The sequence below is a fragment of the Aeromonas sp. ASNIH4 genome, assembly GCF_002934425.1.
Taxonomy (GTDB): Bacteria; Pseudomonadota; Gammaproteobacteria; order Enterobacterales; family Aeromonadaceae; genus Aeromonas; species Aeromonas hydrophila.
Genome location: NZ_CP026217.1, coordinates 3,410,185 through 3,467,229 on the forward strand (window position 1 = coordinate 3,410,185; position 57,045 = coordinate 3,467,229).

The window sequence follows — 57,045 nt, forward strand, 5'->3', positions numbered from 1 at the left end:
ACTGCCCCGCTCTCGCCCAAACGCTCGCCCAAAAAAAGAAGGCCCCCGCAGAGCGGGGGCCTTCCAGCATGGAGCGACGCCGAAGCGCTTAGCAGTAGCCGTAGCCCAGCAGGCGCTGGTAACGCTGCTCCAGCAGCTGCTCGGTCTCGAGCGGACGCAGGGCGTTCAGATCCTGCTGAATGCGGTCTTTCAGGCGCTTGGCCATCTTTTCCACATTGCGGTGGGCGCCACCGAGCGGCTCCTCGACGATGTTGTCGATGAGTTTCAGCTCCTTCAGACGCTGGGCGGTGATGCCCATGGCATCGGCCGCGACCGGCGCCTTGTCGGCGCTCTTCCACAGGATGGAGGCGCACCCTTCCGGCGAGATGACCGAGTAGGTGGAGTACTGCAGCATGTTGACGCGATCGCCGACACCGATGGCCAGGGCGCCGCCGGAGCCACCTTCACCAATCACGGTGCAGACTACCGGCACGGTCAGACCGGCCATCACTTTCAGGTTGCGGGCAATCGCCTCGGACTGGCCGCGCTCTTCAGCACCTACGCCAGGATAGGCGCCCGGGGTGTCGATGAAGGTGATGATCGGCATCTTGAAACGCTCGGCCATCTCCATCAGGCGCAGGGCCTTGCGATACCCTTCCGGGCGCGGCATGCCGAAGTTGCGCTTGATCTTCTCCTTGGTCTCGCGCCCCTTCTGGTGACCGATGACCATCACCGGCTCGCCGTCGAGACGGGCGATGCCGCCGACGATGGCCTTGTCATCGGCATAGGCGCGATCGCCGGCCAGCTCGTCGAAGTCGGTGAAGATGTGCTCGATGTAGTCGAGGGTATAGGGGCGCTGGGGATGACGCGCCATCTGGGATACCTGCCAGGCCCCCAGATCGCCGAATATCTTCTTGGTCAGCTCTTCGTTTTTCTTCTCCAGCCGACGGATCTCTTCTTTAAGATCCACGGCGTGATTGCCTTCACTCACATGACGGAGTTCGTCAATCTGCGCCTGCAACTCGGCGATCGGCTGTTCAAAATCCAGAAAAAGACTCATAGGGACTATAGATCCTCTAATCAAAAACCAATTCAACCCGCTCTCGTCCAAGCAGGACGCGCAAGTCATCTATCAGTTGATCGGTGGGCGTCACCCGCCACTCGGTACCGAGCGTCAATCGCACCCGGGAGTCGGGGCGACGATAGTTTACCTGAACCGGACAAACTCCGGCACGGGCGGGTTCCAAAATCTCGCACAAACGCGGGAAAAAACGATCATCAATCTGCTGTTCATCGAGAGAGATGCGGATCGCCCTGGCAAAACGCTCTCTCGCATCGTTGATATCCAGTAATTCACGGGCCGACATTTTAAGGCCACCGGAGAAGTCATCAAAGCTGACCTGTCCAGAAACCACCAAAATACGGTCTTTTTGCATCAATTCTTCATACTTTTCCAACGCTTCACTGAACAGGGTCACATCGAGGCGACCGGAACGGTCGTCCAGGGTGAAGATCCCCATCTTGTTGCCACGCTTGGTCACCATGCTGCGCGCCGCAATCACCAAGCCGGCGGCCGTGGTCACGGTATCGCGGGAGGTGGGGTGCAGATCGCACAGCCGGCCCGAGGTATAACGACGCAGCTCGCCGCTGTACTGGTTGATGGGGTGACCGGTGAGGTAGAGCCCGAGGGTCTCGCGCTCCCCTTCCAGCCACACCTTGTCAGGCCAGTGCGGTACGTTGGCGAACGCCTTCTTGACGTCGTCTATCTCTTCGGTGAGCACGCCGAACATGTCGACCTGACCCACCGCCTGCGCCTTGGCGTGCTGCTCGGCGGCGCGCATCGCCTCCTCGAGCGTCGCCATCAGGGCGGCGCGGTGGGGACCGAGCCGGTCCATGGCGCCGGAGAGGATCAGCTTCTCCATCACCCGCTTGTTGAGCTTCTTGATGTCGACCCGGTTGCAGAAGTCGAACAGATCGCGAAACGGCCCGTCCCGATCCCGCGCTTCCAGGATCGCATCGATGGGGCCTTCCCCCACCCCCTTCACCGCACCGATGCCGTAGACGATGTGACCATCTTCGTTGACGCTGAAGCGGTAGCGACCGGTGTTGACGTCCGGCGGGATCACGGTCAACCCCATCCGCTGGCACTCATCCACCAGGGTCACTATCTTGTCGGTGTTGTCCATGTCGGCGGTCATCACCGCCGCCATGAACTCCGCCGGGAAGTGGGTCTTGAGCCAGAGGGTCTGGTAGGAGACCAGCGCATAGGCGGCGGAGTGGGATTTGTTGAAGCCGTAGCCCGCAAACTTCTCCACCAGATCGAAGATCTTCATCGCCAGTTCGCCGTCGACGCCGTTCTTGACCGCGCCCTCCTCAAAGCCGGCCCGTTGCTTGGCCATCTCTTCGGGTTTTTTCTTGCCCATCGCCCGGCGCAGCATGTCCGCGCCACCCAGCGTATAACCCGCCAGGGTCTGGGCAATCTGCATCACCTGCTCCTGATAGAGGATGATGCCGTAGGTGGGTTCCAGAATGGGCTGCAGACTCTCGTGCTGCCACTTCTCGTCCGGATAGGAGATGGCCTCCTTGCCGTGCTTGCGCTCGATGAAGTTGTCCACCATGCCCGACTGCAGCGGGCCCGGGCGGAACAGCGCCACCAGTGCGATCATGTCTTCGAAGCAGTCAGGCTGCAGCCGCTTGATGAGATCCTTCATGCCGCGGGATTCGAGCTGGAATACCGCGGTGGTCTCGTAGCGCTGCAGCAGGTCGAACGAGCGCTTGTCGTCGATGGGGATGGCGGCGATGTCGACCGGCGGCTTGCCCTCTTTGGCAAGGCGCGGGTTTATCATGCCGAGCGCCCAGTCGATGATGGTGAGCGTGCGCAGACCGAGGAAGTCGAACTTCACCAGCCCCGCGTACTCCACGTCGTTCTTGTCGAACTGGGTGACCGGGTGATGGCCTTCGTCATCACAGTAGAGCGGCGCGAAGTCGGTGATCTTGGTGGGCGCGATCACCACGCCACCGGCGTGTTTACCGGCGTTGCGCACCACCCCTTCGAGGCGGCGCGCCATGTCGATCAGGTCCTTGACCTCCTCGTCCTGCTCGTAGAGCTCGGGCAGCTTGGGTTCGGCCTCGAACGCCTTGGCCAGGGTCATGCCCGGATCCGGCGGAATGAGCTTGGAGATGCGATCGACAAAACCATAGGCGTGGCCCAGCACCCGGCCCACGTCCCGCACCACCGCCTTGGCCGCCATGCTGCCGAAGGTGATGATCTGCGATACCGCCTCCCGGCCGTACATCTCGGAGACGTGGTCGATCACCTCGTCGCGCCGGTCCATGCAGAAGTCCACGTCGAAGTCGGGCATGGATACCCGCTCGGGGTTCAGGAAACGTTCGAACAGCAGGTCAAATTCCAGCGGATCCAGATCGGTGATCTTGAGAGCGTAGGCCACCAGGGAACCTGCCCCCGAGCCCCGGCCCGGGCCAACGGGGATGCCGTTGTCCTTGGACCACTGGATAAACTCCATCACGATGAGGAAGTAACCCGGGAAGCCCATCTGGTTGATCACTTTGAGCTCGATGTCGAGACGATCGTCATACTCGGGACGGCGCTCGGCCCGCACCGCCGGATCCGGGAACAGGAATTCCAGCCGCTCCTCCAACCCCTCTTTCGACTTCATGACCAGGAAGTCTTCGGTGGTCATGTCACCGGTCGGGAAGTTGGGCAGGAAGTATTCGCCGAGGCGCACCGTCACGTTGCAGCGCTTGGCGATCTCCACCGTATTCTCCAGCGCCTCGGGGATGTCGGCAAACAGCTCCGCCATCTCCTCCTGGCTGCGCAGATACTGCTGCGGGCTATAGCGACGCGGCCGGCGCTTGTCCATCAGGGTATAGCCGTCGTGGATGGCAACCCGGATCTCGTGGGCATCGAAGTCATCGGCGGTGAGGAATACCACCTCGTTGGTGGCCACCACCGGCAGCGCGAACTCGGTGGCAATGGCCACCGCCATGTGCAGGTAGACCTCTTCATCGGGGCGGCCGGTACGCAGCAGCTCCAGGTAATAGGCGTCGGGGAAGTGGCTCTGATAGAAGGCGAGACACTGCTCGGTCATCTGCCGGTTGCCCTTGAGCAGGAACTTGCCCACGTCCCCCTCGCGCCCGCCGGAGAGCACGATCACTCCCTTGGCGTGCTCGGCCAGCCAGGCCTTGTCGATGACCGGGCGCCCCTGCACGTGACCGCGCTGATAGCCGCGGGAGATGAGCAATGTGATGTTCTGGTAGCCGTCATTGTCCATGGCGAGCAGGGTGAGGCGGAACTGCTCGTCGCCAAGCTCGTCACTCTGCACCCAGAAGTCGGCCCCGACGATGGGCTTGACGCCCTTGCCGTGGGCGGCGCCGTAGAAACGCACCAGGCCGCACATGTTCATCTGGTCGGTCAGCGCCAGCGCCGGCATGTTGTTGGCCGCCGCCGCGCCGACGATGGGATTGATCTTCTGCAGGCCGTCGACCATGGAGAAGTCGGAGTGGACCCGCAGGTGGATAAAACGGGGTTCAGCCATCGTCATCCCCTCTCGTTGCTCGGACTAAATTGCATGGTCTATTCGATCCCCAGTGCGCGACGCACCGGTTTGAAACTTTTGCGATATTCGGGCAGCGGGCCGCGCTCGGCCAGGATGGCGAGGTGTTCCGCGGTCGGATAGCCCTTGTGACGGGCAAAACCGTACTCGGGATGACGGCTGTCCAGCTCGGTCATCTCCGCATCGCGAGTCACCTTGGCCAGAATCGAGGCGGCGCTGATGGCAGCCACCAGGCTGTCACCCTTGACCACGGCGCGTGCTTCCATCGGCAAACTTGGGCAGCGGTTGCCGTCGATGAAGACCAGCTCGGGCGCGATGGAGAGCCCCGCCACGGCGCGCTGCATCGCCAGCATGGTGGCGTGCAGGATGTTGAGCTCGTCGATCTCCGCCGGGCTGGCACGGCCGACGGACCAGGCCAGCGCCTTCTCTTTGATCTCGTCAAACAGGGCGAGGCGCTTCTTCTCGGAGAGCTTCTTGGAGTCGTTCAGCCCGATGATGGGATTGGCCGGGTCAAGAATCACCGCGGCGGTGACCACGTCACCCACCAGCGGGCCACGGCCCACCTCGTCCACACCGGCAACCAGCCTGTCGTCAGGAATATCGATCATCATCTTGTAGCCTTGAATCAAAACAGGCCCCGCAGGGCCTGGCGTCACGTTGGCGCAGCCCCTGCGGCCGCCCTGAAGTTATCTGCCGAGCAGCTCGGCCACCGCTTCGGCCGCCTGCTGATCCGCATTGCAGCGGATGAGTTGGTGCAGCTCGGTGAAGGTGTTCACCAGCGCGCTGTTGTCGTGCTCGAAGAACTTGCTCACCTCGATCACCAGATTCTCCGGGGTGCACTCGTGCTGGATGAGCTCGGGCACCAGCATGCGACCGGCCAGCAGGTTGGGCAGGGAGACGAATTCGGTCTTCACCAGCCGCTGGGCCAGCCAGTAGCTGAACGGCTTGAGCTTGTAGCCCACCACCATCGGCTTTTTCACCAGCATGGCTTCAAGCGCCGCGGTGCCGGAGGCCAGCATCACCACGTCGGCGGCGATCATCGCCTCACGGCCCTGCCCTTCCAGCAGCACCATGTCGAGATCCGGCGCCAGTTCGGCCTTGATGGCCAGGAACTGCTCGCGCCGCTTCTGGTTGACCAGCGGCACGATGAAACCGAGATCCGGATAGCGCACCGTCAGGTGTTTGCAGGCATCGAGAAACAGGGGCGACATAAAGCCCACCTCGGCACTGCGGCTGCCCGGCAGCACCGCCAGCCAGCGCCGGTTGGCGTCGATGCCGAGGGTTCTGCGTACCGCGGCCTGATCCGGCACCAGCGGGATGTCGTCCGCCATGGTGTGGCCGACGAAACGGCAAGGGGCATCGAAGCGGTCGTAGAAGGCTTTCTCGAACGGCAGGAAGGCGAGCACCATGTCGGTGGCGGCCTTGATCTTGTGAATGCGGTTCTGGCGCCAGGCCCACACCGAGGGGCTGACGTAGTGAACCGTCTTGATACCGGCGCGGCGCAGTTTGAGCTCCACCCCGATATTGAAATCCGGAGCATCCACCCCGATGAAGATGTCGGGCGGATTGGCGATGAAGTGGCGCAGCAGTTCGCGGCGGACCTTGAGAATGCGCGGCAGACGGCCCAGCACCTCGGTGATCCCCATGACGGAAAGCTCTTCCATCTCGAACAGCGCCTTCACGCCGAGGGCCTGCATGCGCGGCCCGGCGATCCCTTCGAACTGCGCGTCCGGGTAGCGGGCCTGCAGCTCGCGCACCAGGCCGGCAGCCAGAATGTCGCCGGAAACCTCTCCGGCGACGATACCGATGCGAACGGGATCAGGCACGGATGATCCCGCGCTCGTTGTCTTTGAGGAAATCCACGTAGAGCTGGATGGCCGGCTCGCTGGCCGCCATCTCAGTCAGCACTGGCAGCACCTCTTCGATGGTCTTGCCGGAGCGGAAGATCTCTTTGTAGGCGCGCTTGACGGCGGAGATGGCCTCAGGCGTATAACCACGGCGACGCAGCCCCTCGGAGTTGACCCCGAACGGCTTGGCGTAGTTGCCAGCGGCCATCACGTAGGGCGGCACGTCCTTGTTGAGGGCGGCGCAGCCACCGACGAAGGCGTGGGAGCCGACGCGGCCGAACTGGTGGATCGCGGAGAGACCGCCGAAGATCACGAAATCGCCGATCACCACGTGGCCCGCCAGGGTCGCGTTGTTCGCGAAGATGCAGTTGTCACCGATGATGCAGTCGTGGGCCACGTGGACGTTGACCATGAACAGGTTGCCGCTGCCGATCCTGGTCAGGGACTGATCCTGGATGGTACCGCGGTGCACGGTGCAGTTCTCGCGAAAGACGTTGTTGTCGCCGATCTCGAGGAAGGTGCGCTCGCCGGCGTACTTCTTGTCCTGGCAATCCTCACCGATGGAGGTGTGCTGGAAGATCTTGTTGCCGCGACCAATCTTGGTCGGGCCCTTGATCACCACATGGGAGCTGACCCAGGTGTTGTCGCCGATTTCCACCTCGGCACCGATGACAGAAAAGGGGCCGATTTCAACCCCTTTACCGATGACGGCAGACTCATGGACGACGGCAGTATCGTGAATGATGGCAGTCTGGTCGATCACGTGTGTTAAACCTCGCGTTTGGCGCACATCAGCTCGGCGGTACAGACCACTTCACCGTTGACCGTGGCCACACCGGTGAACTTGGCGATACCGCGACGCTCTTTCAGGAATTCCACGTCGAGCACCAGCTGATCGCCGGGGCCCACCGGACGCTTGAAACGAGCGTTGTCGATTGAGGCAAAGTAATAGAGTTCGTTGGGAGACGGCTTGCCCACCATGGTAAACGCCAGGATACCGGTGGCCTGTGCCATGGCTTCCAGGATCAGCACGCCGGGGAACACCGGCTTGGCCGGGAAGTGGCCCTGAAAGATCGGCTCGTTGAACGAGACGTTCTTGATGGCACGCAAGGTCTTGCGCTCATCGCTGATCTCGTAGTTTTCCACCTTGTCCACCATCAGGAACGGATAACGGTGGGGCAGCAGATCCATTATTTCCTGGATACCCAGGCTCTTCTTTTCAGTAGTCAAAACAGTACCCTATACCAATCGTGATTATTCTTGGTCCAGCTTCTTCTCAAGCTTGCTCAACCGCTTGTGCATCTCTTCGATACGCATCACCCGGGCGGCGGTCTTGCGCCACTCTTTATTGGTTTGCAGGGGGATGCCGGAAGAGTAGACACCGGGCTCGGTAATGGGTCGCATCACCATGGCCATGCCGGTAACGGTGGCCTGGTCGCAGATCTCCATGTGCCCGTTAAAGACGGAGGCGCCGCCAATGATACAGTATTTGCCGACCTTGAGACTACCTGCCATCACGGTGGAGCCCGCCACAGCGGTGCCGTAGCCGATCTCGACGTTGTGGGCGATCTGGCACTGGTTGTCGATGATGACGTTGTCAGCGATGCGGGTATCTTCCAGCGCGCCGCGGTCGATGGTGGTGCAGGCACCGATTTCGACCCGGTTGCCGATGGTCACGCCGCCGAGCTGGGGGATCTTGATCCACTCGCCACGCTCGTTGGCATAACCGAACCCATCGGCGCCGATCACTGTGCCGGATTGAACCAGACAGTCGGTGCCCATGGTGATGTTGTGATACAGGGTGACGTTGGCCCACAACCGGGAGCGAGCTCCCAGTCGGGTATTCTTGCCAACGAAACAGCCCGGACCGATGCGCACATCATCCCCCAGCACCACGCCGGATTCGATCACCGCATTGGCCCCGATGGCCACTCTCTCGCCCAGTTGCACGTCTGCCGCGATGACCGCGCTCGGATGGATATCCGTGGCCGGCTGCGGGGTGGTGTCCAGCAGTTGGGCTACCCGGGCAAAGCCCACATAGGGGTCTTTGAGCACCAGGGCATTGGTGGGACAAAATGGCAGATCCGCTTCTGTAATGAGCACGGCGGTCGCCTTGCTCTGTTCCAGATAATGCCGGTACTTTTTATTGGACAGGAAGGTGATATCCCCCTCCCCGGCCTTTTCCAGTGTCGCTACCTTGCGGATTTCCAGGGTTCCGTCGCCATGGACCTGGGCCCCCAGTTGCTGGGCCAGCTGTGCGAGAGTGAATGCCATCAATTAGTTGCTCTTGCTTACCTGGGAAATAACCTGGGCAGAGATGTCCAGCTTGCTGGCGGCATACGGGGCGGCGTTGCGCTCCAGCACCAGATCGTAACCATTGCTCTTGGCGATGGAATCGATGGCAGCCTGCACCTTGGTCAGGATCTTGTTGCGCTCTTCGGACTGACGGCGACCGTTGTCCTGTTCAAACGCCTGACGCTTCTGGTTGAACTCCATCTGCAGCTTGGCCAGCTTCTCCTGGTTCTGCTTCTTCTGCTCGGCGCTCATGAAGGCTTCGTCCTTCTTGAACTTCTCGACCAGTTTCTGACCGTCGGATTCCAGCTTCTGCAGCTCACGCATGCGCGGCTCGAATTCGCCTTTCAGCTTCTTGGAGACTGCTTCACGCTGGGGCAGCTTTTGGAATACTTCGCCCATGTCGACCACGGCGATCTTGGTCTCGGCCAAGGCGGAGCCCATGCCGGCAGCCATCAGTGCAAAACTCAAACCAGCTACTTTCAACGCTTTATTCACACTTACTCCTTGTTCCCTCATGTGAGGGCTACCTGATTTACCTGATTATGCAAGTGGTACCCGGACCGACTTGTTACCTGGTGAGGCACGCAAGCTGCGCGTCCCATCATTGAATACCCCCACCGCTGGGTGGGGGCAGAGTCCGTCCTTAGAAGGTACGGCCGATGTTGAATGAGAAGAACTCGGTCCGGTCGCCCTCGTACTGCTTGAGCGGACGGGCAATCGCGAACACCAGCGGGCCCATCGGGGAGAGCCACTGCAGCGACAGACCGGCCGAGGCGCGGTAGTTGGTCGGATCCGAATAGTCGGCCAGATAGTTGCAGCCGCTGAAGCAACGGTTGCGGTACTGGTCATAGTCGAAGGTGGTATCCCACACGGAGCCGGCATCGATGAAGAAGCTGGTCCGCAGTTGCGGCTGATAGGTCTCGGACGCAAACGGCGTCGGCACTATCATCTCGAGGGAGGCGACCGCCAGGGCGTTGCCGCCCACCGAGCTGTCGGTGCCCTGGATGACATCGTTGCCGCTCAGGTTGTAGTAGTAGAGCGCCTTCGGACCCACGGTATTGCTCTTGAAGCCGCGCAGGGTATCGAAACCACCGGCGAAGTAGTTCTCGAAGAACGGCAATACGTGGTCATAGCTGCCGTTGCTGCCGTAGCCGTTGCCGTAGGAGGCACGCGCCTTGGCCATCAGCACCCACTTGTGATCCGCATCGAACGGGAAGTAGTGCGCGTCTTCGGCGTTGAGCTTGAAGTACTGCAGATCCATGCCCGGCACGGTCACCTTGGCGTTGACCCGCTGACGGTCACCGGCGGTCGGGAACTGGCCCTTGTTGAGGGTGGAACGGGTCCAGCCGGCGGTGACGTCGACGGTGTTGAACACCATGCGGTTGTCGCCATCCTTGTTCTCGCTGTACACCTTCCAGAACTCATCCACCTGCAGATAGGGGTTGGGCTGGGACAGTTTGTTGTTTTCGACCCCGAGGCTGAAGTCGAGACGGTTGTTCTCGTTGACCGGGAAACCACTGGAGAGACGGAAGCCGATGGTGGTGTTCTCGTAGTCCACGATGTTGGCGTCGGCCGCACTGAACTGGTTGTAGTAGAGACGACCGCCGAGGCTGACCCCGTCCACGGTGAAGTAGGGATCGTTGTAGCTGAGGTCGACGCTCTTGGAGTACTTGTTGGTACTGGCGGAGATACCGATCTTCTTGCCGGTCCCCATGAAGTTGTCCTGCTGCAGGCCCGCCTGCAGGCTCAGGCCCGATTCGGTACCGTAGCCCACACCGGCGTTGATGGAACCGGCCGGCTGCTCCTTGACCTTGAAGTCCAGATCGACCTGGTCATCGCTGCCTGGCACCCGCTTGGTGTCCACTTCGGCCGTTTCGAAGAAGCCGAGGCGGTTGAGACGGGTCTTGGACTGCTCGACGCTGTCGGAAGAGAGCCAGGTGCCTTCCATCTGACGCATCTCGCGGCGCAGCACTTCGTCCTTGGTGGTGACGTTGCCGGTGAAATTGATGTTGCGCACATAGACGCGGGGGCCCGGCTCGATGTTGACGATGAGCTCCACTTCCTTGGTCTTATCGTTGACCTGCGGGAAGGTGACCACTTTCGGGTAGGCGTAGCCGTAACGACCGAGGAACTTGGAGAGCACCTCTTCGGTGTGAGTCACCTGGCTGGCGGAGTAGATGCTGCCAGTCTCGATGGGGATGAGCCCCTTCATCTCGCCGCCGCGGTCGATCAGATCGCCCTTGAGCTGAATGCCGGACACCTTGTACTGATCCCCTTCCTTGACGTTGAGGGTGACGTAGACCCCCTTCTTGTCCGGGGTCATGGAGACCTGGGTCGACTCCTGGGTAAAGCGGATGTAACCGCGGTCCATGTAGTAGGAGCGCAGGGTTTCGATGTCACCGGCCAGCTTCTGCTTCTGGTAGCGCTGGTCACCGGTGAAGTTCCACCAGGGCACGTCGTCCTTGAGGGAGAGCTGGGCCAGCAGCTTCTCTTCCGGGAACACGTTGTTGCCGACGATGTTGATCTGCTGGATCTTGGCCGCTTCCCCTTCCACGAAGGTGAACTTGAGGTCGACCCGGTTGCGCGGCAACGGGGTGACGATGGCCTTGACCTTGGCGGAGTACTTGCCCACGCCGTAGTAGAAATCTTCCAGCCCCTTCTCGAGGGAGCTCAGCACGGTACGATCCAGCGGATCACCCACCCGAATGCCGGAGGACTCCAGGCTCTGGGTCAGCTGCTCTTCCTTGATATCCTTGTTGCCGGAGAACTCGATGCTGGAGATGGTCGGCCGCTCTTTGACCGCCACTTGCAGCACCTGGCCGTCGCGGTAGACCTTGACGTCCTCGAAGTTGCCGGAGGCATAGAGCTTCTTGATGGCGTTGGCCAGCGTCACGGAATCGACGGAATCGCCCACCCGGATCGGCAGGTTCAGCAGGGCGGCCCCCAGGGTCACCCGCTGCAGACCTTCAACCTGAATATCTTGCACCACAAAAGAGGCAGGGGCCGCCTGGGCCAGGAAACTGGCACCCAGCAGGCAACTCAACACCAATGCTTTTTTAACAGCCATTTTGTTCTTATGTGTCCTTGTTGATGCTCTGGCCTCAGAGGCGAGCGAAATCATTAAACAGCGCAATACCCATCAGTAACATCAGAATGGCGGCGCCAATCCGGAAACCCACTTCCTGAATTTTTTCTGATACCGGCTTGCCGGTGACCGCCTCGATGAGGAAGTAGACCAGATGGCCACCGTCCAGCACCGGCAGGGGGAACAGGTTGATGATCCCCAGGTTGACGCTGATCAGCGCCAGAAAGCCGAGAAAGTAGACCAGACCGTAGTCGGCACTGCTGCCCGCGCCCTTGGCAATGGAGATGGGGCCGCTCAGGTTGTCCAGCGAGACGATGCCACCAATCAGCTTGCCGATCATGTCGAAGGTCAGGGTGGTCAGGCTCCAGGTCTTCTGGGCGCCCTGCCACAGGGCTTGCAAAGGCCCATACTGTAACAGAATCCGATACTCATCCGGTAATGGAACCAGTTGCGGCGACAGGCCGACAAAACCGACCAGCTGGCCCCGCACCTTCTTGGCATCCGGCGTCAGGGTCAGGGTCAGCTCGCTGCCCGCCCGTTCGACGGTCACCTCAAGCGGCTGCTGGGGCGACTGCTGCACCTGGTGGACAAACTGGGCCCACTCGGTGATCTCCTGCTCCCCTACCCGCTTGATGCGATCGCCCGCCTGAACGCCGGCCTTCTCGCTGGCGCTCGCGGCCACCACCGCATCGACCACCGGCAGCACCTTGCCACCAAGCGGCACTATGCCCAGGCTGCCGATGGGAGACTCCTTGTCGGGGTCAAACTTCCAGCCGGCCAGCTGCAGGGTCTTGTCCACCGCGTAGCTGGTGTTGGCCGCCTTGAGCTTGAGCTGGACCGAGTCATCGCCAAGGTGGCTGATGAGGGCATAGGTCACGCTCTCCCAGTCACCGGTCTCCTCGCCGCCGACGCCGACGATCTCCATGCCGGGCTCCACCCCGGCCGCCGCCACGATGGAGGCGGGACGCACCTCCCCCACCACGGGTTTGACGGCGGGCACGCCGATCATGAACATCAGCCAGAGGGCGAACAGGGCAAACACGAAGTTGGCCATGGGACCGGCAGCGACGATGGCCATCCGCGCCCAGACGCTCTTGTGATTGAAAGCGTGCTGCTCGTCACCGGGTTTGAGCTCGTCCACCCGGCCGTCCAGCATCTTGACGTAACCGCCGAGGGGGATCAGGGCCAGTACGTACTCGGTGCCATCCTTGCCGAGCCGACGCCAGATGGCCTTGCCGAAACCGATGGAGAAACGTTCGACCTTGACGCCGCAACGACGGGCCACCCAGAAATGGCCGAATTCATGTACCGCAACCAGCAGCCCGAGGGCGACGATAAAGGCACCGATGTTCCACAACACACCGCCCATCAGCCCATCACCTCGCTTTCATGCATGGTCCTGTCTCCGACAATCAGGGTGAAGGCAGCACAATGCCACGAAACAGCTCTCATCAGCTAAGCTCCTCAATCAAATTGTGAGCACGGGCACGGGCCGCCCCATCCAGCGCAATCAAATCGTCCAGCGAACCGGCCGCCGTACCGCCCAGGGCGAGCATGGTGGCCTCATTGACTCTGGCAATATCCATAAAACCGATCCGCTCTGCAAGGAAAGCCGCCACGGCCTCCTCGTTGGCGGCATTGAGGGCCGTGGTTGCAGCCTGCCCCTGCTGACAGGCATGCATGGCAAGCTGCAGGCAGGGATAGCGCTCATAGTCGGGACGGATAAAGCTGAACTCTCCGACACTGAAGAAATCCAAAGGTTCCACACCGGACTCGATTCGAGCCGGATAGGCCAGCGCGTGGGCGATGGGGGTGCACATGTCCGGATTGCCGAGCTGGGCCAGCACGGAGCCGTCCTTGTACTGCACCATAGAGTGAATCACCGACTGGGGATGGATCACCACCTGGATCTGCTCGGGCGCCGCGTTGAACAGCCAGCGCGCCTCGATATACTCCAGCCCCTTGTTGATCATGGTGGCGGAGTCGACCGAGATCTTGGCCCCCATGGACCAATTGGGATGGGCGATGGCCTGAGCCGGGGTGACGCCGGCCAGCTCAGCGATGTCGGTATAACGGAACGGGCCGCCGGAGCCGGTCAGCAGGATCTTGCTGATGCCCGCTCCCGCCAGGTCGCAAAAGCCCGGCTGGCGCTGGATGGCCTCGGGCAGGCACTGGAAAATGGCGTTGTGTTCGCTGTCGATGGGCAGCAGCTTGGCCCCGTGCTCGCGCACCGCCTCCATGAAGAAGGCGCCGGACATCACCAGGGCCTCCTTGTTGGCCAGCAGGATGCGCTTGCCGGCACGCACCGCAGCCATGGTGGGCGCAAGCCCGGCGGCGCCGACGATGGCTGCCATCACGCTGTGGGCATCGGGGTGAGCGGCCACTTCGCACAGGGCGGCCTGGCCAGCCATGACGCGAGTCGCGCTGCCGTGGGTCTTGAGTTGAGCGGCCAGCTCGCTGGCGGCGGCCTCGTCCACCATGACGGCGAAGCGGGGAGAGAATTCGAGACAGTCGCGCAGCATGGCCTCCACGCTGCGGGCCGCGGTCAGCGCCAGCACCTGCCAGCGCCCCGGATTGTGCCGCAGTACCTTGAGCGTACTCTGACCGATGGAGCCGGAGGCTCCCAGAATCACCAGGTTATGCATCAAAACTCCCGCTGTATGACGAATGGATGGCGCCCGCCGCAGGCAAACGCATCAGGCTGAGCATCAAAACTCCTGGCTGAGCAGCAGATAGCTGAGCAGGAACACCGGCAGCGCGGCGGTCAGGCTGTCGATCCGATCGAGGATGCCACCGTGGCCGGGCAACAGGGTGCCTGAATCCTTGATGCCGGCTTCGCGCTTGAACATGCTCTCGGTGAGATCGCCCAGCACCGATGCCAGCACCGCCAGCAAGGAGCAGAACAGCACGATGGCCATCTTGGCGGGCACAAAGCCCATGAACCAGGTCACCCCGACCGCCAGCAGGCTGGCGGTAAACAGGCCGCCACACATGCCTTCGATGGTTTTGCCGGGGCTCACGGCCGGCGCCAGCTTGTGCTTGCCGAACGCCTTGCCGAAAAAATACGCGCCAGAATCTGCCGCCCAGACCAGTCCCATCACGAACAGCAGGATCCAGGCCCCCATCATGGGGTCGTGATAGAAGTTGTAACCACGGATGGCCACCAGGGACCAGAAGAAGGGGACCAGGGTCACCAGGCCAAACAGGGACTTGAGCCAGATGGACTCCTTCCACAGCTTGGCGCTCTGGGGATAGCGCAACACCAGCAGCAGCCCCAGCAGCCACCAGCTGACGGCGGTCCAGAGCACGCCCATCACCAGCGGATGCAGATGAGGAGTCCACAGCTGCTCCACCGGCAGCCAGAACAGGCTGGCCCCGAGCAGCAGGCAGTACACCAGCGGCAGCCACTGCTGCGGCTTGGCAGAGACGAAGCCGCTCCACTCGCGGCTGGCCAACAGAAATACCAGGGATGCCAACAGGGCAAAGAATTTCAACGGCAGAAAAAACAGCGCCCCCAACACCAGGGGAACCAGTAGCAATGCGGTAATAATTCGTTGTTTTAGCAAAAGAAGCCTCTCTCTTGGGAGGGGGGTTAGCCGGTCTGTTGCTCGGCGATCAATTCCCGGATCTGTTCACCCGTGCAGCCGAAACGACGCTCACGAGCCACGAAGGAGGCAACGGCCTCGCTGAACTCGGCCTCGTTGAAATCGGGCCACAGCACCGGGGTAAAATAGAGCTCGGCATAGGCGAGCTGCCATAACACAAAATTGCTGATGCGATGATCGCCCCCGGTGCGGATCAGCAGATCCACCGGCGGCAGGTCGGCCATGCATACCTCGCGGCCAAGCATGGCTTCATCTATCTGGTCGGCAGCCAGTTCCCCGCTCGCCACGGCACGGGCCAGCTTGCGGGCCGCCTGGGCGATGTCCCACTGACCACCATAATTGGCGGCGATATTGAGGGTCAGCCCCTGATTGTTGGCGGTCAGCGCCTCTGCCTTGGCAATTTTCGCCTGCAGACGCTCGCTGAAACGGGCGGTATCGCCGATCACCTTGAGCCGGATGCCGTTGCTGTGCAGCTTCTTGACCTCACGGCCCAGCACCGTCATGAACAGCTCCATCAGGGCACTGACCTCCCCTTCCGGGCGACGCCAGTTCTCGCTGGAAAACGCAAACAGGGTCAGAGCTTCTATTTTGGCTCGCGCAGCAAAGGTTACCGCTTCACGAACAGACTTCACGCCTGCCTTGTGGCCATAGACCCGCATCTTGCCACGGTTCTGGGCCCAGCGTCCGTTGCCGTCCATGATGATGGCGACGTGACGAGGCAAGGACGAATTGGCGCAATCACCTACGGCTGCCAAAAGCGACATTCATTTCTCCCACAAAGACAAAAGCGCCGTGCAGGGGCACTACACGGCGCTCGTAATATACCTGTCAGAGGCTTAGATTTCCATTAGCTCCTTTTCCTTCAGGGCCAGTGCTTCGTCTACCAGCTTGATGAAGGAATCGGTCAGCTTCTGGATCTCTTCCTGAGCACGACGGTCGTCGTCTTCGGAGATCTCTTTGTCTTTGAGCAGCGCTTTCAGGTCGGCGTTGGCATCGCGACGGATGTTGCGCACGGCAACCCGGGCGCCTTCCGCTTCGGCACGCACGATCTTGGTCAGGTCGCGGCGACGTTCTTCGGTCAGCGGCGGCAGCGGCACGCGCAGGGTCTGGCCGTTGCTGGACGGGTTGAGGCCCAGATCGGAGGTCAGGATGGCCTTTTCCACCGCCTGGATCATGGAGCGGTCAAAGATGGAGATGGAGAGGGTGCGGGCATCTTCAGCCACCACGTTGGCCAACTGTTTCAGAGGAGTGGCCGCACCGTAATACTCCACCTGGATACCGTCGAGCAGGCTCGGGTGAGCGCGGCCGGTACGGATCTTGGACATCTGGGTCTTGAGCGACTCTACGCTCTTGGCCATGCGGTCCTTGGCGTCGTTTTTAATCTCGTTGATCACAGTGGTTTTCCTTTTGGCGAACGAGCCGTCAACCGGCCCGTATCTATCTTATTGGCTGGCGTCATGGACAAACGAGCCGAAGCTCACGCTTGTCTCACTTGCTGACGTGATGGATCAGGGTACCTTCCGGCTCGCCCATGATCACCCGACGCAGCGCACCCGGCTTGTTCATGTTGAACACCCGGATCGGCAGATCGTGGTCGCGGGCCAGAGTAAAAGCAGCAAGATCCATTACTTTGAGTTCTTTTTCAAGAACTTCATCATAACTCAGTTCATGGCACAGCACGGCATCCGGGTTCTTGACCGGATCGTCGGTGAACACGCCATCGACCTTGGTGGCCTTGAGCACGACGTCAGCTTCGATCTCGATCCCGCGCAGACAGGCCGCAGAATCGGTAGTGAAGAAGGGGTTGCCGGTACCGGCGGAGAAGATCACCACCTTGCCGGCGCGCAGCTGGCTGATGGCTTCGGCCCAGACATAGGAGTCACAGATGCCTTGCAGGGAGATGGCAGACATCAGACGGGCATTCACATAAGCACGATGCAGGGCATCACGCATGGCCAGACCGTTCATCACGGTAGCCAGCATACCCATGTGGTCGCCCACCACGCGGTTCATGCCCGCCTTGGCAAGACCGGCACCACGGAACAGGTTGCCGCCACCGATGACCAGACCGACCTGAACACCCAGCTCAACCAGTTCTTTGATCTCTTGGGCCATCCGATCCAGCACCGCCGGATCAATGCCAAAACCCTCGGATCCTTGCAGGGCTTCACCACTCAACTTCAGAAGAACACGTCTGTATGCAGGCTTGGGATTGGTACTCATGTCACTGATTCCTGGTCATATAAAGACCGCGACATAAGTCGCGGTCTGGGGAAACGGAAAAACCGGTTCGATTAGGCCTTTTGAGCGGCCGCGATTTGGGCTGCAACTTCCGCAGCGAAATCGGTCTCTTGCTTCTCGATGCCTTCGCCCACTTCGAAACGGGTGAAGGAAACAACGTCAGCGCCTTCTTTCTTCAGCAGCTCGGCAACGGTCATGGAAGGATCTTTCACGAACGGTTGACCAGTCAGGGAAACCTCACCGGTGAACTTCTTCATGCGGCCTTCAACCATTTTCTCGGCGATCTCTTTCGGCTTGCCAGAGTTGATGGCGATGTCGATCTGGATTTCGCGCTCTTTGGCAACGACTTCGGCAGATACATCTTCCGGCTTGACGAATTGCGGGCTGTTGGCAGCAACGTGCATGGCCAGATCTTTGGCCAGCTCGTCGGAACCACCGGCCAGCTTGGTGATAACACCGATGCGGGAGCCGTGAACGTAGGTGCCCAGGTTGTCACCTTCAACCAGCATCACGCGACGCAGGTTCATGTTCTCACCGATCTTGGCGATCAGGTTGGTGATGGTCAGCTCAACGGACTCGCCGTTGCCGAAGTCGGCGGCTTTCAGCGCGTCAACGTCAGCGATCTTCTGGGTAGCGGCGATTTCAACGATTTTCTGACCCATGGCCAGGAAGCCGGCATCCTTGGAAACGAAGTCAGTCTCGCAGTTCAGCTCGATCATGACGGCAACGTTGCCTTCGGTACGGGCGAAGATCACACCTTCAGCGGCGATACGGCCAGCTTTCTTGGCGGCTTTGGCCTGACCGGATTTGCGCATGTTTTCGATAGCCAGTTCGATATCACCGTTGGCTTCTTCCAGTGCTTTTTTGCAATCCATCATGCCAGCGGCGGTGCGCTCGCGCAGTTCTTTTACCAGGGCGGCAGAAATGTTTGCCATGTCCAGTATCCTCGGTCTTGAATTGACAAGAAACAGGGGCCACAAGGGCCCCTGCTAACCAATTACATCAGCTTGGTTAATAAGGGCTTTGCAGTCCTTATCAATTACTCAGCTTCAACGAAGCCATCTTGTTCGGCTTGAACAACGATGTCCTGAGCGCGGGCTTCCAGTACGGTGTCAGCAGCAGCATTCAGGTACAGCTGAACGGCACGGATAGCGTCGTCGTTACCCGGGATGACATAGTCAACGCCGTCCGGGTTGGAGTTGGTATCAACGATGGAAACTACCGGGATACCCAGGTTGTTGGCTTCTTTGATAGCGATGTGCTCGTGGTCGGCATCGACAACGAACAGAACGTCAGGCAGGCCGCCCATGTTCTTGATACCACCCAGGCTCTTCTCCAGCTTTTCCATTTCGCGAGTACGCATCAGCGCCTCTTTCTTGGTCAGCTTGTCGAAGGTACCGTCTTGGCTCTGGGTTTCCAGATCTTTCAGGCGCTTGATGGACTGACGAACGGTTTTCCAGTTGGTCAGCATGCCGCCCAGCCAGCGGTGGTTAACATAGAACTGGTCGCAACGCTCAGCGGCTTCTTTTACGGCTTCAGACGCGGCACGCTTGGTACCTACGAACAGTACCTTGCCCTTCTTGGCAGCTACGGAGCTGATGAAGTTCATGGCATCGTCAAACATCGGAACGGTTTTTTCCAAGTTGATGATGTGAACCTTGCTGCGGGCACCGAAGATGTAGGATTTCATTTTCGGGTTCCAGTAACGAGTCTGGTGACCGAAGTGAACGCCGGCTTGCAGCATGTCGCGCATAGAAACTTTAGCCATTTTATACCTCTATTGGGGTTAGGCCTCCACACATCCCATATAACCGACCCGTTAAGGCACCCCGGCATATGTGTCGATGTGTGTGTGTTGTTTAAGTAAGGGTGATGGAATGAGGACACAAGTTCCCCATTCCGGCGCGCTTTATACCATAACTTTGGTCAGGACACCACCAGCCGAACCGCTAAAAATGGATCCCTGGGCAGCATGCTGAAGCGCCGATTTGACGCTGTGATGACAATCACACTGGAAGTAAACGGGGGTTGGGGATAAAATTTTGGCCTGATTGCAAACGCATCTATTTTTCATTACCTGATTGCCGGACATCGATAGATGCGCGATCAGGTCCCAAGAGAGATCCCATGTCCATTAAAATCAAGACACCGGAAGAGATTGAAAAGATGCGCGTTGCCGGCCAACTGGCCGCCGATGTGCTGGTCATGATCGCCCCCCACGTCAAGGCGGGCGTCACCACCGACGAACTGAACACCCTCTGCCACGACTACATCGTCGACGTGCAGCAGGCCATCCCTGCGCCGCTCAACTACCACGGCTTCCCCAAGTCCATCTGCACCTCGGTGAACGATGTGATCTGTCACGGCATCCCGAATCACAAGAAATTGCGGGAAGGGGACATCATCAACCTGGACATCACCGTCATCAAGGATGGCTACCACGGCGATACCTCCGCCATGTTCATCGTGGGTGAGACCACCCCGCTGCGCCGTCAGCTGTGCAAGGTCGCCCAGGAGAGCCTCTACGCCGCCATCAAGCAGGTACGTCCGGGCATGTGCATCACCGAGATCGGCGCCGTGATCCAGCCCATCGTCGAGAAAGCCGGTTTCTCCGTGGTACGCGACTACTGTGGCCACGGCATCGGGGCCGAGTTCCATGAAGAGCCGCAGATCCTGCACTATCGCAACGGCGGCAAGCAGGAGCTCAAGCCGGGCATGTGCTTCACCATCGAGCCCATGGTCAACAGCAAGAAGTACCACTGCAAGGTCAATCCGAAGGATGGCTGGACCGTGACCACCAAGGATGGCGGCGACTCCGCCCAGTGGGAACACACCCTGCTGGTGACCGAGGATGGCTGCGAGGTGCTGACGCTGCGCCCGGATGACACTATCGACCGTCTCATCAAACACGGTTAACATCAAACCCCGGCCTCCCGCCGGGGTTTTGTTTTTATCAGCCGCGACCCCGTGCGAGAACAGCGCACTTGCGTGCGACAGTAGAGTGTGAGACGCCATGGATGCCAGCCTGCTTTCCCCCCACCTGTTACCCGACGCTCAGCTCACCCGCGAGAACTGCAAGGAGTACCTGAGCCGTTTTCTCGGCTGGCTGCACGCCCGCTTTGATGCCGGTGACAACATCATCGAACTGGTGGCCACCCGCTCCGAATACATGGACGAGCTGCTGACCCGGTTGTGGCAAAAGTTCGGCTTCGACAAGACGGAGCTCACCCTGATCGCGGTGGGTGGCTATGGCCGCGGTGAACTGCACCCCCACTCCGACATCGACCTGCTGATCCTCTATGAAGGGGACGAACTGGACGAGGTGCTGGGGCTGCGCATCGGCGAATTCATCACCCTGCTGTGGGATCTCAAGCTGGAGGTGGGCCAGGCGGTGCGCAACGTGGCCGAGTGCCTCGAGCAGGGGCGCGGCGACATCACGGTGGCCACCAACCTCATCGAGGCGCGCTACATCACCGGCCGCGAGGCGGGCTTCAAGCAGCTCAAGGAGGCCACCGGCCCCCAGCACTTCTGGCCGAGCGAGCAGTTCTTCAAGGCCAAACGCGAAGAGCAGGCCCAGCGCCACCAGCAGTTTCTCGGCACCGCCTACAAGCTGGAGCCGGACCTCAAGAGCAATCCCGGTGGTCTGCGCGACATCCAGACCCTGGCCTGGGTGGCTCGCCGCCACTTCGGCGCCACCACCCTGTTCGAGATGACCAGCCACGGCTTTCTCAACCGGGCCGAGTATCGCGAGCTGCTCGACTGCCAGAATTTTTTGTGGAAGGTGCGCTTCGCCCTGCACATGGCCATCAACAAGGGCGACAACCGGCTGCTGTTCGATCGTCAGCGTACCGTGGCCCAGATGCTGGGCTTCGAGGGGGAAGGCAATGCCCCGGTCGAGCAGATGATGAAGCGCTTCTACCAGACGGTGCGGCGGGTCTCCGAGCTCAACGAGATGCTGCTGCAGCTGTTTGACGAGGCGATCCTCGGCAACACCGCCATGGACGTGCGCCGCCTCTCCGACGAGTTCCAGCTGCGCGGCCGCCTCATCGATGCGGTGGATTCCGAGCTGTTCGGCCGCGAGCCCGCAGCCATCCTGCGCCTCTTCTACCAGATAGCCCAGCACCCGGAGATTGCCGGCATTCACTCCGCCACCCTGCGCCAGCTGCGCGAGGCGCGCCGCAAGCTCAACTGCTGGCTGCAGGACTTGCCGGAATGCCGCCGCCTGTTCATGGCGCTGCTGCGCCACCCCAACGGCATCGGCCAGCCGCTCACCCTGATGCACAAGTACGGCATCCTGGCCGCCTACCTGCCCCAGTGGAACCTCATCGTCGGCCAGATGCAGTTCGACATGTTCCACGCCTACACGGTGGATGAACACACCCACCGGCTGCTCAAGAACATCCACCAGTTTCCCAACCCGGCCAGCCGCCAGACCCACCCGCTCTGCCACGAGGTGTTCACCCGGCTGCGCAAACCCGAGCTGCTCAGCATCGCCGCCCTGTTCCACGACATCGCCAAGGGGCGGCGTGGTGACCACTCAGAGCTCGGCGCCGTCGATGCGCTGGAGTTCTGCCAGCTGCACGGCCTAGATCGCTACGAGAGCCGGCTGGTCGCCTGGCTGGTACGCCATCACCTGCTGATGTCGGTCACCGCCCAGCGCCGCGACATCTATGACCCCGAGGTGGTCACCGACTTTGCCCAGAAGGTGCGCGACGAGCAGCACCTCGACCTGCTTTACTGCCTGACCGTGGCCGATATCTGCGCCACCAACGACACCCTCTGGAACGACTGGAAAGGCACCCTGCTGCGCGAGCTCTACTTCGCCACCCAGAAGGCGTTGCGCCAGGGACTGGAAAACCCGCCCGACATGCGCCTCAAGATCCGCGAGAACCAGCGCCAGGCCAAGCAGATCCTGGCCCAGCGCGACGTGCCGGAGGAGGCCATCAACCAGCTCTGGAGCGACTTCAAGGCCGATTACTTCCTGCGCCACACGCCGGAGCAGATCGCCTGGCACTGCCGCAAGATCATCGAACACGGCGACAACCCGGCGCCGTTGGTGATCATCGGCAAGCACCCGACCCGCGGCGGCAGCGAGGTGTTCATCTATTGTCGCGACACCCCGAATCTGTTCGCCACCGTGGCCTCGGCGCTGGATCAGAAGAACCTCAACATCCACGACGCCCAGATCATGAATTCGCGCAGCGACTACGTGCTCGATACCTTCGTGGTGCTCGAGCCCAACGGCGAGCCCATCAGCCCCAACCGCACCGCCACCATCAAGAAGGCACTGGAGAAGGCGCTGCAGGAGCCGGGCAAGCTGGTGCTGCGCAGCAAGCCCCTGTCACGGCGCCACCGCCAGTTCAGCGTGCCGACCCGGGTGGTCTTTCTGCCCCACAAAGGGGAGACCCGCCACACCCTGCTGGAGCTGACCGCGCTCGATACCCCGGGGCTGCTGGCCCGCATCGGCGCCGTGTTTCAGCAGTGTGGCCTGTCGCTCCATGCCGCCAAGATCACCACCATCGGCGAGCGGGTGGAGGACTTTTTCAGCCTCACCACCCTGGTCGGCGAGCCGTTGACCCAGGCCGAGCAGCAGGCGCTGGAGGAGCGGCTGGTCAACCAGCTCAACCCGCAAGAGTCGGCCGATGATGAGGGCAGGCCGGGCCCGTGAAGGCTTCACAAGACGCCGAGTCTGCCCCTGATTTATCAAGCAGAACAAATGGTTGGACCACGCCAGCACAATAAATCGGCGTTCCCGTGAAGAAATCGGCCCCAGCCCTTAAAAACAATTGGAAAAGTGTGATACAACAAACGGAATTTTTTAAAGGAAACCTGTCATGACCGAGTTGCAACAGATCATCGAAGCGGCCTTCGAGCGCCGTGATTCCATCACTCCCGGCTCCGTCGATGCCGCCACCAAGGCCGCCATCCTGCAAGCCATCGACCTGCTGGACTCCGGCAAGGCTCGCGTCGCCGAGAAAATTGCCGGTGAGTGGGTGGTACATCAGTGGTTGAAGAAGGCGGTACTGCTCTACTTCCGCATCAATGATAACGGCATCATCAAGGGTGACGACGCCCAGTACTACGACAAGGTTCCCCTCAAGTTCTCCGACTACAGCGCCGAGCAGTTCAAGGCTGCCGGTGTGCGCGTGGTGCCGCCGGCCACCGCCCGCAAAGGCTCCTTCATCGCCCCCAATACCGTGCTGATGCCCTCCTACGTCAACATCGGCGCCTTCGTCGATGAAGGCACCATGGTCGACACCTGGGCTACCGTGGGCTCCTGCGCCCAGATCGGCAAGAACGTGCACCTCTCCGGCGGCGTCGGCATCGGCGGCGTACTGGAGCCGCTGCAGGCCAACCCGACCATCATCGAAGACAACTGCTTCATCGGTGCCCGTTCCGAAGTGGTGGAAGGGGTGATCGTGGAAGAGGGCTCCGTCATCTCCATGGGCGTCTTCATCGGCCAGTCCACCCGCATCTATGACCGTGAAACCGGCGAGATCCACTACGGCCGCGTCCCGGCCGGCTCGGTGGTCGTCTCTGGCTCCCTGCCCTCCAAGTGCGGCAAGTACAGCCTGTACGCCGCCGTCATCGTCAAGAAGGTGGATGCCAAGACCCGCGCCAAGGTCGGCATCAACGCCCTGCTGCGCTCCATCGACGAGTAAACAGTTTGCGGTGATTTAAAAGGGCGCCTGATGGCGCCCTTTTGATTTTGGCGCCCCTGTCACAGGCAAGCCACACCGACTCGGTTAAGATAGATTGGTCAGGATCGTTTCAAACCGAGGAAGCCCGATGTACGAGAATCTGAAGAGCCTGGGGATCCAGGAACCCACCTCAGTGGACAGCTATACCCTGCGCCAGGAAGCCAATCACGACATCCTCAAGATCTACTTCAAGAAACAGAAGGGCGAGTTCTTCGCCAAGAGCGTCAAGTTCAAATATCCGCGCCAGCGCAAGACCATGCTGGTCGATTCGGGCACCCACGAGTACAAGGATGTCACCGAGATCAACGCCAATCTCAAGTACGTGGTGGATGAGCTCGACAACCTGACCCAGGGCGTGCACGTACAGGCCGACCCGGACATCAAGCAGAAGATCTTGCGTGACCTGCGCCACCTGGAAAAAGTGGTGCAGAACAAGATCAGCGAAATCGAGCGGGATCTGGAAAAGCTCTAAACCGGTCTGATGCAGCAAAGGCGCCCATGGGCGCCTTTTTCTTTGAGCTGAAGACCGATGGCAACATTGATAGCGCGTCGGTCGAAACATGCAGCACCGCATCCGGCTGCCCTATGACGCCCAGCAAAAAGGGAGGCTTGTGCCTCCCTTTTCGACAACTCTGGTATTCAGGCAACAGGATTAGTTGCTCTTCATCCAGATGTCCATGTCGGTTTTCAGGTTGTCGGACTTGGTACCGAAGATGGCTTGTACGCCGGAACCTGCCACTACCACACCGGCAGCGCCCAGTTTCTTCAGACCAGCCTGGTCAACCTTGGCCACGTCTTTCACACCGACCCGCAGACGGGTGATGCAGGCGTCCAGCGAAGCGATGTTCTCTTTGCCACCGAAGGCAGAGACCAGTGCGGCAGACATCTCGTCCTTGCTCTGGCCAACGCTCTCTTCGGCCGCTTCGTCTTCACGACCTGGGGTTTTCAGGTTCATGGCACGGATGACCACGGTGAAGACCACGTAGTAGATGACGGCATAGACCAGACCCAGACCCACCAGCAGCAGCATGTGATCGGCACGCGGGGATTGCACCACGAAGTCGATGAAGCCGTTGGAGAAGGTGTGACCGTGTACCACGCCCAGGGAGTTGGTCAGCACGTAGGCCAGACCAGCCAGCACGGCGTGGATGGCGTACAGTACCGGCGCGATGAACAGGAAGGAGAATTCGATCGGCTCGGTGATACCGGTCAGGAAAGAGGTCAGGGCGGCAGAGGCCATGATACCTACGATCTTGGCACGGTTTTCCGGCTTGGCGGAGTGCGCGATGGCAAACGCGGCGGCAGGCAGACCGAACATCTTGAACAGGTAGCCACCGGCCAGCTGACCGAAGCCGTTGCCGGCAGCGCGGGAAGCGTCGTCAGCAGTCAGGAAGCAGGTCATGATGCCGTGTACGGTTTCACCGGCAGCGTTGACACAGGTACCAGCCTGATAGAAGAAAGGCACGTTCCAGATGTGGTGCAGACCGAACGGGATCAGGGAGCGCTCAACCACGCCGTAGATGCCGAAGGCCAGTACCGGGTTCTGGTTGGCAGCCCAGTCGGAGAAGGCACCGATGGCAGCACCCACCGGCGGCCAAATGACGGACAGGATCACGCCCAGGCCGATGGAGACGAAACCGGTAATGATGGGCACGGCGCGTTTGCCGGCGAAGAAGCCCAGATACTCGGGCAACTGGATCTTGTAGAAGCGGTTGAACGCCCATGCGGCCACGCCACCGGCGAGGATACCGCCCAGGACGCCGGTTTCGATGGTCTCAACGCCCATCACAGGCGCCATGACCTTCAGGGTGGCGACCATGATGCCGTAGCCAACGATGGCTGACAGACCGGATACGCCGTCGTTATTGGTAAAGCCGAGGGCCACGCCCACTGCGAACAGCAGGGCCATCTGACCAAATACGGAACCACCGGCCTGCTCCATCAATTGGGAGACAATTTCCGGCAACCAGCTGAAGTGGGCAGCACCCACCCCCAGCAGAATACCTGCAACGGGCAAGACCGATACTGGCAGCATCAGCGCCTTACCGACCTTTTGCAGATTAGAGAAAGCATTTTTTAACATGTGTGCGCTCCTGAATGGAATGTCTTACCGTAGACGCTTCAGTCCAATTTATAGACGATCATCAACATCATCTCTCATCGGCATGAATTCGACGCGGGTTTGTTTATTTTGACCAGCTGAATATAACCCAGCAGATCGCAAATATCTTCCATCAGGGGTAAGCGAATAAAAAATTTGGAGGGGAGATCACAAGATAATTTCGGCGGGAATTTTCAGCTAATTACAGATATATTTCGGCATCTTCATGCTAAGCCATAAATATGAAAAGTGCTGTTTCGTATTGTATTTTAGCCAATCAAATTAATACCCAACGAAACGCATTGTAACTTAATGTAACCATTTGCTGTTTTTTCTATTTTAGTCTACCGATTAAAAAGGCCTCCAACAAGGGAGGCCTCAAATAAATATTATCTTTTAAAGACCGGGCAATATTCAGCCCTTTTGGGAACGCTTGACCGCATCAATAAAGACCGATTTCGCCTTGGTCGAACCGGCCCGCTCCGCCTCGCTGACCAGTTGCATCGCCTTGTCGATATCACCGGCTTTCACCGCTTTTTCGATCTGGGATTGATAGAAGGCCTCGGTTTCGCTCAGCATGGGGGCACTGCTCTTGACTGCGCCGGCGGTCGCCAGAGGCACGACAAGCTTGTTTGGTGCCGTGTTGACTACCGGGGTGTTGGCATCAATCACATCCTGATAGACAGGCTTGTAATAGTTACTCTCGGTTTTGACACCACTCAAGTCCTCCACAGAGAGGCTGACCACGCCCCAGGGGGAGTGCGGAATGACGGGGTCTTTTTCACCATAATCAACCACCCCCAGCGACTTGGTCATCAGCTTGGAAGGGCTAAGGATGGTGGTTGTTTTGTCCAGACCGCTCTGGTCTGTGTAGATCACCATGTAACTTTCGTTATTGGGGTTACCAACATAGGAGCGATCCACGGTAAACACGGCTTCCATGCGATCCCCTTGCAGCATGCGTGCAGGCTCGTACTTGAACACGTCGCTGCCCAACTTGCGGGTCACATTGAATTTGGAATCCAGCATCAAGACGGTCGGGTTGAACAGCGATTTGTCGATCAAGCCATCAACCGTGATGCGCAGGTCACCGGAGTTGACCGGCAACCGGAAGGCGGCAAAGTGGCTTTTCCCTTCGCTGAAAGCGTAAACGGGGGAGCTGCCATCAATGGGGATAAGCTTGGTTGCGCCCGGTTGTATGTCCTGGAACGGCAGACTGGAGACATCGCGACAGCAGCTGCCAACCGTAGCCAATTGGCTCATCGCAACGTCGCGATTTCCCATGATGGACTTGAACTCCTGAGTCGGCGCTACCGTCGTTTCCAACGTGGCGCACCCACCCAGCACAACAGAACAGAATACAGTCAAGGCTAATCTGGAATATCTCATCGCGTGACCCTAAGAAACGAGTTGTAAAAAAAAGAGCCCCCGTCATGCGGGGGCACTTGCAGTCATGACGTCAACAGATTACCACCAAGCTTCAGCTTGAACACCGAAGTTCCAGGAGTCGTCCTGCTTCACGCCATTGGCATCTGGGCGGAACTGGCCGTCAGAATCCAGGTAGGAAGCATATACGCGGATTTCCGGGCGGGCCCAGAAGCTGGAACCGGCGGACCAAGCCTGAGCCAGGGTGTATTTCTTACCGATAGTGCTGGTTTCGGTACCATTGTTCGGCTTGTAGCTGTCATGGTGATAGCCAAGCTCGGCGATGGTCTTCATGGTGTCATTCCACTTGTACATCGGGCGAACGACAACGGAGAAGGTGTCCTTGTCAGCGCTGTCATTGTCGATGTCACTGGCAGTACCGTAAACCAGCTGGTGACCGAACTCGACCTTGTCGCCAACCGGCAGCACGCCCCAGTTGATGAAGCGCCAGCCATCGCCCTTGGCGGCAGATTGGCTCAGGCCGCTGCCAGAACCGCTACCGTAGTCAACAGCCTGAGAGGCATAACCATCGGCGAAATACTGAACCACGGTCTTGTTGAAGCCACCCAGCATGGATTGGGTCAGCTCGGCGGTCAGCATGTGGCCGTTTTTCTCGTAATCTTTGCTGCCCAGAGCAGCTTTCTGTTCATCAGTCAGGTTGCCACGGGCGTAGTCATAGCCCAGCTCCAGGGAGCCGTCTTTCCACAGCGGGATACCAGCATAACGCAGGTCAAGTACGTCGGTATCTACACGTTTGTCGACACCCACACCACCTACAAACTGATCGTAATCTTCCCACGGGTCGTTACGCAGCCATGCAAAGGAGAGCTTGCCCGGACCAGCCTGGATGTTTTCTACACCAGCACCGGCACCAGACACATCCCAGTAGTAGAAGTCAGAGATGTGGATGTCGTGACGTTGGTAGTAACGCTTACCAGCCCACAGGGTGGCTTCCGGTGCGAAACCCAGCACACCCTTGGCTTGCACATTGAATTGGCGCAGTGCAAAGTCGGCATCGCTGCCGCTGGTGCTTTCCCAGTCACGACCTTGCTGACCGGAAACCATTGCAAACATGGAGTCTACGTAGAAGGACTTGCCATCCTTGTTGTAAGCCTCTTGACCCAGCTGAACTTCGCCGTAGGTCTCGGCTTCGTTGCCCAGACGACCGACTTTTTGTTTGCTGTAAGTTTGCAGGCTGCCGTTATCGGAAGTACCGACACCGGAACGCATGTAGCCGTGGAAATCAACGGCGAAGGCGGCTTGGGAAGCCAGGGCTGCGGTTACTGCTGCAGCGATCGGGAGCCACTTTGCTTTCATTTTCATTTTCCTTATTCCCGCTGAGAGGAGTGTGATCCTGAATATCCAAGTTCTTATCACCATAAAAACGTTTAGGTGATAACCGAGGCCGATTATAGGTAGCCAATTTCGGGACAAACATGAGCTGATTCACAAAATGGCGACAAATCGCCCAGCATTGGCCGTGGAGGGTTTTGTACGATGATAATCAACCGAACTATGCAATAACTCACCACCCACACAGGAGTAAAAGCGAAAAGATCCACCATGAAACCGCTACCAACCATTAATTCGCTTCGATGAATAAGTCATAAATATTCAAATTGATGACAAAAACATGACTGAGATCGCTTTCAATGGGGAACTTTTAAATTTGAGGCATGTCGGCTGCCCCCGAAATAAATCGCTGAGCAAAGCGGGGATGGCGTGGAAAATAACCGGATAAATATCGGGCAAATATGGTCAGTTGAGACTGCTGATTACCGTAAAATAAACATCCCCGCCAGACGGGCTGAGCGGGGATGAATAAAGGATAAAAACGGGCGATCGCTACAGTTTATTTAGCCAGCCATTGAGCCAGGCTAGCGCCACCTTTTCCGGCTCATCGTCGACGGTGGCATCTATCTCCAGCCGGGGCAGCAGAGGGCTGGCACCGAGCTCCTGCAACAGCGCATCGAGGTGACGACCGGCACCGCAGAAATGCTCGTAGCTGCTGTCTCCCATGGCGACCAGCGCATAACGCCACCCTTTCATGTAGGGGGCCCGGTCAGCCAGGGCGGTGGCCAATGGCTGCAGATTGGGCGGAATATCGCCCTGCCCCGTGGTCGCCGTGATGACCAGCAAGAATCGACTCGCATCCAGATCTGCCAGCTCGGCTTCCTCGTACACCTGGCAGCCGTGCCCCGCCTGCGCCAGCTGTGCAGCCAGCGTCTCGGCCACCAGCATGGCCGCACCGTATACGGTACCCACCACTATGTCTATCTGCGCCATCACGGACCCCTTTGACCAACATGGATGCCCAGCATGCCACAGCAACAGCTTGGGCAACACCCCGCGATCGTCAGCCTCAGTAGTCGCTCTCGCTGGCGGGCCAGCCCAGTTCGGCAAACAGCTGCAGCACTTCCTGCCCCAGCGGTGCCTGGATCCGCATCGGCACCTTCAACACCGGGTGCTCAAAGCTGAGGGTGCGAGCCACCAGCAGCAGGCGATCGCAACCATAATGCTCGCGAAAGAAGCGGTTGTGGCGGCCATCGCCATGGGTGGTGTCACCGACGATGGGGTGGAACAGATGATCGAGATGGCGGCGCAGCTGATGCTTGCGGCCTGTCTTGGGGAACAGCCGAACCAGGCTGTAGCGACTGGTGGGGTGTTTCTTGGAGACCGCATGGGGCAGCTCGACCTGATGCAGGCGACGAAACGCGGTCACCGCCTCCTGGGCCGGACGATCCGGGTCGCTCATGGCATCGGCGATCTTGTCCAGCTGCTCCTTGAGCGGATAGTCGATGAGCCCTTGCTCGGGGGCCCAGCCGCGCACCAGCGCCAGATACTCCTTGTGCACCTGACGGGCGGCAAAGGCTTCGGTCAGGGTACGGGCCACGGCGGGATCGAGGGCAAACAGCAGCACTCCCGAGGTGGGCCGGTCGAGCCGGTGTACCGGGTAGACGTGGCGACCGCCGATGAGATCCCGGGTCATCTGCATGGCGAAACGGGTCTCGGCCTTGTCGAGCCAGCTGCGGTGCACCAGCAGGCCGGAGGGCTTGTTGACCGCAACCAGCCAGTCATCCTGATAAAGCAGGGTCAGTTGCAAGGCGTTCTCTTCCTGTGCCTGCTCACGCATCATTGCTCAACCACTTTGCCGGAGAGCAGCAGATCGAAGCGGGCGATCAGGCGCAGCAGGGCTTCGACCTCCGCCAGCTCCTCCTTGTAGACTTCGCTGGCCATGGGGTAGAGGGAGACGCTGCTGGGCAGCGGCGCCTGCAGCAGCACCAGCTGCTCCATGCGCGGGATCAGCACGAACTGCAGCCACTGATCGAAGCTCAGGGTATCGACGCAAAATGGCAGCTCGCTGGCCAGGGCCTCTTCACCCGGATGGGCCGCTTGCCAGCGTTCCAGACGTTGCAGCTCGGCGGTCAGTTCACCCAACAGGCCGGCTACCAGCAGATATTGATTCATTGCGTTCTCTTCCTCATCACCACACACCGTCCGCCGCCAATCCTGTGTCGCTGGCGGCAGGCCGAACTTTGCAAAAAAGGGCGTTACTATACACCCTCCCCCCTATCCTCTGCCATGCCCCTTGCGGCCGACAACACGGACGAAGAACCACGGCGGCTCCCGCCCCTGCGTACCGGGCCAGATGCCGGGCGGCGCGCCCCACTGGCTATCTTGTGCAACCTCCTTATAATCGGCCCGCATCACCCTTAGCCGGATCACCTCATGTCCACCATCAATACGCTGACCGAATTCTTGACCCAGGCCGACACCCAGTTTCAACTGTTCGACATGGGCCGCCAGGTGCGACCACTGGCAAGCGACACCTTCGAGCGCATCGAGCAGCAGCAGGAGCCCTACCCCTGGCCCCTGCAGCAGCACGCCTGGCTCGGCGTCCACTTCTTCCAGCCGGCCGAATCCCGTCACTACCTGTGGTTTCTCAAGTTTGCCCTCGACGAGCGCGGTCTGCTCATCGCCAGCGGCCCCAAACATTTCATGGATCAGGTGGTGGAAACCCTGGGCTACAAACTGACCGGCGAGCTCGATGAAGAGAAAGCCCAGCGTCTGGCGGAGAATCCCTACACCTTCCGCCCGGCCGAGGCCAAGATGGCCAGCCTGCACGCCAAACTGGCCCGTCAGCTGGAACAGGCCCCCTCGACCTACTTCGAGGGGCTCTGCCACTATCTGTCAGCCCCGACGCCAGAGGGATGGCAGACCCTCGGCGTACAGGGTTTTGCCGATCTCGCTGAGCGGCTGCAGGATGAACGCAACCTGGCGCTGGTGTGCAAAGCGCTGCCAAAACTGCCGCAAGAGCCGCTCTACGCCCTCTGTCAGAGCCTGGAAAACGCCCCGTTGCCGCCGGCCGTGCAGGGCGCCCTGTTCGAGCGCATCGGCAAGGAGCAGGAGTGTGCCGAACCCAATGACGAAACCCTGGCCTACCTGTGCCGGGCACTGGCCTCCTGCAACGGCAGCAGCATGCGCACCAACAAGCTGCTGACCCTGTTGCAAACCAAGCCTAGCCCGGCCCTGCTGCTGGCCATCGCCGGCCGGCTCTGGCCCGATCTGAAGGATGCCGGCCTGCTCAGCCTGTTCCTGGAACAGCTGGCCCTGCAGCCGACCCAGTTCTTCAATCAGGTATTTGCCGAGCTGGTGACCCTGCCGGCCCTGCGCAATGATATGCTGGCCAGGCTGCGCGACCCCGAGCGCAGCGACGCCCTGGGCCAGGCCATCGGTCGCCTGTTCGCCTCGGCCTGATGATGTCGGCGACCCGCCACCATGGCGGGTCGCCTGTCGCCACGGATCACACCCCGGAAGGAGCCCGCGATGGGTGAAATGTTCGCAATCTTGCTGCTTATCCTCGGTGCGGGTGCCTTCTGGCACCAGCGGCGTCAGGCCGAGCTTGCTTGGCAATACATGCGCCGCTACTGCCAGCATCACGACCTGCAACTGCTGTCGCTGGCCCGCAGCCACCGTGCGCTGGCCCACCAGCCGCTGCGGCTGCTCACCTATTACGAGTTTGAATTCTCCAGCGATGGCGAGAGCCACTATCTGGGGCAACTGCGCATGCAGGGGCTGCAGGTGGTCGGTGTCGAGCTGCCACCCCACCGGGTGCCCACCCTGTAAATCTGCCGCCACAGGGCGGGCCTATAATGTTCAGGAATGCCTCTTGGGAGAGATGAGATGGAATTCCTGACCCACGATCTGGCCGCCCTGTTTGCCCAGCTGGGGCTGGCCAACGACGAGCTGAGCCTGCACCGCTTCATTCACGAGCACCGCTTGGACAACCAGACCCTGCTGCCGGAAGCCCCCTTCTGGAACCGCGCCCAGGCCGACTTTCTGCGCGATGCCCTGTGGAACGATGCGGACTGGTCGGAAGCCATCGACGAACTGGACGTGCTGCTGCGCCGGCCCGACTGACCCAGCCCCGCTGTTCAGCGCCCCACGCTTTGGTTAAGCTCTCTGCCCGTCCAGCCCGAACCACTTTTCATCCTGCGCAGGAGTCCCATGTCAGCCCAAGAGATCATCCGCATCGCCAATGAACTGGCCGCCAAAGGGATCACCCCCTCCACCGCCATGGTCAAGGCCCGCCTCAACCAGCCCGTCCCCATGGCCGAACTGCTCAAAGTGCTGAGCCAGTGGAAGCAGCAGCCCGCCAGCGCCCCGGAAGCCGGAAGCACAGCGCAGATGGCCCCCGCTCCCGCCGCCGAGCCCACTCTGCTGCAGCTTGCCGAACGGCTCGAGCGGCTCGAACAGAAGGTGGATCGGCTGACCGAGCTGCTGCTCCAGCAGGGGAAGCAGTGAGCCATGTACATCCTTGAACTCTGCTTTGAGTGCTATCGCGACACCTCGCTGGGCGAGGCCGAGCGGGCCATCGTCAACTACCTCGACATGCTGCGCTATCAGGGCCAGATCCTCGGCCGGGAATTCCCCACCAGCATGCACGAGGGCTATTTCGTCAGCCGGGTGGTCTGCCCGGAGCAGGACAGCCTGCACCCGGACAACCAGAGCGAGCAGGTCAAGCTGGCCGAGCAGCAGCTCAATCAGGCCGGCCTGCTCGCCCCCAAACTCCAGTTGCAGGGGGCGGATCTGCTCTCCGACAGCACCGATCCTTGCGGCTATGATGGCGAGCGCCCCAGCTGGATGCTGCTCTACACCAGCTTCCTGCACACCTGCTCGCCGCTGCGCTGCGGCGACCACTTTGCCCCCATCCCGCTCTATCGGCTGCCGGCCGTCGCCAACGGCGACCACAAGCAGATCATCAAGTGGCAGGAGGATTGGGAGGCGTGCGACCAGCTGCAGATGAACGGCTCCATCGCCGAGCATGCGGCGCTGCATGAAATCGGCGAGGTGGGCAGCCGGCTCCAGCGCCGTGGCAGCGATCTCGGCAAACGGCTGGAAGCCCTCACCGGCATCCCCACCTACTACTACCTCTACCGGGTGGGCGGCCGGAGTGCGGCCGAGGAGAAAGCCCGTCCCTGTCCGAGCTGCGGCGGCGAGTGGGCGCTGGCCGAGCCCCTGCACGAGATCTTCGACTTCAAGTGCGACCCCTGCCGGCTGGTCGCCAACCTCTCCTGGGATTTCAAGGACTGAGCCCGGCGGTGAACCAAACAAAAACGCCTTGCCGGTCGGCAAGGCGTTTTTCATTGCAACTGACGCTGTTTATTGCGGCAAAGTCTCAAGCCGCTCGAGGAACGCCGGCAGTGAGGGGGCCAGTACCAACCGACGGCCCGAGTCGAGCCACTCCAGCCACACCTGCCCGCTCTCGTTGTCGAGCGACACCAGCGTCATCTCGTTGCGGGTGGTGGCGATGAACAGGGAAGGTGAGCGCTTCAACTTGCGCAGCATCAACAGGTGGCCGATGAGGTTCTCCTTGAGCAAGTCGAGATCCGCCTCGTTCCAGGGCAGCACAAACTCGAGCCGCAACCCCTTGTAGAGGCAGGGCACAGGGCGGCTGAACCAGCCACCAAACAGGGCCTGCGCGGCCGGATGCAGGGTCAGCTCAAGCGCCTCGTTCATCGCCGTGAAATCGGCGGGCTCGGCGCGCCGATGCGGGCGCCAGGCCACCCGTCCCTCCTTGGGCTCATCCAGCTCGCAGGGGGAGCGCCAGTCTGCCTCCCACTCGCACAGGGGCAGCCCTCGCCTCGCCTCGCCGTCGCGCTGCCAGCGCAAAAAAAAGTGTTCCAGGGCAGACAAGACTTGATCCGACATCGAAATTCCCCACAATTGCTGCCAAAGTTCGCTATTGCACCATCAAAGCCATGAGCAGACAAGGTGCAGCGCGGATCGCCAGCCGGCGCTCCCCGCCTTGCCGCCCCCATCGGGCGCATGCTCTGCCATCGCCCATTCAACGTTCGAGTCAGCACACATGAGCAAACAAGAGAGATACGCCGGGGCCAGCGCCCTGCAGGGGCTGAGCCTGGGTCAACAGTCGGCCTACATCAGCCAGTACACCCCGACCCTGCTGCAGCCGGTGCCCCGCAGCCTGAACCGCGACGACCTCGGCCTTGGCGGCGAGCTGCCGTTCCAGGGCTGCGACGTCTGGACCCTGTACGAGCTCTCCTGGCTCAATGCCAAGGGCAAGCCCATGGTCGCCGTCGGCGAGGTCGCGGTGCCCGCCACCAGCGCGAACCTCATCGAATCCAAGTCGTTCAAGCTCTATCTCAACTCCTTCAACCAGACCCGCTGTGACTCACTGGAAGCGGTGCAGGCCATGCTGGTCAAGGACTTGAGCGCCTGCGCCGGTAGCGACGTGAGCGTCACTCTGTTCCCGCTGGCCCAGGCCCCCCACCACATTGCCGCCCTGCCGGGCGAGTGCATCGACGAGCAGGACATCGCCGTGGACTGTTACGAGTTCGATGCCGACCTGCTGCAAGGTGCGGCCGGCAACCAGGAGGTGGAGGAGACCCTGCACAGCCACCTGCTCAAGTCCAACTGCCTGGTGACCAGCCAGCCGGACTGGGGATCCGTGGTGATCCACTATCGCGGCCCACAGCTGGACCGGGAAAAACTGCTGCGCTACCTCATCTCGTTTCGCCAGCACAACGAGTTCCACGAGCAGTGCATCGAGCGGATCTTCACCGATCTCAAGCACTTCTGCCGCCCGAGCCAGCTGACCGTCTACGCCCGCTACACCCGTCGCGGCGGCCTGGACATCAACCCGTTTCGCAGCGACTGGGAAGTGGTGCCGGCCAACCTGCGCCTGATCCGGCAATAACCCGTCACCCCACCGGGCCTGCAGCACTGCCACGGCCCCGATCGCGGGGTCGGCGCGCAATCTGTCAGTAAACTCTGGACGCACGGGGGCGGGCTTGGATAACATGCCCTCACTCCCGTGCTGCCCTTAATCCAATGAATCAACTGTTTTTTCTGGCAATGATGATGTCCTCCCTGTCGGCTCCTGATCTGGATCTGGCCAAGGAGCAGTTGTCCATCGATCTGCAACAGGCCCAGACCCTGGTGCTGACCGATCCCGCCAGATGCGTGCAGATCACCTCCGCCTTCCTCACCCGCACGGCCAATAATCCCAAGCAAATCATCAGCAATCGCCAGGAATACGGCTATCGGGAGCCGCTGCTGAGCTATGGCACCTCCGCCCAGGCCACCGGTGCCCACCTGCTCAAGGGGGAGTGCCTGCTGCAGCTTGGCCAGTTCCAGGCGGCGCAGAAATCCCTCGATCAAGGCATCGCCATGGCGGCCAAAGAGCAGCAACTGGAGCTGCAGGCCCACGGCCTATATCTGAAGATCCGCAGCCAGAATCTGCAGGAGCGCTCCCACGGCGCCAGCGGCGGCCTGCTCGGCCAGCTGGAGACCCTGCTCAGTACCCCCAGCCTGAAAGAGAGCCAGCTGCAGGTGTACAGCCGGCTACTGCGCACCAACGCCAGCATAGAGGCGCACCAGTTCGACGAGGCCAAGCGTCAGCTGGCCGAAGCCCGCCGCTGGGCGGATCAGACCAAGAATCCGCTGGCCAGCGCCTGGGTCAGCGCGGTGAGCGGCGACCTCTACCACGCCCTCAAGCAGCCCCAGCTCTCGCTGGGCGACTACATCGATGCCCAGCAGCAGGCCAGAGGGTTGCAGGATCCGCTGTTCCTCGGCCTGCTGTCGAACCAGATAGTGAACCTCTATCAGGAGGAGCAGGAGCCGCAGAAGGCACTGCAATACGCCAACGAGGCGGCCAACTACTTCCATGCCCTCGGCAATCCCTCCCTGCTGAGCGACGCCCTCATCGTGCTGGCCCGCCTCAACCGGGAACAGGGCGAGATGAACATGGCGCTGGTCTACTTCTTCAATGCCCTGGATCTGCTGGACGAGGGCAACAACCGCACCCGCATCGCCCACCTCAAGTACGAGATAGGCAAAACCTATCTGGAAACCGGCAACCTGACCCTGGCCCGCAACTACCTCACCGCGGCCCGCCAGTCCCACGAGCTGGGGGACGACAAGGAGCCGCTGATCGACACCCTGCTGCTGCTGGGTGAGCTGCACCTCAAGCAGAAGGAGGCGGGCATCGCCATCCTGCAGCTGGAAAACGCGCTGGCACTGGCCAACCAGATCGGCGACGCCCAGCGCCAGTTCGAGATCTTCCGCCTGCTCTCGGCGGCCTACGAGCAGAAGGGCTATCTGCAGCAGGCGCTGGACAGCTACAAGAATTTCCACCAGCGCAGCGAGCAGGTCCGCCAGCAGCAGGTCGATCTGGAGCAGGAGGCGATCCGCGACAACTACGCCCAGGTGGAGCGGGAGCAGCAGATCAAGGAGCTGCAGCAGCAGCTGAGCACCAGCAAGCATCAGCAGGATCGCTACCTCTGGTCGAGCGTGGTGACCGGTCTGTTGCTGACCCTGTTCATCTATCTGTTCTTCACCCTCTGGCTCAAGCTGCGGGTCGCCCGTCTGCAGGGCAAACAGCTGGACGAGGCGCTGCTGCTCGAGCCACGCACCGGGCTGGCCAACTGGCAGCGACTGATGAGCCGCTGGCCGCGGGAGATGGCCAAACGCCAGCAAAAATCCGAGCGCTGGTACTTAAGCGAGCGGCCCACCAGCGAGTTCGACGACAAGCTGCACTACCTGCTGTTTCGGGTGCCCTTCCTGGTCAACAGCCTGGAACAGCACGGTTATCAGGTAAGCCGCGAGATAGAGCAGGCCTTCGGCGCCTACGTCAACGGCCTCACCCCGCAGGATGGCCGCATCTATGACCTGCGCGAAGGGCATCTGCTCTATGTGGTGCCCCAGCGCCATGTGGAAGACCTGCACCGACTGGCCCGCGAACTGCTTGCGGCACTGGCCGAATTCCCTTGCCAGCACCCGCTCGATCGCCACATCAGCCTCGGCATCGTCAGCCACCCCTTCCTGCCCAAGGCGGCCACCGCCCTCGATCATCACGGCCTGTTCGACCTATGTTATCTGGCCCTGGCAGGAGCCATTCAGCTCAGCGAAAAACACCAGCAAAGCGTCTGGCTGGAGCTGGCCGCCATCGATTGCCAGCAGGCCGCATTTTTTAATGGGGATGTGTGGCAATGCTGCTTGATGGCAATTGACAAGGGACTGGTAAAAGTAAATTCTTCTCATGAAAAGCAATGGGTTAATTGGCTTCGACTTTCACGGACGAAAGCGCCGGTTGATCAATGACAAATAGATAATCAACTGGGTCTGGAACTGGGTTCGACCGCTGTTGCTATCCAACACAACAACGATAATGACAACAGGGCGACCTGAATAATGAATGATATCGCTGCCGTAGCCGGACAATTGGCCAGACTCAGGGAATCCCTTCAGCAAAAACAGCTGGAGCTTGACGGCGTCGTCTCTTTCTCCGACACCGAACGCGCCCGCAGCATCCAGTTCATCACCAAGCTGATGCAGGCCTGTCGCGGCCACGATCGCGAGCTGGACAACAAGCTCGCCAAGCTCAAGCAGAAACTCGATGGCAACCCGCCGCTCTCCTCCCTCGATGCCGACCTCGCCGTCATCGAGAAGCTGCTGCAGCAGCACGGCAATGCACTGGAAGAGTCCATCTCCCTGACCAAGTCCGCCATCGAGCTCGGCAGCAAACAGCTCAAGGCTCTCAAGGGCTTTCCGGAGGAGACCCGCAAATCCCTCAAGGAATTTCTGGCAAGCCCGGATGGCTATGGCATCGGCGATCACCAGAAGAAGGTGATCCGGCTGCTGGAGTTCTATCAGCAGGCCATCAAGATCCAGCTGCTGCCCACCCAGCCCCTGCTGGCCCAGAGCACGCCCGCCGGCAACCAGGCCGAAACGGTCACCGACCTTGCCGCGCCGGAGCCGGGCGCCCCCTTTGACGTCAAGGTGCACGCCCACATCGCCGACGAGCTGCAGCGGCTCATCACCGAACTCGACTTTGCCGGCGCGGTCGGCGAGAGCCTGGCGGACATTCGCCGTCAGTTGCTCAATGGCATCACTCCTCCCCTGCTGGCGGAGATCTGCCTGCAGGTGATCGAGCTCATCATCGAGGGCACCCGCGAGGAGCGCAAAGCCTCCCAGGCGTTCCTCAGCACCCTCAACGAGAGCCTCTCGGCGGTCCACTTCAGCTTCACCGAATCCCTCGACGAGGGGCGCGCCCTGCAAAGCGCCACCCTGGATACCCGCAAGGCCATCGACAGGGAGCTCAAAGCCATCGACCATACCCTGGCCAGCCATGACACCATTGATGACCTCAAGGGGGCCATCTCCGGTCACATGGGGGCCATCAACCTGCTGCTGCAGGACAGGGAGGCCATGGCCGCCCGCGAGCGCCACCTGCTGACCCGCCTCTCCACCATGGAGGCCAAGCTGCGGCTGATGAAGGAGGAGACCGCCGAATACAAGAAGCGGCTCACCATCCAGAAGCACAAGCTGTTCCTCGACAGCCTGACCCAGGTGCACAACCGGGCAGCCCTTGACGAGCGGCTCGAGCTCGAATACAAGCGCTGGCTGCGTTACAACACGCCGCTGTGCCTGGCCATCATCGACATCGACCACTTCAAGCACATCAACGACAACTACGGCCACATGGCCGGCGACAAGGCGTTGAAGGTGGTTGCCAAGGCGCTGCAGGGTGCCCTGCGCGACACCGACTTCATCGCCCGCTTCGGCGGCGAGGAGTTCGTGGTGCTGCTGCCGAACATCAACCCGGACAAGTTCCAGAAGCCGCTGGAGACCTTGCGCCAGACCATCAAGAGCATTCCGTTCCGTTTTCGCGATGCCAGGGTCGAGATCACCATCTCCATCGGTGCCACCCTGTTTAGGGAAGGAGATCACACCACGGATGCGTTCGAGCGGGCCGACAAGGCCCTCTACAGCTCCAAGAACTCGGGTCGGGATCAGGTCAATCTGGCCTGATCGGCGACTAAAAAAGCAGCAAACGCACTTTTCCCCTATTCCCCTGCCCCACCGCTTACATCTACTATCAAATCCAAGGGATGCCACAGGGCATCCCGTTTTCTCCCCAGGGAAAAGCACAACGATAACAAGCGAGTGAAAGGGGAACCTATGATTACGCACATCAATCCAGTCGGCAGCATGGACTTGCTGTCCCAGCTCGAGGTGGACCGCCTTAAGCAAACCGCCTCCAGCGATATCTATCAACTGTTTCGCAACTGCTCGCTGGCGGTACTCAACTCCGGCAGCCATACCGACAGCTCCAAAGAGATACTGGAGCGCTTCAAATCCTTCGATATTCATGTGATCCGGCGCGAGCGCGGGGTCAAGCTCGAACTGTTCAACGCCCCCGAGCACGCCTTCGTCGATGGCGAGATCATCCGCGGCATCCAGGAGCACCTGTTCTCCGTCCTGCGCGACATCCTCTACGTGTCGACCCAGCTGGAGTCGAACCGGCTGGTCAACCTGACCAGCTCCACCCACATCTCCAACGTGGTGTTCGCCATCTTGCGCAACGCCAAGGCGATTCTGCCGGGCGCCGATCCCAATCTGGTGGTCTGCTGGGGCGGTCACTCCATCAACGAGATCGAGTACCAGTACACCCGCGCGGTAGGCAGCGAGCTGGGCCTGCGTGAGCTCAACATCTGCACCGGCTGCGGCCCGGGTGCCATGGAGGGCCCGATGAAGGGCGCCGCCGTCGGCCACGCCAAGCAGCGGGTGCGCAACGGTCGCTACATCGGCCTCACCGAGCCTTCCATCATCGCCGCCGAGCCGCCCAACCCCATCGTCAACGAGCTGGTGATCCTGCCGGACATCGAGAAGCGGCTGGAGGCCTTCGTGCGCCTTGGCCACGGCATCATCATTTTCCCGGGCGGGGTCGGTACCGCCGAAGAGCTGCTCTACCTGCTCGGCATCATGATGCACCCGGCCAACGAGCGGCAGCCCATGCCGATCATCCTAACCGGCCCGAAGGAAAGCGCCGATTACTTCCGCGCCATCGACGACTTCGTCAAGGCGACCCTGGGCGAACCGGCCACCAGCCTCTACCGGATCATCGTCGGCGATGCCCCGGAAGTGGCCCGGGTCATGAAAGAGGCGATGCCGAAGATCCGCGAATACCGCAAATCGGTCGGCGATGCCTACTCCTTCAACTGGTCGCTCAAGATCGAGCCGGAGTTCCAACTGCCGTTCGAGCCGGATCACGCCAACATGGCCAGCCTGGATCTGCACCGCAACCAGCCACCCCAGCTGCTGGCGGCCAACCTGCGTCGTGCCTTCTCCGGCATCGTCGCCGGCAACGTCAAGGAAGGAGGCATCCGCGCCATCGAGAAGAAGGGACCCTTCAAGCTGCACGGCGACAAGGAGCTGATGCACCTGATGGACAAGCTGCTGGAGAGCTTCGTCAAGCAGCAGCGCATGAAGCTGCCGGGCAGCCAGTATGTGCCCTGCTACGAAATCGTGCGCTGACGGGCAGCACAGCTGAAACGAGGGGCGCATGGCGCCCCTTTTTTGTCGCAGGGGATGCCCGCGGCCATCAATCCCCCATCGAGCCCGCTGGTTTGTTACAATGGGGCGTCCCGACTGCCAAGAGTGCCCCATGTCAAACCCAAGGCCACACCTGCTCATCATCGATGCCCTCAATCTCATTCGCCGACTGCACGCGGTTCAGGCCCAGCAGGCGCTGACCCCGGCCCAGGCGCTGATCGCCACCCGTGCCAACCTCATCAACACCTGCCGCAAGCTGCTGGCCGCCAGCGAGCCGACCCACGTCATCGCGGTGTTTGACGGCGAGGTGCACAGCTGGCGCAAGGAGGTCTACCCGGCCTACAAGGAGGGGCGACCCCCCATGCCGACCGAGCTGCGTGAAGGGTTGAACGAGCTGCAAGATGCCTTCTGGGAGTGCGGCGTGGACGCCCTGCTCTCCCAGACCGACGAGGCGGATGATCTCATCGCCACCCTGGCCAGCGGCATTGCCCAGCACGGTGCCAGAGCCACCATCATCTCCACCGACAAGGGGTTCTGCCAGCTCATCTGCCCGCAAATCCAGATCCGCGACTACTTCAACAAGCGCTGGCTGGATGCCGCCTTCGTCGAGCAGCAATACGGGGTGGCGCCGACGCAACTGGTGGATTTCTGGGCTCTGACCGGCATCAGCGGCTCCAACATCAAGGGGGTGCCCGGCATCGGCCCCAAGACTGCCACCCAGCTGCTGCAGCAATACGGTGATCTGGCCAGCCTGCTGGCGGCCTGCCAGCAGGAAGACGCCGCCAAGGCGCTGCTCAAGCTGCGCCAGCACCAGGATGAGGCCCTGCTGGCCCAACGGCTGGTGCGGCTGCAGCGGGACATTCCGCTCGGCTTCAACCTGCGGGAGATCCGCTATCCACCGGCTCCCGAAGCCTGAGCAAGCGAAACCGCCAAGCATGACCGGACTCACTCTCGCTGTTGACAAAAACAGATAGAATGTAAAGAAACATGGAGGGTTAGGTGTAGAAATGGTATAAAACCGCCGAATCCTCCCCCTCTGTTCCCTAGAAGTGGATACGTCTCATGTCAAAAAGAAAAATTACCGTCATCCCGGGCGACGGCATCGGCCCCAGCATCATCGAATCCGCCATCCAGATCCTGACCCACGCCGGTTGTGACTTCGAATACGAATACGCGGACGCCGGCCTGGTGGCGCTGGAGAAGCACGGCGAGCTGCTGCCCCAGGCGACGCTGGATCTCATCGAGAAGAACAAGGTCAGCCTGAAGGGCCCGCTCACCACCCCGGTCGGCGGTGGCTTCACCTCCATCAACGTCTCCCTGCGCAAGAAATTCAACCTCTACGCCAACGTCCGCCCGGTGCTCTCCTTCAAGGGTACCCGCAGCCGTTACGACAACATCGACATCATCACGGTGCGCGAGAACACCGAAGGCATGTACTCGGGTGCCGGTCAGAAGCGCAGCGACGACAACAAAAGCGCCGAGGCGATGAGCATCATCACCCGCGAAGGGGCGGAACGCATCGTCAAGTTCGCCTTCGAGCTGGCGCGCCAGGAAGGGCGCAAGAAAGTCACCATCATCCACAAGGCCAACATCCTCAAGTCCACCTCCGGCCTGTTCCTGGAAGTGGCCCGTGAAGTGGCCAGCCGCTACCCGGACATCCAGAGCGAAGAGATGATCGTCGATGCCGCCTGCATGAACCTGGTGATGTACCCGGAGCGCTTCGACGTCATGGTCACCACCAACCTGTTCGGCGACATCCTGTCGGATCTGTGCGCCGGTCTGGTGGGGGGCTTAGGGATGGCACCGGGTGCCAACATCGGCGATGGCGCCGCCATCTTCGAAGCGGTGCACGGCTCGGCGCCGGATATCGCCGGCAAGAACATCGCCAACCCGACCTCGGTGATCCTCGCCTCCATCCAGATGCTGGAGTATCTGGGCATGCAGGACAAGGCCGAACGGATCCGTGAGGCGGTACGCGCCACCATCGAATCAGGCGACCGGGTGACCCGGGATCTGGGGGGCACCGCCTCCACCAGCGAGTTCACCCAATCCATCATCGACCGTTTGTAATCATACTCAAGATATTGATTTTTAAAGGGAGCTTAGGCTCCCTTTGTTTTATCTCGCGGTGCTCTCCCCCCTTTGTCGATTGGCTACTATGTTCAATAGATAAGGGATAAGGAGATCCATTATGCGCGCTATCGTTACCCTGCTGCTCATCAGCAGCAACGCCATGGCAGTAGACAGACCGGTCGAGAATGCCTGGCCGCAATTGCCCCCCTCTTCCCAGCAGGCCAGCCAGGTCTGGCGCTCCAACGTGGATACCAACGACCTGCTCAAGGCACCCAAACCGCTCTCCTTCGGGATGGATGTCGTGACCGACAGCGATGGCAACAGCCAGGTCACGCCCTACCAGAAACTGAACCTGACCGCCGAGAAGAGCGTGAGCCTCTCCTTCGAGCAGCACAAACCCAGGATCAAGTTCAAGACCGCCGGCATGAATACCTCCATCAAGCTGCGCGGCAACGGGGTGAAGCTGGAGTTCAGCCCGACCGATCGCACCATCCCGCTCGACATCGAACTCAAGCTCACCGACGGCGAATCCTCGCTGCGCTTCGATTACCGTTTCTGATGGCGCAGAAATGACAAGGCCGACAACCCGTGGGTTGTCGGCCTTGTGGTCAGTGGCTCACCGCCAGCAATTACTCCTTGGCGGAGAGCTTGGAAACCCAGTACTTGTTGTAGACGTGCACCGTGATCTCTTCGCGATCGTGATAGAGCTGCTTGGCCTGGATCACGAAGGCGTTGTCGATCTCCTTGAGCAGCTCACGCAGCACCTCGATGTTGTGCACCGCCTCGGCGTAGCGCTTCTTCATCGGCAGCTTGAGGTTGAACATCGCCTCCTGGCAATCGCTCTCCCGGAACCAGTCGGCGATCATGTGGGTGACCCGCGCCGGCTTGTCCACCATGTCGCACACCAGCCAATAGGTGTTCTTCTTGCTCGGACGCCACACGAAACCATCGTCGCGGATGTGCTTGACCTGACCGGTATCCATCAGGGACTGGGCCATCATGCCGTTGTCCACCGCCGTCACCATCATGCCGCGACGTACCAGCTGATAGGTCCAGCCACCCGGGCAGGCGCCCAGATCGACGGCCTTCATGCCGGAGGTGAGGCGCAGGTCCCACTCTTCCCGCGGCACGAACACGTAGAAGGCCTCTTCCAGCTTGAGGCTGGAGCGGCTCGGGGCATCGGCCGGGCAGCGCAGACGCGGGATGCCCATGTGGAATTCGGAGTTGTTGAAGGAGTAAGAGTAACCCAGCAACACGTGATCATTGGCCAGGAAGAAGGCGTGGAACACCGGCCGGTGCGGGGTCTCCTTCTTGGTCAGCAACTCGTTGCCGCGCAGCGCCTGGCGCAGCGGCACGGTGAACTTGCGGCAGAAGGCCGACAGCTCTTTTGCCTCGTTGGTATCGGCAGTTTCCACCCGCAGATCGCCGCAGATGGCGTAACCCTGGGTCGCCTCCAGGATGGGGGTGATGCGATCCGACAGATCCAGATCCTTCAGCTCATGGGTCACCACCAGCATCTGACGAATGAAGATCAGCTCTCTGAACGGCAACTTGCGCGCCAGCAGATCGGCCTGCTCCTCGTCATACAGCTCGAATATCACGTAACCGCTGTCGTCCTTGACCCGGGCGAAACCGTAGCACTGCATGTTACTGGCACGCTCGGTGATCTCTGCCGCCGCCTCTTTCTCAAAACCGGGGCGGCAATAAAGCAGCAGATTATTCATTTTTTCCTCCAAGACGACAGCCAGCCCATATCAGAGCCGCCCATCCCAACATAAAACAGAGGCCACCGGCCGGGGTAATCAGCCCCAGCCCCTTGCTGCCGAGCAGCACCATGGCATAAATACTGCCGGAGAATCCCAGGATCCCCAGCACGAAGGCGGTGCCGGCAAAGGTGATGACCTTGCTGCGCACACCGCACCACCCCAGCACCAGCAGGGCCAGGGCGTGGAAAAACTGATACTGCACGGCGGTATTGAACGCCGCCAGACGTGAAGGCTCGATCCCGCTGGCCGCCAGACCATGGGCGCCGTAGGCTCCCAGCAGGGTTGCCGTCAGGCCGAACACGCCCGCCAGCACCAGCCAATGTCGATGGAATTGCATCCCTTGCCTCCTCGTCGTTTCGCTTCCCATCCTCACGTTCGCGTCGGGATGGTCGCGATGAAGTTCTTGATCTGCCCGGCCGCCTGCCGCAGGTTCTCCTGCTCGCTCACCCCGCTGCTCTTGCGCGGTTTGAAGCCATGATCACCATCGGTCAGCCAATGGACCGATACGGCGGGTGAGAAGGGAAAATCAGCCAGTTCGGCACGGGTGCCGAAAGTATCGCGCTCCCCCTGCAACAGCAGGGTCGGCGTCTTGATCTGCTTGAGTACGTCACCCCGCCAGCGGTCGGGGTTGGCCGGGGGGTGGAAAGGATACCCGAGAATGAGCAATCCTGCAGCATTCATCTCGTCCTCGCCATCCTGATAGAGTTCGGCCGCCATCCGCCCGCCCATCGACTTGCCGGCCAGAAACAGCCGGGGATGAGCAAACTCCTTCGCCATCTGGCGCCAGTGCGCCAGCAACACGGGTTGCCTGTCCGGTGGTCTGCGTTTGCCATCCAGCACGCGCTTGCTCATGTAGGGGAAGTTGAAGCGCACCACCTCGATGTCCGGCCCGGCCAGCAGGCGTGACAGCTCGGCCAGAAAGGCGTGCTCCATGCCCGCGCCGGCGCCGTGGGCCAGCAGAATGCGGACGGGGGCATCGACAGCCCCCTCCCGGATCACCTCATGCATCGGCCAGCCGTGCCCGGCGACGGGCCTCCTCCTGCTCCACCAGCTCCAGCATCCAGTCGCGGAAGGCCACTATCTTGCCCTGATCGGACTGCTGCTCCTGGCACACCAGATAGAAGGCGTTCTTGCTCACCAGCACCTGCTCGAACGGGCAGATGAGGCGGCCGGCCTCTATTTCGGGCTGGGCCAGCACGCTGTGACCGAGCGCCACCCCCTGGCCGTGGATCGCCGCCTGGATCACCATGGTGGAGTGGCTGAAGATGGGCCCCTGATTGACGTTGGGCGCATCGATGTCGAGCTGGCGAAACCAGGCCTTCCAGTCGCGACGTGAGGTGTCGTGCAGCAGGGTGTGACGGGTCAGATCGTCCGGGGTACGCAGCGGCTTGGGACCGGTCAGCAGCAGCGGTGAACAGACCGGGATCAGATACTCGGTGTGCAGCTTGTCGGCACGCAGCCCAGGCCAGTTGCCACGACCGTAATAGATGGCCACGTCCACATCGTCGGTGAGCGAACCCTCGTCCATGTCCACCGCCTTGATCCGCACATCGATGTCGGGGTGGCGCTCGCTGAACTTGACCAGCCTGGGCACCAGCCACTGGATGGCGAAACTCGGCTGCAAAGAGACGGTGAGCGCCCCCTTGGCGCTGCGCGCCAGCAGCTTGTCGGTCGCCTCCGAGATGGAGGTGAAGATGTCCTTGATGTCGAGGAAGTAGCCCTGCCCCTCCTCGGTCAACAGCAGGGAGCGGTTCTTGCGGCGAAACAGCTTGATGCCGAGGTACTCTTCCAGCGCCTTGATCTGGTGACTGATGGCAGCCTGGGTCACGAAAAGCTCTTCCGCAGCCCGGGTGAAGCTTAAATGACGAGCTGCGGCTTCGAATGCTTTCAGTGCATTGAGCGGGGGTAAACGACGAGACATGAGACCAGCCGACGATGAGTTTTTCTAATGGGCCGCATTATAATTTGTCGGTTGCGGGTCGACCAGTGAATAAACATAATTCGCTTCGCAATCCGTTGTCATATGGCTCACTTTTTCTCTTCCATGTTGGTTTACATGTGATTTTTGTGAGTCACTGGACTGCGATTGTGGTGTTGTGTTTCTTCCTCTGCGGGAAGAGGGGTTTAAATCGGACCGATTTAACCCAGTCTGTCATCTGAATGTGTTTGGCGCCTCCGGTTGGACGGCGCCTTTTTTCTTATCCCTATACCTTGAACTGCCCCACCAGTTGCTGCTGCTTGTCGGCCAGCGCCGACAACTCGCGACCGTTTTCGGCAGAGCTGGCCGCCTCGGCGCGGATGGTGTGGCTCACGTCGCGAATGTTGCTGACGTTGCGATTGATCTCGTCCGCCACCCCGCTCTGCTCCTGCGCCGCCCTAGCAATCTGCTCGTTCATCTGATGGATGGTCGCCACCGCGTGGATGATCTGCTCCAGCACGCTGACCGACAGGTCCACCTTGGTGAGCGTCAGATCCGCCTGGCTGTGGCCGGTCATGATCGCCTTCACCACGGCCTCGGTGCCGGACTGCAGCTGGCCGATGAGGGTCTGGATCTCGACGATGGCGTTCTGGGTGCGACCCGCCAGATTGCGCACCTCGTCCGCCACCACCGCAAAGCCACGGCCCTGCTCACCTGCCCGCGCCGCCTCGATGGCGGCGTTGAGCGCCAGCAGGTTGGTCTGCTCGGCGATCCCCTGGATCACCACCAGGATGTCGTTGATGTTCTCACTGTTGGCCGACAGGTGCTCCACCACCGGCTTGGCGTCGCTGATCACCGCCATCAGCTTGCGCATCGCCTCCTGGGTATCAGCCACCACGTACTTGCCCTCCTGCGCCGCCGTATCGGCCTGGTTGGCCGCGGCCACCGCCGAGTTGGCATTCCCCGCTACCTGCAGGGCGGTGGCGCTCAGCTCCTCGAACGCGGTCGCCACCAGATCCACCTCCTGATACTGGGCCTGCATGCCGGCGCTGGTGCGCTCGGCGACGCTGGCGGCCTGTTCGGCGCTGGCACGAGTCCCGGCGACGGTATCGATCACCTGGCTGATGGTGCTCTGCAGTTTGTTCAAGAAGCTGTTGAACCACTTGGCCAGCTCGCCAATCTCGTCGTCACGGCGCAGCTCGATGCGCTGGGTGAGGTCCCCCTCGCCGCTGGCAATGTCCTTGAGGCGGGCGACCACGGCGCGAATGGGGGCCACTATCTGGTGGGCCATCAGCCAGATGCAGATCAGGGCGACCGCCGAGATGAGGCCACCGATGAGCAGCTGGGTCATCACGCTGCGGCTGGCCTGACCGGAGAGATCGTCCTGCAGCTGGAGAGCCGATGCCAGCACCACGCTGCGCGGCAGCTCGATGTAGATGCCCCATTTCTGTTCGGTACCCCGCATCTTGACCGGCACGAAGGTCTGCAACAGGGTGCCGTCAGGACTCCAGCGGCTGCTGACCTGCCCCTGACCCAGCCAGCCCTGCAGCTCGCCGGCCAGAGTCTGATACTGCTGGCCGAGCGGGCTGCCCAAAGTGACATCGAAGCCGTCCACGCCGGCGACACGGCCCTGGCTGCTGACCAGCAGCACCTTGCCCTGCCCCTCGTAGAGCTCCTGATCCATCTCCTTGACCAGGCTTTGCAGCGCGGTCAGCGAGATATCGACGCCGACCATGCCGAGCAGCTTCTCTTGCTCCAGCAGGGGCACGGTCACCGAGGTCATCAGCACCTTCTGCGAGCCCACATCATCGAGGTAGGGTTCCAGCAGGCAGAGCGCCTTGCTGCGGATGCTGCAGCGATACCACTCGTTCTCCACCCCGCCGGCCGCCGTCGGGCTCTGGTCAGCCAGCACGGATTCGTTTTGTACCTCGGGTTCTATCTTGCCATCGACCCGCGCCCAGTAGGTGGAGAAACGGCCCTGATCGTTGGAGCCCAGCGCGCTGGAACCGTGATAATTGCTGTCTTCACCGTCGAGCTGATCCGGCTCGAACACCGCATAGACGCCGAGCAGGTTGTCAGAGGAGGCGGCCGCGTCGTGCAACTGCTGATTGACGGCGGTACGCAGCGTTTCGGAGGAGCCGAAGTTGTCGGCCGCATTCTTGCGCTGGAACAGGATCCCCTGCCCCAGCAGAGTGGCCCGGAAGTAGGCCTCGTCCAGATAGCTGGTCACTTTGGCCGCCTGCTCCGAACCCATCGCCTTCATCCAGTTTTCGGCCGCACTCTGGGCTTCCGCCGTGGTGGAGGTCAGCACCTGATCCTGCATGTTGGCAGCACTGAAGAGGGAAGAGGCCACCAAGGCTCCGGCACTGGCCAACAAACAACAACCGGCGATCAGGGTGATCCGTCCCTGAACAGAAAGAGAACTCATGCCACCATTTCCTAGCTTTTTACAGATGTGATCAGTGTATCGGTTTTAGAAACAAAAACTTAACCTTATCACGCTAAATCCAGGGCAAGTTGGTTCACTTCGCCGGCCGCAGGCAGGCCGACCACCAATCCCAGTAGCCGAATGGGTTTGCCCTGCGCCCGCAGCAAGCCTTCGTGCAGCAGATCGTGAAACCGCTCCGGCTGGTAACCGCCGCGCCGGTAGACGGTGGTCTGCTGAAAATCGGCGAACTTGAGCTTGATCCCCTGCCCCATCAGTTGCTCCTTGCCGTGGCTGACCGAGAAACGTTGCTCCAGCTCGGGGATGAGCTGGCGGAGCACCTGCCAGCAGGCGGCCTCATCCAGCACGTCGCTGGCGAGCGTCGTCTCCACCCCTATGGTCTTGCGCACCCGCTGGGCCTGCACCGGCTGCTCGTCGTGGCCCCAGATCCGCCCGGCCAGCATCTCCCCGAGCTTGCCGAAACGGGCGATCAGCTCCTCATTGCCGAGCTGGCGGGCATCTTCGCAGGAGTAAAGGCCGAGCGACTCCAGCCGATCCGCGGTTTTGCGGCCGATGCCAGGCAACTTGCCAAGCGGCAGCTGGCGCACGAACTCATCCACCTCCTGCGGGCGGATCACGAACAGGCCGTCCGGCTTGTGCTGCTCGGAGGCGAGCTTGGCCAGAAACTTGTTGGGCGCCACCCCGGCCGAGGCGGTCAACCCCAGCTCGGTGTTGATCGCGGCGCGGATCTCGCGGGCCATCAGGGTGGCACTGCCACCACAGCAGGGGCTCATCGTCACATCGAGATAGGCCTCATCGAGGGAGAGCGGCTCCACCTGCTCGGTGTAGCGCAGGAAGATGGCCCGCAGCTGGCGGGAAACCTCCTTGTAGACCGCCATCCGACCGGGAATGAGCACCAGCGGCGGGCAGAGCTTGCGAGCCAGAGCGCTCGGCATGGCGGAGCGCACCCCGAAGCGGCGCGCCACATAGTTGCAGGTCGAGATGACGCCGCGCCTGTCAGCCGAGCCGCCGATGGCCAGCGGCACCTCGCGCAGGGCCGGGTTGTCCCGCATCTCTACCGCGGCATAGAAGCAGTCCATGTCGATGTGAATGATCTTGCGCATACCACTGTACGAATAAACAGGTAACCTGCCTATGCTAACCCAGTGCTGCCATTTCTGCCATCGGCATGAAATGAGGGTCAGATATAGACTCTTAAGGCACCATTGGTTAGCGCATCATGCAAGGAGGGTGAGATGAAGATAAGTTGGCTGGGATTGGGGCTCTGCCTGCTGGCACAGCCGGGCAGCAGCAAGGACAACCCGACCGCCGAATGCAGCTGGCTGTATGACCGCATCGCGGCGCTGGAGCAGGCCATCAAACAGGGCGACGAGCTGGGCACCCGGGAGGAGCTGGCACGCTGGCGGGCTGAGTTCAAAAAGAAAGCCTGCCAGCAATACGACTACTGAGTCTTTTGCAAAAAATAACGGGCTGACCATCAGGTCAGCCCGTCGGTTATCCGGCACGGGGTCGAGTACGACTCGGCGCCCTGTCCGCTCAGATGATCCGGTTCTCCGCCAGCATCTTGCGACGGGCCTCTTCCTTGGCCATCTTCTTCTTGCGGTTGTCACAGGGTTCCGGGCAATCACACTCTTTTTCGATACCTATGCTGCCGAGCCCGCCGCAGGAGCCGGAGATGGTCTTCTTCTGGAAGATGTAACCGATGGCCATGGCCACCACTACCGCCAGAAATACCCCGAAGGTGATCAAAAAAATCTGCATGTTACCGCCCCTTATTTTCTAACCAGATACTGTTTGAAGGCATCGGAGTAGGACTCCTCGAAACCATCATCCGTCTTGGTGATCACGAAGATAGCCAAGCCCCGCTCCTTGGCATAGGCCAGGCTCTTCTCGGGCCCGAGCACCATGAACACGGTCGCCAGCCCGTCTGCGGTCATGCAGGAGGGGTGAATGACGGTCACCGACACCATCCGATGCTGGATCGGCTTGCCGGTCATGGGATCAATGGTGTGGGAGAAGCGCTTGCCGTCCAGCTCGTAATAGTTGCGGTACTCGCCCGAGGTAGCCACCCCGTTGTCACCGGCCACGATCACTTCCTGCACCGAACCGGCGTTGGCGGTCGGCTTCTCGATGGCGACGCGCCAGGGGTGCCCCTTGCCGTTGACGCCGTTGATCCGCAGCTCGCCGCCGATCTCCACCAGATAGTTGCGTGAGCCCATGGACTCCAGATACTCGGCCACCTTGTCGACCCCAAAGCCCTTGGCGATGGCGGAGAGATCCACGTAGAGATCCGGGATGTCCTTTTGCAGGGTATCGGCATCGGCCGAGGTGATCACGTGCAGATTGCCGAGCCCGGTCTTCTGGCGGGTCTGGGTGATCAGCTCGTCGGAGGGCATCTTGGTCGGCCTGGCATCGGGCCCGAAGCCCCACAGATTGACCAAGGGGCCGACGGTGACGTCCAGCGCCCCGCGGCTCTCACGGCCAATGTGAATGGCCTCGGTCACCACCCGCGCGGTATCGCGGGAGACCACCACCGGCGTCGAGCCGCGATGCTGGTTGAAGCGCGACAGCTCGGAATCCGGGCGGTAGGTCGACATCTGATCGTTGACCCGCTCCAGCAGCACATCGACTTCGGCCTGGAACTTGGCGGGATCCGTGATGACGCTGTCCGCCACCTTGATGGAGTAATAGGTACCCATGGTGCTGCCGGTGATGTGGATCTCCGGCTTCGATTGGACCGTTTGTTCCTGACCGCACCCAGTCAAGAAAAAGGCTAGCCCGAAGGCTAGCCAGGTCTTTACAACACTGTGCATTGATTAACCACCAAAGTCATCCAGCAGGATGTTTTCGTCTTCAACACCGAGGTTTTTCAGCATGTTGATGACGGCTGCGTTCATCACGGGAGGCCCGCACATGTAGAACTCGCAATCTTCCGGCGCCTCGTGGTTCTTGAGATAGTTCTCGAACAGCACGTTGTGGATGAAGCCGGTGTAGCCGTCCCAGTTGTCTTCCGGTTGCGGATCAGACAGGGCGACGTGCCACTGGAAGTTGTCGTTCTCGGCCTGCAGCATGTCGAAGTCTTCGACATAGAACATCTCGCGCTTGGAACGGGCACCGTACCAGAAGCTCATCTTGCGCTTGGTCTTCAGACGGCGCAGCTGATCGAAGATGTGGGAACGCATCGGCGCCATACCGGCACCACCACCGATGAACACCATCTCGGCATCGGTGTCCTTGGCGAAGAACTCGCCGAACGGACCGGAGATGGTCACCTTGTCGCCAGCCTTCAGGCTGAAGATGTAGGAGGACATCTGGCCGGGAGGGGCAGTCCAGTTGCTCGGCGGCGGGGTCGCGATCCGCACGTTCAGCATGATGATGCCGAACTCTTCCGGATAGTTGGCCATGGAGTAGGCACGGATGATCGGCTCGTTGACCTTGGACTCCAGCTCGAAGATCTTGAAGCGATCCCAGTCACCGCGATACTCCTCGGGAATATCGAAGTTCTTGTACTGCACGTGGTGAGCCGGCGCTTCGATCTGGATATAACCACCGGCGCGGAACGGCACGCTCTCGCCATCCGGGATCTGCAGCTTGAGCTCCTTGATGAAGGTGGCCTTGTTGTCATTGGAGATGACGGTACAGTCCCACTTCTTCACCCCGAAGATCTCTTCCGGCAGTTCGATGTCCATGTCGGAACGAACGGTGACCTGACAGGCCAGACGCTCGCCGTGACGGGCTTCGCCCTTGCTGATGTGATCCAGCTCGGTCGGCAGGATATCGCCGCCGCCGGATTTCACCCGTACCTTGCACTGACCACAGGAGCCGCCGCCGCCGCAGGCGGAGGAGACGAAGATACCGCTGCCGGCCAGCACACCGAGCAGCTTGCCACCCGCCGGGCTGGTCACAGCCTTGGCCGGGTCGCCGTTGATGCTGATTGTCACGTCACCGGCGGTCACCAGCTTGGACTTGGCGAACAGAATGACTGCCACCAAGGCCAGCAGGATCACGGTGAACATGACCACACCCAGAATAATTTCCATCTATATTTCCTTTCCGATTACAGGGAAATACCAGAGAAGGACATGAAGCCCAGCGCCATCAGACCCGCGGTGATGAAGGTGATGCCGAGGCCGCGCAGGCCTTCTGGAACATCGGAATACTTCATCTTCTCGCGGATCCCCGCCATCGCGACGATGGCAAGCATCCAGCCGGCACCCGAACCCACGCCATAGACCACGGACTCAACGAAGTTGTAGTCACGCTGCACCATGAAGGAGACGCCACCGAAGATGGCGCAGTTCACGGTGATGAGCGGCAGGAAGATACCGAGCGCGTTGTAGAGAGCCGGGAAGTACTTGTCCAGCGCCATCTCCAGGATCTGCACCAGTGCCGCGATCACCCCGATAAAGGTGATGAAGCTCAGGAAGCTCAGATCCAGGCCGGAAACCAGGGCACCGTCCTTGAGGACGTAGTTGTAGATCAGGTTGTTGGCCGGGACGGCCACGGTCTGAACCACGATAACGGCGATCCCCAGGCCCATGGCGGTCTTGACCTTCTTGGACACCGCCAGGAAGGTACACATCCCCAGGAAGAAGGAGAGCGCCAGGTTCTCGATGAAGATCGAGCGAATCAACAGACTGATATAGTGTTCCATACCTTAATCCTTCGCCTCCACCTGCTTGGGATCCTTGGTGCGTACGCCCCAGATGATCAGACCAATGATGAAGAACGCACTCGGCGGCAGCAGCAGCAGGCCGTTGGGCACATACCAGCCGCCATTGTTCACCAGCGGCAGCAGTTCGATGCCAAACCAGGTACCGGAGCCCAGGATCTCGCGCACGGTGGCCACGGTCAGCAGCACGGCGCCATAACCCAGACCGTTGCCGATACCGTCCAGGAAGGAGGGCAGCGGGGCACTCTTCATGGCGTAGGCTTCGGCACGACCCATCACGATACAGTTGGTGATGATGAGGCCGACGAACACCGACAGCTGCTTGGAGATGTCGTAGGCATACGCCTTAAGCACCTGGTCAACCACGATAACCAGCGAGGCAATCACCGCCATCTGGGCGATGATCCGCACGCTGTTCGGGATCTGGTTGCGGATCAGGGAGATGAACAGGTTGGAGAAGGCGGTGACCGCGGTAACGGCCAGCGTCATCACGAACGCCGTCTTCATCTGGCTGGTAACGGCCAGCGCGGAACAGACCCCCAGCACCTGCAGTGCGATGGGGTTGTTGCCGAGCACAGGCGTCAACAGCAACTTTTTCATTTCGCTCTTGTCAGCCATTGTTGATTTCTCCTGCACGAACCTTGGCCAGGAAAGGACCGAAGCCCTTGGGACCCATCCAGAAGTCGAAGGTATGCTGTACGCCGTTACCGGTCAGGGTCGCGCCGGACAGGCCGTCGATCTCATGCTCGGAACCAGCCGGAGCATGACCCTTGATCACCCGCAGTGCCGGCATGCCATCCTGATCGAACAGCTTCTTGCCGACGAACAGCTCGCGCCAGGCCGGATTTTCGATCTCGCCGCCCAGACCCGGGGTTTCACCGTGGTCATAGTAGGTGATGCCCTTGATGGTCTGGCCATCGGCCGCGACCGCCACGAAGGCGTACATGGTGGACCACAGACCCTGGCCGTAGATCGGCAGGATGATGTTGTCGACCTTGCCCTCGGCATCTTTCGCGAAGAACACCGGGATCAGTTTGGAGATTTGACGCAGGCCGGCCTTGTCGTCGGCCGGGGCCAGACGAATGCTCTTGGCCGGGTCTTTTGCCGCCAGCTTGGTATCGAAGTTGTCGGCATCGCCGTCAACGAACTCACCGGTAGTCAAATCGACCAGACGCGCTTCAATCTTGTCACCGTACAGCTGGGCCAGATCGCGCTTGGCCACGCTGCTGATATCGACACCGGCGACGGACAGAATGTTGCTTTGCTTGTCCAGCGCCCGGTTTTCCAGCTGGGCCGGACGCAGTCCCACGGCGGCCACGGAGACCACGATGGAGCAGACCAGGCACAGACCGGTCACTATGGTGAGGGTGCCGACAGTAGAGTCTTTATTAAACGCCACGAGCGATCCTCCGCTTGATGTTCGCCTGCGCCACGAAATGGTCAAACAAGGGGGCAAACAGGTTGGCAAACAGAATGGCCAGCATCATGCCTTCCGGGAAGGCGGGGTTCACCACCCGGATCAGCACCACCATCACCCCGATCAGGGCGCCATACCACCACTTGCCCTTGTTGGTGAAGGCAGCGGAGACCGGATCGGTCGCCATGAAGGCCATACCAAAGGCGAAGCCGCCCAGCACCAGATGCCAGTGCCACGGCATGTTGAACATGGGGTTGGTATCGGAACCGATGACGTTGAACAGCAGGGAGGTCGCTACCATGCCGATCATCACACCGGCGATGATGCGCCAGGAGGCGATCCGCATGTAGACGATCATGGCCGCACCGATGAGGATCATCAGGGTGGAGACTTCACCGATGGAACCGGGCAGGTTGCCAAGGAAGGCATCCATCCAGCTGATGGTCTGGCCGGTGGCACCGTTGATCAGGGCCATCTGGCCGCCTTGGGCCCACTGGCTCAGCGCGGTGGCACCCGAGTAGCCGTCGACGGCAACCCAGACTGCATCACCGGAGATCTGGCCCGGATAGGCGAAGAACAGGAAGGCACGACCTGCCAGCGCCGGGTTCAGGAAGTTCTTGCCGGTACCACCGAACACTTCCTTGGCCAGCACCACACCGAAGGTGATACCCAGGGCAGCTTGCCACAGGGGCAGCTCGGGCGGCACGATCAGCGCGAACAGGATGGAGGTCACGAAGAAACCTTCGTTGATCTCGTGCTTGCGCACCATGGCGAACAGCACTTCCCAGAAACCACCGACCAGGAACACGGTCAGGTAGATGGGCAGGAAGTGGGCAGCACCGATCAGCATCTTGCTGCCGATGCCGGCGACGGCCGGATCCAGCGAAGCACCCAGCAGGGTGGCTATGGTGTATTGCCAGGTGTCGGCACCGGCAGCCGTGCCCAGATGGGCGATGGCGGCGATGGATTGGTTGCCGACGTTGTACATGCCCCAGAACATGGCCGGGAACACGGCCAGCCACACCATGATCATCATGCGCTTC

Annotated in this window: 54 protein-coding genes (1 of these 54 only partly in view); 17 read left to right on the plus strand and 37 right to left on the minus strand. The window is 60.8% G+C overall.

The features are described 5' to 3' along the window. Window positions 1–88: 88 nt before the first annotated feature. The 17 genes from accA to rpsB form a co-directional block, all read right to left on the minus strand. The gene (gene accA / locus C2U40_RS15620) at window positions 89–1,039 is read right to left on the minus strand and encodes an acetyl-CoA carboxylase carboxyl transferase subunit alpha (protein ID WP_016349878.1); all 951 of its coding nucleotides are present in this window, start codon (window positions 1,037–1,039) and stop codon (window positions 89–91) included. Window positions 1,040–1,055: 16 nt separating this feature from the next. Beyond that, window positions 1,056–4,535, minus strand: coding sequence for a DNA polymerase III subunit alpha (dnaE, locus tag C2U40_RS15625; RefSeq protein WP_103827293.1), 3,480 nt, complete (start codon window positions 4,533–4,535; stop codon window positions 1,056–1,058). Window positions 4,536–4,573: 38 nt separating this feature from the next. Further along, complete coding sequence (rnhB, locus tag C2U40_RS15630; protein ID WP_026080161.1) at window positions 4,574–5,164, minus strand: ribonuclease HII; 591 nt, start codon at window positions 5,162–5,164, stop codon at window positions 4,574–4,576. A 75-nt stretch (window positions 5,165–5,239) separates the two neighbouring features. Next, entirely contained in the window at window positions 5,240–6,379 is a 1,140-nt protein-coding gene (gene lpxB / locus C2U40_RS15635; RefSeq protein ID WP_045529383.1) for a lipid-A-disaccharide synthase, read from the minus strand. After that, the gene (gene lpxA / locus C2U40_RS15640; protein WP_017408601.1) at window positions 6,372–7,163 is read right to left on the minus strand and encodes an acyl-ACP--UDP-N-acetylglucosamine O-acyltransferase; all 792 of its coding nucleotides are present in this window, start codon (window positions 7,161–7,163) and stop codon (window positions 6,372–6,374) included. Before lpxA ends, lpxB begins: the two co-directional genes overlap by 8 nt. 5 nt (window positions 7,164–7,168) lie before the next feature. After that, entirely contained in the window at window positions 7,169–7,630 is a 462-nt protein-coding gene (fabZ, locus tag C2U40_RS15645; protein ID WP_010634777.1) for a 3-hydroxyacyl-ACP dehydratase FabZ, read from the minus strand. A 24-nt stretch (window positions 7,631–7,654) separates the two neighbouring features. Then, the gene (lpxD, locus tag C2U40_RS15650) at window positions 7,655–8,674 is read right to left on the minus strand and encodes a UDP-3-O-(3-hydroxymyristoyl)glucosamine N-acyltransferase (RefSeq protein WP_011705102.1); all 1,020 of its coding nucleotides are present in this window, start codon (window positions 8,672–8,674) and stop codon (window positions 7,655–7,657) included. A gap of 3 nt (window positions 8,675–8,677) precedes the next feature. Continuing rightward, on the minus strand, window positions 8,678–9,190 hold the full coding sequence (locus tag C2U40_RS15655) for an OmpH family outer membrane protein (protein ID WP_011705101.1): 513 nt from the start codon (window positions 9,188–9,190) through the stop codon (window positions 8,678–8,680). Between the two features lie 148 nt (window positions 9,191–9,338). After that, window positions 9,339–11,762, minus strand: a complete 2,424-nt coding sequence (gene bamA / locus C2U40_RS15660; RefSeq protein ID WP_039212963.1) for an outer membrane protein assembly factor BamA — start codon at window positions 11,760–11,762, stop codon at window positions 9,339–9,341. 34 nt (window positions 11,763–11,796) lie between these two features. Further along, window positions 11,797–13,149: a sigma E protease regulator RseP gene (gene rseP, locus C2U40_RS15665; RefSeq protein ID WP_103827240.1), complete on the minus strand. Its 1,353-nt coding sequence runs from the start codon at window positions 13,147–13,149 to the stop codon at window positions 11,797–11,799. Window positions 13,150–13,231: 82 nt separating this feature from the next. Then, complete coding sequence (gene ispC / locus C2U40_RS15670; protein ID WP_103827241.1) at window positions 13,232–14,425, minus strand: 1-deoxy-D-xylulose-5-phosphate reductoisomerase; 1,194 nt, start codon at window positions 14,423–14,425, stop codon at window positions 13,232–13,234. 63 nt (window positions 14,426–14,488) lie between these two features. Continuing rightward, window positions 14,489–15,346 carry a phosphatidate cytidylyltransferase gene (locus C2U40_RS15675; RefSeq protein ID WP_005303453.1) on the minus strand — a complete coding sequence of 286 codons (858 nt, stop codon included), beginning with the start codon at window positions 15,344–15,346 and terminating at the stop codon, window positions 14,489–14,491. Window positions 15,347–15,372: 26 nt separating this feature from the next. Beyond that, window positions 15,373–16,149, minus strand: a complete 777-nt coding sequence (gene uppS / locus C2U40_RS15680) for a polyprenyl diphosphate synthase (RefSeq protein ID WP_011705097.1) — start codon at window positions 16,147–16,149, stop codon at window positions 15,373–15,375. Between the two features lie 72 nt (window positions 16,150–16,221). After that, window positions 16,222–16,779, minus strand: a complete 558-nt coding sequence (frr, locus tag C2U40_RS15685; protein ID WP_011705096.1) for a ribosome recycling factor — start codon at window positions 16,777–16,779, stop codon at window positions 16,222–16,224. 94 nt (window positions 16,780–16,873) lie between these two features. Beyond that, window positions 16,874–17,608, minus strand: a complete 735-nt coding sequence (pyrH, locus tag C2U40_RS15690; RefSeq protein WP_011705095.1) for a UMP kinase — start codon at window positions 17,606–17,608, stop codon at window positions 16,874–16,876. 71 nt (window positions 17,609–17,679) lie between these two features. Continuing rightward, a complete protein-coding gene (gene tsf / locus C2U40_RS15695) occupies window positions 17,680–18,561 on the minus strand; it encodes a translation elongation factor Ts (protein ID WP_016349867.1) in 882 nt (293 codons plus the stop codon). Between the two features lie 104 nt (window positions 18,562–18,665). Continuing rightward, window positions 18,666–19,394 (minus strand): 30S ribosomal protein S2, encoded by a 729-nt coding sequence (gene rpsB, locus C2U40_RS15700; RefSeq protein ID WP_005303470.1) that lies wholly within the window; start codon window positions 19,392–19,394, stop codon window positions 18,666–18,668. Between the two features lie 359 nt (window positions 19,395–19,753). On the opposite strand from rpsB, the gene map reads away from it, so the two are divergent. The 4 genes from map to C2U40_RS15720 all read left to right on the plus strand — a co-directional run bounded on the left by map (window position 19,754) and on the right by C2U40_RS15720 (window position 24,799). Further along, entirely contained in the window at window positions 19,754–20,542 is a 789-nt protein-coding gene (gene map / locus C2U40_RS15705) for a type I methionyl aminopeptidase (RefSeq protein ID WP_011705093.1), read from the plus strand. Between the two features lie 97 nt (window positions 20,543–20,639). Beyond that, window positions 20,640–23,294 carry a bifunctional uridylyltransferase/uridylyl-removing protein GlnD gene (gene glnD, locus C2U40_RS15710; protein ID WP_103827242.1) on the plus strand — a complete coding sequence of 885 codons (2,655 nt, stop codon included), beginning with the start codon at window positions 20,640–20,642 and terminating at the stop codon, window positions 23,292–23,294. A 166-nt stretch (window positions 23,295–23,460) separates the two neighbouring features. Continuing rightward, entirely contained in the window at window positions 23,461–24,288 is an 828-nt protein-coding gene (gene dapD / locus C2U40_RS15715) for a 2,3,4,5-tetrahydropyridine-2,6-dicarboxylate N-succinyltransferase (RefSeq protein ID WP_005303473.1), read from the plus strand. A gap of 127 nt (window positions 24,289–24,415) precedes the next feature. Beyond that, complete coding sequence (locus C2U40_RS15720; protein ID WP_011705091.1) at window positions 24,416–24,799, plus strand: DUF3461 family protein; 384 nt, start codon at window positions 24,416–24,418, stop codon at window positions 24,797–24,799. Between the two features lie 180 nt (window positions 24,800–24,979). On the opposite strand, the gene ptsG is transcribed toward C2U40_RS15720, so the two are convergent. The 6 genes from ptsG to C2U40_RS15750 all read right to left on the minus strand — a co-directional run bounded on the left by ptsG (window position 24,980) and on the right by C2U40_RS15750 (window position 31,321). Further along, entirely contained in the window at window positions 24,980–26,410 is a 1,431-nt protein-coding gene (gene ptsG / locus C2U40_RS15725) for a PTS glucose transporter subunit IIBC (protein ID WP_016349865.1), read from the minus strand. A 432-nt stretch (window positions 26,411–26,842) separates the two neighbouring features. Further along, on the minus strand, window positions 26,843–27,712 hold the full coding sequence (locus C2U40_RS15730) for a MalM family protein (RefSeq protein WP_223924690.1): 870 nt from the start codon (window positions 27,710–27,712) through the stop codon (window positions 26,843–26,845). Between the two features lie 183 nt (window positions 27,713–27,895). Continuing rightward, window positions 27,896–29,170 (minus strand): maltoporin, encoded by a 1,275-nt coding sequence (locus C2U40_RS15735; RefSeq protein ID WP_010634786.1) that lies wholly within the window; start codon window positions 29,168–29,170, stop codon window positions 27,896–27,898. A 528-nt stretch (window positions 29,171–29,698) separates the two neighbouring features. After that, window positions 29,699–30,139 (minus strand): flavodoxin, encoded by a 441-nt coding sequence (locus C2U40_RS15740; protein ID WP_103827243.1) that lies wholly within the window; start codon window positions 30,137–30,139, stop codon window positions 29,699–29,701. Between the two features lie 76 nt (window positions 30,140–30,215). Then, complete coding sequence (truC, locus tag C2U40_RS15745) at window positions 30,216–30,989, minus strand: tRNA pseudouridine(65) synthase TruC (protein ID WP_016349861.1); 774 nt, start codon at window positions 30,987–30,989, stop codon at window positions 30,216–30,218. Then, window positions 30,986–31,321, minus strand: a complete 336-nt coding sequence (locus C2U40_RS15750) for a YqcC family protein (RefSeq protein ID WP_011705085.1) — start codon at window positions 31,319–31,321, stop codon at window positions 30,986–30,988. Before C2U40_RS15750 ends, truC begins: the two co-directional genes overlap by 4 nt. A 261-nt stretch (window positions 31,322–31,582) precedes the next feature. On the opposite strand from C2U40_RS15750, the gene C2U40_RS15755 reads away from it, so the two are divergent. From C2U40_RS15755 to C2U40_RS15775, 5 genes are all read left to right on the plus strand, one after another. Continuing rightward, window positions 31,583–32,611, plus strand: coding sequence for a DUF3549 family protein (locus C2U40_RS15755; RefSeq protein WP_103827244.1), 1,029 nt, complete (start codon window positions 31,583–31,585; stop codon window positions 32,609–32,611). A gap of 69 nt (window positions 32,612–32,680) precedes the next feature. Beyond that, on the plus strand, window positions 32,681–32,980 hold the full coding sequence (locus C2U40_RS15760) for a DUF3301 domain-containing protein (RefSeq protein WP_011705083.1): 300 nt from the start codon (window positions 32,681–32,683) through the stop codon (window positions 32,978–32,980). 57 nt (window positions 32,981–33,037) lie between these two features. Next, a complete protein-coding gene (locus tag C2U40_RS15765) occupies window positions 33,038–33,274 on the plus strand; it encodes a DUF2789 domain-containing protein (protein ID WP_011705082.1) in 237 nt (78 codons plus the stop codon). Between the two features lie 87 nt (window positions 33,275–33,361). Further along, a complete protein-coding gene (locus C2U40_RS15770) occupies window positions 33,362–33,658 on the plus strand; it encodes a hypothetical protein (RefSeq protein WP_103827245.1) in 297 nt (98 codons plus the stop codon). Window positions 33,659–33,661: 3 nt separating this feature from the next. Beyond that, window positions 33,662–34,447 (plus strand): Zn-ribbon-containing protein, encoded by a 786-nt coding sequence (locus C2U40_RS15775; RefSeq protein ID WP_103827246.1) that lies wholly within the window; start codon window positions 33,662–33,664, stop codon window positions 34,445–34,447. A 69-nt stretch (window positions 34,448–34,516) separates the two neighbouring features. Here C2U40_RS15775 and syd read toward each other — a convergent pair whose 3' ends face one another. Beyond that, the gene (gene syd / locus C2U40_RS15780; RefSeq protein ID WP_011705080.1) at window positions 34,517–35,065 is read right to left on the minus strand and encodes a SecY-interacting protein; all 549 of its coding nucleotides are present in this window, start codon (window positions 35,063–35,065) and stop codon (window positions 34,517–34,519) included. Window positions 35,066–35,222: 157 nt separating this feature from the next. On the opposite strand from syd, the gene queF reads away from it, so the two are divergent. The 7 genes from queF to C2U40_RS15815 all read left to right on the plus strand — a co-directional run bounded on the left by queF (window position 35,223) and on the right by C2U40_RS15815 (window position 44,342). Continuing rightward, window positions 35,223–36,071, plus strand: coding sequence for an NADPH-dependent 7-cyano-7-deazaguanine reductase QueF (gene queF, locus C2U40_RS15785; RefSeq protein ID WP_181014742.1), 849 nt, complete (start codon window positions 35,223–35,225; stop codon window positions 36,069–36,071). A 134-nt stretch (window positions 36,072–36,205) separates the two neighbouring features. Continuing rightward, complete coding sequence (locus tag C2U40_RS15790; RefSeq protein WP_103827248.1) at window positions 36,206–38,476, plus strand: hypothetical protein; 2,271 nt, start codon at window positions 36,206–36,208, stop codon at window positions 38,474–38,476. 90 nt (window positions 38,477–38,566) lie between these two features. Beyond that, window positions 38,567–40,186 carry a GGDEF domain-containing protein gene (locus C2U40_RS15795; protein WP_103827249.1) on the plus strand — a complete coding sequence of 540 codons (1,620 nt, stop codon included), beginning with the start codon at window positions 38,567–38,569 and terminating at the stop codon, window positions 40,184–40,186. Between the two features lie 150 nt (window positions 40,187–40,336). Beyond that, window positions 40,337–41,692, plus strand: coding sequence for a nucleotide 5'-monophosphate nucleosidase PpnN (gene ppnN / locus C2U40_RS15800; protein ID WP_011705076.1), 1,356 nt, complete (start codon window positions 40,337–40,339; stop codon window positions 41,690–41,692). Window positions 41,693–41,822: 130 nt separating this feature from the next. Continuing rightward, on the plus strand, window positions 41,823–42,626 hold the full coding sequence (gene xni, locus C2U40_RS15805) for a flap endonuclease Xni (RefSeq protein ID WP_181014743.1): 804 nt from the start codon (window positions 41,823–41,825) through the stop codon (window positions 42,624–42,626). A 146-nt stretch (window positions 42,627–42,772) separates the two neighbouring features. Beyond that, window positions 42,773–43,780, plus strand: coding sequence for an isocitrate dehydrogenase (locus tag C2U40_RS15810; RefSeq protein WP_029303727.1), 1,008 nt, complete (start codon window positions 42,773–42,775; stop codon window positions 43,778–43,780). 121 nt (window positions 43,781–43,901) lie between these two features. Continuing rightward, window positions 43,902–44,342: a hypothetical protein gene (locus C2U40_RS15815; protein ID WP_011705073.1), complete on the plus strand. Its 441-nt coding sequence runs from the start codon at window positions 43,902–43,904 to the stop codon at window positions 44,340–44,342. 70 nt (window positions 44,343–44,412) lie between these two features. Here C2U40_RS15815 and rlmM read toward each other — a convergent pair whose 3' ends face one another. The 6 genes from rlmM to dinB form a co-directional block, all read right to left on the minus strand. Then, the gene (gene rlmM, locus C2U40_RS15820; RefSeq protein WP_016349849.1) at window positions 44,413–45,507 is read right to left on the minus strand and encodes a 23S rRNA (cytidine(2498)-2'-O)-methyltransferase RlmM; all 1,095 of its coding nucleotides are present in this window, start codon (window positions 45,505–45,507) and stop codon (window positions 44,413–44,415) included. Further along, complete coding sequence (locus C2U40_RS15825) at window positions 45,500–45,886, minus strand: DUF423 domain-containing protein (RefSeq protein WP_011705071.1); 387 nt, start codon at window positions 45,884–45,886, stop codon at window positions 45,500–45,502. The genes rlmM and C2U40_RS15825 overlap by 8 nt, the downstream gene beginning before the upstream one ends. A 32-nt stretch (window positions 45,887–45,918) precedes the next feature. Beyond that, complete coding sequence (locus C2U40_RS15830) at window positions 45,919–46,557, minus strand: alpha/beta fold hydrolase (protein ID WP_103827251.1); 639 nt, start codon at window positions 46,555–46,557, stop codon at window positions 45,919–45,921. Then, on the minus strand, window positions 46,550–47,470 hold the full coding sequence (locus C2U40_RS15835) for a transcriptional regulator GcvA (RefSeq protein ID WP_005303519.1): 921 nt from the start codon (window positions 47,468–47,470) through the stop codon (window positions 46,550–46,552). Before C2U40_RS15835 ends, C2U40_RS15830 begins: the two co-directional genes overlap by 8 nt. A 283-nt stretch (window positions 47,471–47,753) precedes the next feature. Beyond that, window positions 47,754–49,895, minus strand: a complete 2,142-nt coding sequence (locus C2U40_RS15840) for a methyl-accepting chemotaxis protein (protein ID WP_103827252.1) — start codon at window positions 49,893–49,895, stop codon at window positions 47,754–47,756. A 68-nt stretch (window positions 49,896–49,963) separates the two neighbouring features. Further along, complete coding sequence (gene dinB, locus C2U40_RS15845; protein ID WP_077095278.1) at window positions 49,964–51,016, minus strand: DNA polymerase IV; 1,053 nt, start codon at window positions 51,014–51,016, stop codon at window positions 49,964–49,966. A 132-nt stretch (window positions 51,017–51,148) separates the two neighbouring features. Here dinB and C2U40_RS15850 point away from each other — a divergent pair, with 132 nt between their 5' ends. Then, complete coding sequence (locus C2U40_RS15850; RefSeq protein WP_103827253.1) at window positions 51,149–51,361, plus strand: hypothetical protein; 213 nt, start codon at window positions 51,149–51,151, stop codon at window positions 51,359–51,361. A gap of 88 nt (window positions 51,362–51,449) precedes the next feature. Here the strand turns inward: C2U40_RS15850 and nqrM are convergent, their stop codons facing one another. The 7 genes in view from nqrM to C2U40_RS15885 are tightly spaced (at most 17 nt apart) and all read right to left on the minus strand, a layout consistent with a single transcriptional unit that may run on beyond the window. Then, window positions 51,450–51,674 (minus strand): (Na+)-NQR maturation NqrM, encoded by a 225-nt coding sequence (nqrM, locus tag C2U40_RS15855; protein WP_011705066.1) that lies wholly within the window; start codon window positions 51,672–51,674, stop codon window positions 51,450–51,452. Window positions 51,675–51,685: 11 nt separating this feature from the next. Beyond that, window positions 51,686–52,726: an FAD:protein FMN transferase ApbE gene (locus C2U40_RS15860; RefSeq protein WP_011705065.1), complete on the minus strand. Its 1,041-nt coding sequence runs from the start codon at window positions 52,724–52,726 to the stop codon at window positions 51,686–51,688. Between the two features lie 3 nt (window positions 52,727–52,729). Then, entirely contained in the window at window positions 52,730–53,953 is a 1,224-nt protein-coding gene (gene nqrF / locus C2U40_RS15865) for an NADH:ubiquinone reductase (Na(+)-transporting) subunit F (RefSeq protein WP_011705064.1), read from the minus strand. A 17-nt stretch (window positions 53,954–53,970) separates the two neighbouring features. Further along, window positions 53,971–54,567 carry an NADH:ubiquinone reductase (Na(+)-transporting) subunit E gene (gene nqrE, locus C2U40_RS15870; RefSeq protein WP_005303538.1) on the minus strand — a complete coding sequence of 199 codons (597 nt, stop codon included), beginning with the start codon at window positions 54,565–54,567 and terminating at the stop codon, window positions 53,971–53,973. 3 nt (window positions 54,568–54,570) lie between these two features. Then, on the minus strand, window positions 54,571–55,203 hold the full coding sequence (locus tag C2U40_RS15875) for an NADH:ubiquinone reductase (Na(+)-transporting) subunit D (protein WP_005303545.1): 633 nt from the start codon (window positions 55,201–55,203) through the stop codon (window positions 54,571–54,573). After that, the gene (locus C2U40_RS15880) at window positions 55,196–55,984 is read right to left on the minus strand and encodes a Na(+)-translocating NADH-quinone reductase subunit C (RefSeq protein ID WP_011705063.1); all 789 of its coding nucleotides are present in this window, start codon (window positions 55,982–55,984) and stop codon (window positions 55,196–55,198) included. Before C2U40_RS15880 ends, C2U40_RS15875 begins: the two co-directional genes overlap by 8 nt. After that, a protein-coding gene (locus C2U40_RS15885) for an NADH:ubiquinone reductase (Na(+)-transporting) subunit B (RefSeq protein WP_011705062.1) crosses the window boundary here: on the minus strand, window positions 55,974–57,045 show its 3' portion. The gene runs 158 nt beyond the window's last position; 1,072 of the gene's 1,230 nt are visible here — the last part of the coding sequence; its start codon lies off the right edge, out of view — the gene reads right to left on this strand; it ends in the stop codon at window positions 55,974–55,976. Before C2U40_RS15885 ends, C2U40_RS15880 begins: the two co-directional genes overlap by 11 nt.

Excerpts from the sequence above, each read along its gene's own strand:
- nqrE (WP_005303538.1), bottom strand. The coding sequence starts at position 54,567 with ATGGAACACTATATCAGTCTGTTGATTCGCTCGATCTTCATCGAGAAC.
- bamA (WP_039212963.1), bottom strand. The coding sequence starts at position 11,762 with ATGGCTGTTAAAAAAGCATTGGTGTTGAGTTGCCTGCTGGGTGCCAGT.
- C2U40_RS15755 (WP_103827244.1), top strand. The coding sequence starts at position 31,583 with ATGTCCACCATCAATACGCTGACCGAATTCTTGACCCAGGCCGACACC.
- rnhB (WP_026080161.1), bottom strand. The coding sequence starts at position 5,164 with ATGATGATCGATATTCCTGACGACAGGCTGGTTGCCGGTGTGGACGAG.
- dnaE (WP_103827293.1), bottom strand. The coding sequence starts at position 4,535 with ATGGCTGAACCCCGTTTTATCCACCTGCGGGTCCACTCCGACTTCTCC.
- C2U40_RS15770 (WP_103827245.1), top strand. The coding sequence starts at position 33,362 with ATGTCAGCCCAAGAGATCATCCGCATCGCCAATGAACTGGCCGCCAAA.
- nqrM (WP_011705066.1), bottom strand. The coding sequence starts at position 51,674 with ATGCAGATTTTTTTGATCACCTTCGGGGTATTTCTGGCGGTAGTGGTG.
- dapD (WP_005303473.1), top strand. The coding sequence starts at position 23,461 with ATGACCGAGTTGCAACAGATCATCGAAGCGGCCTTCGAGCGCCGTGAT.
- ptsG (WP_016349865.1), bottom strand. The coding sequence starts at position 26,410 with ATGTTAAAAAATGCTTTCTCTAATCTGCAAAAGGTCGGTAAGGCGCTG.
- rseP (WP_103827240.1), bottom strand. The coding sequence starts at position 13,149 with ATGGGCGGTGTGTTGTGGAACATCGGTGCCTTTATCGTCGCCCTCGGG.
- C2U40_RS15810 (WP_029303727.1), top strand. The coding sequence starts at position 42,773 with ATGTCAAAAAGAAAAATTACCGTCATCCCGGGCGACGGCATCGGCCCC.
- C2U40_RS15740 (WP_103827243.1), bottom strand. The coding sequence starts at position 30,139 with ATGGCGCAGATAGACATAGTGGTGGGTACCGTATACGGTGCGGCCATG.
- C2U40_RS15860 (WP_011705065.1), bottom strand. The coding sequence starts at position 52,726 with ATGCACAGTGTTGTAAAGACCTGGCTAGCCTTCGGGCTAGCCTTTTTC.
- tsf (WP_016349867.1), bottom strand. The coding sequence starts at position 18,561 with ATGGCAAACATTTCTGCCGCCCTGGTAAAAGAACTGCGCGAGCGCACC.
- syd (WP_011705080.1), bottom strand. The coding sequence starts at position 35,065 with ATGTCGGATCAAGTCTTGTCTGCCCTGGAACACTTTTTTTTGCGCTGG.
- C2U40_RS15765 (WP_011705082.1), top strand. The coding sequence starts at position 33,038 with ATGGAATTCCTGACCCACGATCTGGCCGCCCTGTTTGCCCAGCTGGGG.
- truC (WP_016349861.1), bottom strand. The coding sequence starts at position 30,989 with ATGATGCGTGAGCAGGCACAGGAAGAGAACGCCTTGCAACTGACCCTG.
- C2U40_RS15775 (WP_103827246.1), top strand. The coding sequence starts at position 33,662 with ATGTACATCCTTGAACTCTGCTTTGAGTGCTATCGCGACACCTCGCTG.
- C2U40_RS15830 (WP_103827251.1), bottom strand. The coding sequence starts at position 46,557 with ATGCATGAGGTGATCCGGGAGGGGGCTGTCGATGCCCCCGTCCGCATT.
- C2U40_RS15750 (WP_011705085.1), bottom strand. The coding sequence starts at position 31,321 with ATGAATCAATATCTGCTGGTAGCCGGCCTGTTGGGTGAACTGACCGCC.
- ispC (WP_103827241.1), bottom strand. The coding sequence starts at position 14,425 with ATGCATAACCTGGTGATTCTGGGAGCCTCCGGCTCCATCGGTCAGAGT.
- dinB (WP_077095278.1), bottom strand. The coding sequence starts at position 51,016 with ATGCGCAAGATCATTCACATCGACATGGACTGCTTCTATGCCGCGGTA.
- xni (WP_181014743.1), top strand. The coding sequence starts at position 41,823 with ATGTCAAACCCAAGGCCACACCTGCTCATCATCGATGCCCTCAATCTC.
- C2U40_RS15795 (WP_103827249.1), top strand. The coding sequence starts at position 38,567 with ATGAATGATATCGCTGCCGTAGCCGGACAATTGGCCAGACTCAGGGAA.
- nqrF (WP_011705064.1), bottom strand. The coding sequence starts at position 53,953 with ATGGAAATTATTCTGGGTGTGGTCATGTTCACCGTGATCCTGCTGGCC.
- C2U40_RS15790 (WP_103827248.1), top strand. The coding sequence starts at position 36,206 with ATGAATCAACTGTTTTTTCTGGCAATGATGATGTCCTCCCTGTCGGCT.
- C2U40_RS15760 (WP_011705083.1), top strand. The coding sequence starts at position 32,681 with ATGGGTGAAATGTTCGCAATCTTGCTGCTTATCCTCGGTGCGGGTGCC.
- rlmM (WP_016349849.1), bottom strand. The coding sequence starts at position 45,507 with ATGAATAATCTGCTGCTTTATTGCCGCCCCGGTTTTGAGAAAGAGGCG.
- ppnN (WP_011705076.1), top strand. The coding sequence starts at position 40,337 with ATGATTACGCACATCAATCCAGTCGGCAGCATGGACTTGCTGTCCCAG.
- rpsB (WP_005303470.1), bottom strand. The coding sequence starts at position 19,394 with ATGGCTAAAGTTTCTATGCGCGACATGCTGCAAGCCGGCGTTCACTTC.
- lpxD (WP_011705102.1), bottom strand. The coding sequence starts at position 8,674 with ATGGCATTCACTCTCGCACAGCTGGCCCAGCAACTGGGGGCCCAGGTC.
- map (WP_011705093.1), top strand. The coding sequence starts at position 19,754 with ATGTCCATTAAAATCAAGACACCGGAAGAGATTGAAAAGATGCGCGTT.
- pyrH (WP_011705095.1), bottom strand. The coding sequence starts at position 17,608 with ATGAGTACCAATCCCAAGCCTGCATACAGACGTGTTCTTCTGAAGTTG.
- C2U40_RS15825 (WP_011705071.1), bottom strand. The coding sequence starts at position 45,886 with ATGCAATTCCATCGACATTGGCTGGTGCTGGCGGGCGTGTTCGGCCTG.
- C2U40_RS15850 (WP_103827253.1), top strand. The coding sequence starts at position 51,149 with ATGAAGATAAGTTGGCTGGGATTGGGGCTCTGCCTGCTGGCACAGCCG.
- C2U40_RS15735 (WP_010634786.1), bottom strand. The coding sequence starts at position 29,170 with ATGAAAGCAAAGTGGCTCCCGATCGCTGCAGCAGTAACCGCAGCCCTG.
- C2U40_RS15840 (WP_103827252.1), bottom strand. The coding sequence starts at position 49,895 with ATGAGTTCTCTTTCTGTTCAGGGACGGATCACCCTGATCGCCGGTTGT.
- C2U40_RS15835 (WP_005303519.1), bottom strand. The coding sequence starts at position 47,470 with ATGTCTCGTCGTTTACCCCCGCTCAATGCACTGAAAGCATTCGAAGCC.
- C2U40_RS15815 (WP_011705073.1), top strand. The coding sequence starts at position 43,902 with ATGCGCGCTATCGTTACCCTGCTGCTCATCAGCAGCAACGCCATGGCA.
- C2U40_RS15720 (WP_011705091.1), top strand. The coding sequence starts at position 24,416 with ATGTACGAGAATCTGAAGAGCCTGGGGATCCAGGAACCCACCTCAGTG.
- glnD (WP_103827242.1), top strand. The coding sequence starts at position 20,640 with ATGGATGCCAGCCTGCTTTCCCCCCACCTGTTACCCGACGCTCAGCTC.
- C2U40_RS15875 (WP_005303545.1), bottom strand. The coding sequence starts at position 55,203 with ATGGCTGACAAGAGCGAAATGAAAAAGTTGCTGTTGACGCCTGTGCTC.
- C2U40_RS15730 (WP_223924690.1), bottom strand. The coding sequence starts at position 27,712 with ATGGGAAATCGCGACGTTGCGATGAGCCAATTGGCTACGGTTGGCAGC.
- uppS (WP_011705097.1), bottom strand. The coding sequence starts at position 16,149 with ATGTCGCTTTTGGCAGCCGTAGGTGATTGCGCCAATTCGTCCTTGCCT.
- queF (WP_181014742.1), top strand. The coding sequence starts at position 35,223 with ATGAGCAAACAAGAGAGATACGCCGGGGCCAGCGCCCTGCAGGGGCTG.
- accA (WP_016349878.1), bottom strand. The coding sequence starts at position 1,039 with ATGAGTCTTTTTCTGGATTTTGAACAGCCGATCGCCGAGTTGCAGGCG.